A 57,370-nucleotide genomic window follows, 5' to 3' on the forward strand; every position below is an offset into this window, starting at 1 on the left:
ACGAAAGGCGATTATCCAATTCGAACTATTGCGCAAAAGTGATAAGTAAATCTAATAGGCCACATGCCTACACTCAAGCAGTTCGAAATCTTCGCCAAGCTCGCCGAGACCGGCAATATGGGAGAGGCAGGGGCGGCGCTGGGGCTTTCTCAACCGGCTCTCAGTCAACAAATGCGTGCCCTTGAGGCGCGCTTGGGAATCAAGCTGTTCGAGCGGGTGCCCAAGGGTATGGAACTGACGCCCGGCGGGCGTGAACTGCTTGTTCCCGCGCGCAGAGTGCTTGGGGCTGCAAGGGATTTTCGCGAAGCCGCCGACCGCGTGGCTGCCCGCCCTGTCGGATCCATTCGTTTCGGAGTGACGCCGACAATCGGCCCTTACCTGATGCCCTCGGTCATCCGGGAATTGCACAGGCGATATCCGGATTTGCGCCTTTACATCCGCGAAGGGATACCGGCGCAACAGCAAGCTGAACTCGCAGCGGGCGAGCTCGACATGGTCCTATCGCCCATGCCGATTAAGGGGCGCGGATTGCACGTCGAACCGCTTTTCCGAGAGCCCTTGCGGATCGTCGCTCCGCCGGACGACCCGCTACTTTCTCAGGAACGGCTTTCGGAGAAACATTTCGCTGACCGAACTTTTCTCACTCTGGACCACCGACATCACTATCATCGGCAGTTGGAAAATGTCTGCGCGAGACTCGGGGCAACGATCCTCGCGGATTACGAAGGCACGAGTCTCGATGCGCTGCGTCAGATGGCAGGAAGCGGCGTGGGACTGGCGATGTTGCCGGAGCTCTACATCCGGTCCGACGCCGGCGGGTTGAACGTCGTACAGATTGCCGAACCCAGGAATTGGCGGGAATATCGCAGCGTCGGTATCTCATGGCGTACGACGGCTGCCTATTCCGAACTCTATGCCGAAGTGGCCGAGATCATAGCCCAGGAAGCACGGCGCAGGCTGGAAGTGCGGACTTGAAACCGGCCACATTCTGCTTCCCGAAGACCACTATCGCGCCATCAGCTTTGCACCCATGAGCGGACACCTGATGATACAAAGGTGGCGCCAACATCAGTCAGACCGCAGCTGTCTCGGCAGGAGGGGAAATTCCCAGCCAAAGCACGCACTCATGCCGCCGACCTGGTCTGATTGGTCTGCAATTCAGGCGCGCCAATCAGCGTGTCGACCAATGGCTCGATCGCGGAAAATGCGGCCTCGGACGAAGCTTCGAAACGGGCATCGCCAAACTCCTGGTACTCGATCCCGACATGGTGAAACGCGTCTACGCCAAGATAGCGGGATGCCGTGCGGACATGCGGCGTCAGGTTGTCGCGCCCCTCATTGAGACCTCCAGTGGCGAAGCCGAACTCGCCCCACGATGTGAGCAGGTTCAAGGTCTTGCCTGCAAACACCGGTTCGAGCGGTGCATCACCGCGTGCGAGATCGAAGGTGAAAGTCTTGTCGACTCTCACAACCTGGTCGAACCAAGCCTTGAGCGCAGCAGGCATGCCATAATTATACATCGGCGTTGCCATGACGATTATATCGGCATCAGCCACTTCGGCGATCAGTTCGTCTGACAGCGCAAGAAGCTCTTCCTGCTCGGCGGATCGCTCTTTCGCGAACGCTGCCGCGATCCAGTCTTCGGTGATGATCGGTGGGGGATTGCTGCCGACGTCTCGCAATATGATCTCGTCTTGCGGGCGCCTTGCTTGCCAGCTCTCGATGAAGTGATCGGCCAGAGCACGGGTAAGGGAACGCGAGGTTCTGGCGCTGGCATCGATGCGTAGCAGTTTGGGCATTTTACAGGTCCCCTGGGAAAACGGACGAAACTTCGGAGGTCATGCGCCCGGTCCGCAGTCGATGCAGCGCATGGGGGGATTGGGGCCGAAGCCCAATGCATGATTGGCGGTTCTGAAAGCCGTCCGCACGCCTTCTTCGAGCACCGGGTGGTAGAACGGCATCTGCAAGATCTGCTCGACCGTCATCCCCGACTGGATGGCCCATGCAAGCAAGTGAGCGAGGTGTTCGGCCGAGGGGCCGATCATTTCGGCGCCGAGGAAACGCCCCGTGCCGTGTTCGGCGTACACCCTGAGCAGGCCCTTGTTGAGGCCCATGACCCGTGCGCGCCCCTGGTCTTCGAACGATACTTCGCCAATCGCGAAGTCGCAGCCCGATCGCTTCATCAAGGAAGCATAGGTTGCGCCGACTATCGCTATCTGCGGGTCGGAGAAGACGATACCGATGGGGGCACGGCGGGACCTTCGATAGGAATGCGGAAAGCGCGCCGCGTTCTCTCCGGCCAGCCGCCCCTCGTCTGCAGCTTCGTGGAGAAGAGGCAGGTCGAAAGCCGCATCGCCGGCAATAAAAATATGGCTGTCTCCAACGCGCCCGGATAGCGGATCGTAAATGGGTGCGCCTGTTTCGCTCAGCGACAGGGAGGTGTTTTCCAGCCCGATCTTGTCGATATTGGGCCTCCGGCCCGTAGCAGCGATGAGATAGTCGAAGCGTTCTTCCTGATTCGGTTCGTCGCCCCAGCGGACGACGACCGCATCGCCATCGCGCGAAATCCGGCTATCTGCATGCCAGATTGCCGCAAACTCGCCAGAGAAGGTATCGGCAGCGTAATCACGCACAAACGGATCGGTGAGCGGCCCGACGAGATTGTCCCTTCCGAACAGCCGGACGCGAACGCCCAGCCTGTGCAGTGCCTGGCCCAGTTCCAGGCCAATCACTCCCGCACCGAAGACAGCGACCGATCCGGGCAAATCGGTCCATTCGAACACGTCGTCATTGACGATCAACCGGTCGCCCGCGGCGAAGAACGCCTGGGGGATCGCGGGACTCGAACCAGTAGCGATGACGATGCTTCGTGCGGTGATCTTGCGCCCGCTGCCTAGCCGGAGCGTGTGATCATCTTCGAACCGGGCATATTCGCTGATCAGTTTTCCGTCGCCAAAGCCGAAAACCGCCGCCTCGACGAAGCCGACGAAACGGTCACGCTCGCTTCGAACACGGGCCATCACAGCCTTTCCATCGATTTCGGGAGCGCCATAGCGAACCCCGAAAAGAGGCGTTCTGCCGCCAGTATGAGCGGCTTCGGCAGCGGCGATAAGCAGCTTGGATGGCATGCACCCGACTCTCGCGCAGGTGGTGCCGAGAGGCCCGCCATCAATCAGCGCAACACGGTCGGTATATTGCGAAGCCTCGCGATAAGCCGCCATGCCAGCTGTGCCAGCTCCGATGATCGCTACATCGAAATCATATGCAGCTCCGCCAGAGTTGGGAGCGAAACCGTGGGTGAGGACATTTTGCTGTGTCACGGAACGAGATCCTGTTGTTTTTTCTGAGGCTGACGGGACGGCGAGCGAAGACCCTCGCCGTCCTTCCAGGTCACGTGAAGTGAGTGGAGCCGGGAGGTGCGGATCAGCTGTCAGGCAGCCGCGACAAGGTCCGGAGACCAGGCGTTGGGCGCGAATGCCGCGTCCAGTTCGGTTTCGGCGACATGGTTCGTGTAATTCGACATCACCTTGAGCGCCGTGCCGAGAATTACTTCGAGGATATGCTGGTGCGTGTATCCGGCGCCCAGGAAGTTCTCGACATCGGAAGGTTCCGGCCAGCCACGCGTTTCATTGATCACGGCTGCGAAAGTGCGAAGCGCTTCGAGCTTCGCGTCTGCGATCGGCCGGTTTGCGCGCAGTGATTCGATCACATCTGCGGGGACACCCGCGCCTTGAGAGATCGAGGTATGAGCCGCCATGCAGTACTGACAGCCATTGAGCCTGTTGTTGGTCATCAGAATGATCTGACGCTCGGTTTCGGACAGATCGGTTTTGTCGAAGATGCCTGCCAGGGTCATGTAGCCCTCTAGAATAGTCGGTGCTTCGGCCATGGTGCCAAGCAGATTGGGAATGAAACCATAGGCGCCCTTGGCAGCGCTCAGGAGCGGTTGTGCATCTTCGGGGGCCGTTTCGATGTTGTGGGTGATGAAGGAGGTCATGGGGGGACTTTCTGATCTTAGGTTTGTTGGGGATGCGTAGGAATTGGGGGCCTTCGACGGACGGCTGACCCAGCGAGGGAGCCAGCCGTCCGGCGAGTGTCAGAGGTCTTCGACCTTGCTGTGCTTGATCGTTGGCCATTTCTCCTCGGCCGTGCGCAGCGTGTTTTCCTTGTCTGCGAGGTAGCGCTGGAAAACGGCGGCGTTCACGAAGAGGTAGAGCTTGCCATCGACGATGTCGGCAAAGCGCGGATCTCCATCGAGCTTCTTGCCGAGCGCAACTGCGTAAGCGCAGAAGCCGCCATACTGCGGAAGGTAGCGTTCCGGGTCGGACTTGAAGCGTTCGGCCGTCATTTCGGAAGCGAAATAGTAAGCCACTCCATCATGGACGACGGCATGGGTTGCCTCGCCAGGCGCGACCGCGTTCATCGTGCTCAGGACAACTGTATCGACACCGTGAACGCCAAGGCCAGCTCCATCCAGCGTGTAGCCGGTGGTCACATTGTATTCGTCCGCAGCGTGAGCAGGGATCGCGGCAAGGCCTGCCGAAAGTGCGATGGCGAGAGCCAGGTTAGTTGGATTGATACGCATAATGAGTCTCCTTGGGATGATGGTTGAGGGGGACGGTGACCGATGAAGCCGGATTGGGGGCTCGTCGGCATTCTCGGTCACCGTCCGGTCGGCTGGAGCAGGGGGAGAGGGGTCAGGGACTCCAGCCGAAGATCAGGATGCTGGGCTATTGACTGCGATAGGCGGCCCTGATGGCTTTCACCGTGTTGGCGGTGTTATCGACAGCGCTGGCGATCATGCGGAAGTTCACCAGCGATGCGTCGTAGCCGTTGTAATGTTCGGTGATCGCGCCAGCTGTCGCATCGGTGACGACCATGACTTCAAAGCCCGCTTCGATGAGCGATCGCATGTGCGATTCCGTGCAGAGGTTCGAAGACATCCCGCCAAGGATGACCTTGGAGATGCCAGCCTTGCGCAGCTGAAGGGCGAGATCATTACTGTCCGGCCCGTACACCTTGTGCGGGCTGGTCACGATCGTGCGGCCATTATTGATGAAAGGCTTGTATCGTTCGAGCCAGTCCGCGCCTGAACCTTCGAAGCCTTCAAGCGTGAGGGCATGCGGGCGGTCGAACATCCCGATCGAGTGCATCAGTGTTTCAAGCGTGCCTTCGAACTGCCAGCGATGATCGTGTTCGAAATAATAATGAGGGGAAACGAAGACGGGCATGCCAGTCTGATCGGCAACCTCGAACAGTGCGCCGAGGTTTTCGACGGTTCGGTTATTGGTGATGCTTTCACCCACCACGCCCCAGGTCACGCCATCGGGTGACAGAAAGTCGTTCTGAGGGTCGGTGATGACGATGGCGGTGGTAGCCGGATCGATCTCGAACCCTGGCATCGGCAAGCCGTCGTTGACCGGCGGCTGTGTCGCCGTCGCAGCGCGGGATTCTTCCTGTGCCGACACGCTCGCAGTCGGCATGCCGATAGTTCCGATCGAGGCGAGCAAGGCAAATGCCAGCTTTCGCGAAGTACCTGGGGGACAGTTCATAGCTTCTTCCTCAGCAAGTGTTTCAACCTGCCAACTCGGCTTGGTTCGGAAGTCCGGAGCAGAGGATCGAATTGCGGGGCTCGCCGGAGTTGCCGTGGAGTTGACGCTGACCGGATTACGTCGATCCGGGGATCCGTTCTTGATCGAGCCCGACAAATTCTTGACCCGGCCTGCCAAATTTCGCGAAACCGGCTATAGACGGGGCTGGGTCGCCGCAGGGAAGGTAGGCGGGACGTGCTTTGGTAGAAGTTTCGACGCTTTTCGCTCGCAAAGCGATCGCTCAAGCGCGGCCTGCGACGGCCGAGCGCGCCTTGGCTCGCATCGGGTTGACCCGCGAGATGCTCGCCGATCCTGCCAGCCGTGTAGCTGTCGAGATGCATCACCTGCTTTTCGAGACATTGGCCGGGGAGGAGCGACCGGCCATCAGCTTTCACATGCGGACATCGGCGTCGATGCGCTGCGAGGATTTCGGCCCGCTCGGGCTTACGATCAAATCGGCACCAACACTCCGACGGTCCTTCGAGCGGCTTGACCGCTACGCGAGGCTTTACAATCCCTATTCGACGTTTTCCCTGGCCGACCGTGGGTCGGAATACTGGTGGATCAATCATACCGCGGCCACCGGAAACGACGGGGTCAGGCTTTCGAACGAAGCTGCGCTGGGAACCTTTGTCTCTCTCTGGCGCGATGCCAATGGTGACGAGTTCAACCCAAAGCGTGTTCAGTTCACCCACCAGCCGGTTGGTGATCTGAAGCCGCTCGAAGACCATTTCAGATGTCCGGTGATGCACGGCGCTGATGTCGATGCGATCATCATGCATCCGCAGGATGTCGACCGGCCCAACCGCGTCGGCGACCAACACATCTGGAAGTTCCTGCGCGAGCATCTCGAGGAGATCCTGCGTGCGACCGAGCCGGATCGGATTGATCGCGAGGTCGTGATCCAGGTCGCCAGCACGCTCAGCGATGGTGTGCCGAAGCTTGACGAGGTAGCGTGCCACCTTGGCATGGGAAGCCGGACTCTTCAGCGCCGACTGGCCGATCTCGGCCACAGCTACCAGTCGCTGGTGGACGAGGCGCGTCGGGAGGTCGCCTTGAAACTTGTGAGCGAAGGGCGTCATTCGCTCGTCGAAGTCGCCTTTCTCACTGGATTTTCGGAGCAAAGCTCCTTCACACGTGCTTTCAAGCGGTGGTCCGGCAAGACGCCCCGATCCTATCGCGGCAAAGCGCCCGGAATGGCCGCTATTCACAGCTAGAACCGTGCTGATCGTGATGCTCCGCAGATCGCTGGCTCGTCCGGACAGGTCGCCTTGCTGCAAGAAGTGGCCAGACGGACCAGCCAAAGGCCACGAGAAAGAATAGCGCCTGGGCGGCGATGGCTATGGAGCCGAATGGGAGCGCGAATGCCCCGCTGCCCCAGATTGCAATCAGGAGCCAGACCATTCGATAGCGGTGTCCCCACTTGGGATCTTCGCGGAGAAGGCAGTCAAAGCAAAGGTGCATGGCATTTGTTCCGTCGCCTGGGTGAAGAGGGTGGCGGAGGCAGCTTGAGCCCTAGAGGCCAAGCTCGCTCAGACCGGGGTGATCGTCGGGGCGCCGACCGAGGGGCCAGCGGAATAGACGATCCGCTTCTGCGATAGGGTGCTCATTGATGCTGGCATGGCGGCGCTGCATCAGGCCGTCATCGGCGAACTCCCAATTCTCGTTGCCGTAGGCGCGAAACCAGTTTCCGCTGTCGTCATGATATTCATAGGCATAGCGGACGGCGATACGGTTGCCGCCGAAGGCCCAGAGTTCCTTGATCAGGCGGTAATCAAGTTCCTTTGCCCATTTCCGCTCGAGAAATTGGCGCGCCTCGTCGCGGCCTTCGGGAAACTCGGCGCGGTTTCGCCATCTGGTGTCCTCTGTATATGCGAGTGCTACCTTGGCCGGATCGCGGCTGTTCCAGCCATCTTCGGCCAGCCTGACTTTTTCGCGGGCAGATGCTTCGTCGAATGGGGGCAATGGGGGTCGTGACATTCACTCAGTTCCTTATCTCGAAGGGGGAAGGGACGATTGCGCAGACTCCGCGAAGGCAGCTTCTGCGAGCATTGCGGTCTCTGATGTGTCCGATTGCGGGTGGTTGGTTGGCGCGTCCGCCGGGAAAGGAGAAACGAGCAGCAGGAACAGCAGATAGAGTCCTGCAACCACGCGAAAGGAAACCGGCTCACCTGTAGTGCGGCGGTCGCTGCTGGCAGGCGAAGGGACGTAGCCCAAGGCGAGTTCTTCAAAGGCAGGCATTGGTATGAGACCGAAATTCATGGGCTTATCTCCGGGAAGGCGCTTCCCAGCGCGGAAGCAGCGTTTTTGGGACGCAAAGCGTTTTCCTGCGTTGGGTTGCGGGCATTGACGGATCGAGAGGCAACATCATCCCACGACCCCGTCCGGATCGATTTAGCCGAGAACGCGTTCTCGCGCATTGTCCATCGCAAGTTCGAGGCTCTCCGACGCAAGACGATCTTGCTCGGTCGGAATGTCCAGATCCGTTCCGCGCCCTCGAAAGCGATAATGTCCGGCGAGTCGGTAATGACCTGGGCCGTGCCTGCTAGTTGCAGGATGTCGCCTGTCTCGAAGTCGATGAAGATCAAGCCGGCGCGCGGATTGATCAGGAAATTGCCAAGCGTGTTGAAGTGAAAATTGCCCGAGAAATCGGGGATCGTCAGAAGTCCGTCGTCGTCGACCCTGACGAAGCCGGGTTTGCCGCCTCGGTGCGATACATCGACCTCTCTTTGGCCTGCGCGATCTGCATAGGAACCGACGAAGAAGGTATCGGCAGCCGCGATGATCGCACGGGCATCCTCGGTCAGGTCGTTGACCTCTTCCACCGGCTCATGCGCAGGCCGATCCCCGTCATCGACAAATGCGAAGTCGCGCAACTGAATATATTGCGGACAATTGCCGAAGGCATGGCCCACCTCGATTTCCAGCGAGTTGCCCGATGCTCCCGCTATGGTCCCGTTCATCCGGTTGCGACGGCGGGTATGGAGCTCGATCCCGAGCATGCCGATCGATGCACCGGCTATCGCTCCGGCTGCGGCAGGATCGGCGGGGTCCGGCCTGGCGCCAACGGTGAGGGACGTGGCGGAAGGAGATTGAATGAAGCCCGGCTGTCCCGTCAGTATCGTGGGCCAGACGTCTCCGGCATCGTCGACGGTTGCCACGAGGATGAAGGGCAATCGCGCATAGAAGTCGCGATGCTGTTCGGGCATGAAATCCCGAACGACTTTCGCGCCGATCTGCTCGATCCGCTCAGCCATGCCAACCGACCGTTGGAGGGCGATCTCGCCCTCGTGGAACAGGCTGTGCCTTGGTGCTTCGATGGATTTTTTCATGACCAGGATCCGGGACAAAGGAAGACGAGGCGGTCGCACCGCGGGAGGAGACAACGCAGCCGCCCCGCCGGGGTTGTCAGGCCGCAGCTGCGAGCCCGACCGGGGTCTGTTGGAAAGGCACGAAACCGGACAAGGCCTCGATACGGGCGAGCCAGGCTCTGACTTCGGGATAGCCGGAGAGATCGACGTTCCCTTCGGGCGCGCGCGCGATGTAGCTATAGAGCGCAATGTCGGCGATGCTTGCCTGGCTGACGCTGGCGATCCAGTCGCGGCCTTCCAGTTCTGCATCAATAACGGCCAGGACTGCGTGCGCGCGGCCAATGACTTCGTCGGCATCGAAACCCGCGCCGAAGGCCGTTATCAGGCGCGCTGCCGCCGGTCCGAATGCAATCTGACCTGCGGCGACTGACAGCCAGCGCTGGACGGCGGCCGCTTCGGCGGGGGACTCCGGCAGCCAGTCCGTGCGGCCGAACTTCTTTGCCGCGTAGACCAGAATCGCATTGGAGTCGGCGACGACCGTTTCGCCGTCGACCAGAACCGGCACCTGACCGAAACGGTTCAGCTTCAGATATTCGGGCTGCTTGTGCTCGCCTCCAGCGAGGTCGAGGTCGACGACGTCGACCCGGGCATCGATCAGCGAAAGGAATAGCCGCGCGCGGTGGGCATGGCCGGAAAGCGGGAAGTGATAGAGTTTCATGGGGATCGCTCCTGGTTGAATTGCGGCCGGCGCATCCGGCTGCCTTCATCTGGGGCAATCCGTTTCTCGAAAGAACCGAGATTGTTCTTAATTCAGTGTTTCGCCAAGCGGAATAATAGCGCTTGTCTGCATCTGATTTGGCGGTACCCTTCGCCACCCCACTTCTGGCGGAGAAAGATTCTGGACCGGATACATGCCATGCGCGTGCTCGTTCGCATTGCCGATAACGGGAGTTTTGCCGAGACCGCTCGTCAGCTTAATATGAGCCCCCCAGCAGTAAGCCGTGCCGTGGCAGGTCTGGAGGACCTGGTCGGTGCACGCTTGCTCACGCGCACGACACGGTCAGTCAAGCTGACCGAGATCGGCGGGCGTTATGTCGATGACTGCAGACAGATTCTTACAGCAATCGAGGAAGCCGAAGCTGCCGCATCAGGCTCGTTCGCAAAACCGACCGGCAGCCTGACGATTACGGCATCTGTCATGTTCGGGCAGATATACATCCTGCCGATCGTCACGGAGTTCCTGGACACCTATCCCGAAGTGACGGGCCGTCTGGTATTTCTGGACCGGGTGACCAATCTGGTGGACGAAGGATTGGATGTCGCCATCCGGATCGGCCACCTTCCGGATTCCAGTTACAGCGCGATCAGGGTCGGATCAGTAAGGCGTGTGGTCTGCGGCGCCCCCGACTATTTCGAACGCGCGGGTATTCCGGCAATGCCTGCCGATTTGACAACGCATCGGATCATAGCCGCGACGAGCGCATGGACATCCCTCGATTGGAGGTTTGGCCGAGGCGAAAAGGAAACCGTCCGGGTATCTCCGAGCCTATTCTGCAATTCCAATCCTGCCGCGATCGAAGCTGCGCGATCCGGCTGGGGCCTGACCAGAGTTCTTTCCTATCAGGTCGGACCTGATCTGGTCGCAGGGAAGCTTCAGACAGTGCTTGAGGAGTACGAAGAAGAGCCTTTGCCCGTGCATATCGTCCATCCCGAAGGCAGGAACGCCTCTGCAAAAGTCCGGGCTTTCGTCGACTTCGCGGGGGAAAAACTGCGAGCCAATCGCTTCATAAATTGAAAGATCGCTGTTCCATTTACCGGAATAATATGTTTCACATAGTCCCAATTATCACGAAATCCGGTTGAGCCTATCTCTCCGTCCGACCCCGCTTCAGGGGCAAGACACGGAGATAGAAATGAAAACGAAAGTACTACTTACAGCCCTTGCAAGCTTCGCCGGGTTCATCGCAGTGCCCGCTCAGGCCGAGACGTTCGACGGCCCCTACGTCGGTGTGCTGGCCGGCTATAACAGGGCAGAGGTTGCAGACCGCACGATCGAGGCCCAGCCCATTGACGCAGAGGTGTCGCGCGAAGCCTTGGTGCTCGGCGGCTATGCCGGCTACAACTACAAGGTCAATGATCGCCTGGTAATTGGAGCCGAGGCTGGTTTCAGCGGCGCCTTCGATGACGAACTGCGCGCTCAGTCTGCGGGCGGCTCGGTCACAATAGATCCGCGCTACAGCTTCGATCTTTCCGCCCGTGCGGGCTACCTCGTGAATGACAAGACGCTAGTATATGTTCGTGGCGGTTATGCCAATTCGCGGGTTCGCACGACGCTGGTTTCCGATGACGGCACCACCCGCGCATCCGACAATCTGGACGGCTGGCTCGTCGGCGGCGGTGTCGAACGCGCCTTGACCGACAGGATCAGCGCCCGTCTCGAATACCGGTATACCGACCTTGGCAACAACGGCGGTCAGTACGACCAGCACCAGGCCCTCGTCGGCATCAGCTACAACTTTTGACCCGCAGTCCGGTGCCGCCGCCACTTTAGGCGGTGGCACCCACCCATGCGGCGCTGGAACCAGCCATGAAATGGACTTACACGAAACTCGCCGAACCCGGTCTGGGTCTGCCAGCCTTCAGACTTCAATTGCTGATAAATGCATCATTCGTCAGCGGGTCCTTGACCGGCGCACTGCTGAACATTGCCGCAGTTGCCGCCGTTGCCTTCGCCAAGCGATACTTGCCCGCCATAAGCGACCCCAAACGCGCTTCGCCCTGCCATGGCTGAGCCATCGAATGAACGCATTCTCAGCCAGCTCCGACTGGCCCTGTTGCGCGATTGCGGCTGCGAGGAGACGCTATCGCATGCCGAGAATACCGCCCGTGAGGCGGGGCTTTCAGGGGCCGAGATAGACGCAGCTCTTGTCGAGCGCAGCTTCGATGTGCGGACCTCCGCAGTCCTCGCCTTCGGCTGCGCCCTGAAGAGCGGCGATCGGTCGGCTAGAGCCGAGGCAGAGAAACAAGCCCTGGCATCCGGACTGACCAGAAAGGAGCTCGAGTTCTTCGAGACCTTTGCCCGCCAGCTGATCGACCTGAAGCATGAATAACCGGCTGCCGAGCACTTCGCGTAGCAGGTCCTGTCACGGAACCGCCCACCTCGGACGGTCCGAACTACTCAATGGAGAAGAAAATGCCGAAAATTGAAATCTACACCAAGGACTATTGCCCCTACTGCGCTCTGGCAAAGTCCATCTTGCAGCAGCATGGCGCCAGCTATGCCGAGCACAGCCTCACCGAAAATCCCGCTCTGTTCGACGCTATGATCAAAAGATCCGACGGAAGGCGAGCGGTCCCGCAGATTTTCTTCGATGGTAAAGGCATCGGCGGTGCTGATGAGCTGTCCATGCTGGACGAGTGCGGCCGACTTGACGAACTGCTTGAGCCTCTGCTTGCCGACACTGCCTAGCCTTCCCTTCCGGACATCTCAGGCTCTCAATATTCGTAGCTGGTAAAACACTCGCTGGTGCCGGATAGAAAGTCAGACTGACTATCGCACCGTGGGGATACAATTGACCGGCAACTGGCACAGGATCTGTGACATTTCGGAGTTTCCGGAAGATGGCAAGCTGGCGGCATCTGCAGGCGGTTGGGAACTGCTGATCGTCCAGCACGGTGACGATTACTTCGCCTACAATGATTGCTGCACGCATCAGGCATCACGCCTTTCGACGGGCCGTGTTCGCCGGGGGACGATCATGTGCCCACTGCACGGCGCCCGCTTCAAGGTTGAGACAGGTGCATGCATAGGCGCCGGTTACCCCGCTCTGCGCCAATTCCCCCTTCGCATCGACGGCGGAGCGCTAACGGTCGAACTGCCGGACGCGCCCCCGGGTCCGGGCGAAAAGCCGGTCGGGAATCCTTAGATACGCGCAGGCTCTGAACGGGCCGCGCTCAAAAAAAGGGGCGGGAAAAATCCCGCCCCGTCCAAACCGAGAGAGCGCTCGGGAATTAAAAGCGTTTGATGAGCTCCACCATCACCGTCCGCGGAAGGCTGCCGAAGCCAAGCTGATCGGCTTTGGTGCCGACAGCTGTTCCAGTGCCGACGCCGGTCGAGGGGCCATCGACCACACCTGTCACGTAGAACTCGTTGGTCAGATTCTTGCCGATGACGCCGATTTCCCAATTGCGGTCCTCTGCGCCGAAACGGATGCCTGCGTCGATGGTCACAAAGCTATCCTGCCGCGAGAGAGGATTGCCAAAGCCCGACGGCAGATAGCTGTCCGAGTAACGGCTATCGACGCTGAAGCTGAGCCGGAAGTCATCGCCGACGAAGGTGTCGTAGGCGGCGCCAAGGGTCCCGGTCCATTCGGGCGCAACCGACAGCGGTGCTCCCGTCAGGTCCTGCCGGGCGCTGATCCCGCCGACCAGGGTGCAACCCTCGGCGATCGTCTGGCCCGCATAGCAGGGCGCGCCTGCAAAGTCGGTGTATTCCGCGTCGGTATAGTTGATCGAACCGCGCAAATTGAGGCCCGGCACGCCATTGGGGGCGAACTCGAAATCGACCTCCACGCCGCGCGTGCGCGCATCCGCCGTCAGGGTCTGGAACGCGAAGATGGGCGAGTTGAAGAAGTCGACCTGGAGATCGGTGTAATCGTAATCGAACACCGTCAGGTTCAGGCGAAGCTGATTGTTAGCCAGCGTCGACTTGATACCGATTTCAAATCCTTCGGCCTCTTCCGGCTCGAAGGTCAGGTCGGCCAGCGGGTCGGGTGAGAACTTCGAGTTGATCCCGCCGTTCGAGAAGCCGCCCGACTTGTATGCTGTCTTGTACGCGCCGTAGATCAGCAGGTCGGGATTGGGCTGGTAGGTAAGCGTCACCTCCGGCGACCAGTTGTCGAAGTTCTGGCTTGCGGTGATTTCACCGAGGCCGTCAGGGTCGTTCTGGTCTCGGAAAATGCCCTGCACACCCAGGTTGTTGTAAGGCTGGGTGAAGAAGCTGTCCTTGGATTCGTCGGTATAGCGGACACCGCCAGCCAGCTCGAGCTCGGGCGTGATGTCGAAGGTCGCCTGACCGAATACGGCAAAGGTCTCGCCATTGGTGAAGCTCGTCTTCGTCGTGGCGAGATACTGGTTTTCAGGGGCGGCCGTATCGTCGCGCAATCCGGCAAACATGACGAACTGGTCGAAGTCGCGCTTCGTGTCCTGATACAGTGCGCCGATCATGACATTGAACGGCCCGTCGAACTGCGTGAGGAGGCGCAGCTCCTGCGAGAACGCCGTCCAGCTCGCGTCTTCCGTCGCCCAGGTGCCCGTGTTGTCGCCCGTCTGGAAATCGCAGACGCACAGCCACTGGTTGTTGTTCCACTGGTAGTTGGTGACCGAGGTGATCTGGAAGCTGTCCGCCTCGTAAATAAGATTGCCGGTAGCGGCGAAGGATTCGTAGCGGTTGTAGGGCTTGCCGTCCGCCGGAGCGAAGGGGAAGTTTGCCGCGATGTCGGTCGGCAGATTGTTCTGCCGCGTGATGAAGTCGGCCTCGCAAGGCAATCCGGTCAACTGGCTGTCGCCGCTCGGCAGCCCGCAGGCATAGACGGCATAGTTCCACGAGCTGTTCTGCGTCCGGTTGTAGTTGTACGATGCCTTCACCGTTGCAGTCAGCCTGTCCGATGGCTCGACCTTGAAGGTCGCGCGGCCGAGGAACTCTTCCTCACCCGGCTGATCGCTGGTGACCGGCGTTGCGGTATGAACGATGGCATTGCCAGCGCCGCCGCCGATGACGTCGATGATGTCGATGGTCGTATAGCTGCGGTCGACCTGAATATTGTCGTAGAGGCCGCCTTCCATCTTCGAATAGCGCGCCGCAAGACGGATGCCTGCACTGTCGCCGAGCGGCATCGAGGCGATACCTTCGAGGCGCCATTGTTCGGCGTTGAATTCGTATCCGGCCTTGGCGATGAACTCGGGATCGGGTCCGGGGTCCTTGGTGGTGAAGGAAATCACGCCCGCGGTCGCGTTCTTGCCGAAGAAGAGCGCTTGCGGACCTTTCAGAACCTCGACGCGCTGGAGGTCGAAGAAGCCTTCGTTGATGATCCGGCCCTGACCGTAATAGGCGCCGTCGACGACGACCGCGACCGACTGCTCGATACCGATGGAGGTCGATGACGAGCCGATGCCGCGCAGGGTCAGCTGGGCACCCGAGCCGTTGGAGGCACGCCCGACATTGAAGTTGGGGGCAATCGCCGCGATCTTTTCGACGCTTGTGATATCGCGCTGCTCAATCAGCTCTTCAGAGAACGCAGTAACCGCAACCGGCACGTCCTGAACGCTTTCTTCGCGTTTGCGGGCCGTGACCACGATCTCGGTAAGGCCACCGGCTTCGATGCCGGTTTCCTGCTCTTCAATCTGAGCGTGAGCCGGTGCGACGAAGAGCATTGCGCTCCCGAGAATCGACGAACCTAATAACAACGAGCGTGCTACGCGCATGGTGAAAACCTCCCCTTATTTGTGGGTTGGTGATTTACGCAATCGCATGCCAGCTTGCGCCTAGCTGATGTATTAGGTGGCTCTCGGAGCCAAAACAGGCAGATTTGCCTGAAACAAGGAGAGGTCATGATTTCGCGACAATATTGGCGGCTGGATGCACGGCCCGAAGGACATGACTATGACGCCGCGCTTTCTCTGGTCGAAGAGCCGGTGGAGGCTCCTGCGGACGGGCATGTTCTTGTCGAAGCGCAGTATCTCTCGATGGATCCGGGCGTGCGCGTCTGGATGACAGCTCGAGAGGATGGCTATTCGCCTCCGATTCCGCTGGGGACTCCGATGCAGGGACAATTCATCGGCCGTGTGGTGCAATCGGCACATCCCGATTTTGCCGAGGGAGATCTCGTCCGCGGCTTCGGCCACTGGGCGACTCACTCGACCGTCGATCCGGCACTGGCGGGCTTGGCGAAGCTCGATGAGGACGTGGCCGACGTTCGCGATCATTTCGGCGTACTCGGCCTCAATGGCTGGACCGCGCTGTGCGGCCTGACGCATGTGCTCGAGCTCAAGGAAGGGGAGACGGTGCTGGTCTCGGCAGCCGCCGGTGCGACCGGCAGCGTGGTGTGCCAGATCGCCCGAAACATGGGCTGCACGGTCATCGGGATTGCGGGCTCCGACGAGAAATGCGCCTGGCTGACAGAAGACCTCGGGATCAATAGCGCGATCAACTATAAGACGCAGGACGTCGCAGCAGAGCTTGAAAAGATCGAAGGCGGGATCGACGTCTATTTCGAGAACGTTGGCGGCGATCTGCTCGATGCGGCGCTTCCCAACATGGCGCTATATGGCCGCATCGGCATTTGCGGCCTGATTACAGGCTACACCAGCGAGAGCGGGAACCCCGGCCCGGCGCATTTCGACCAGATCCTGATGAAGCGCCTGACGGTGAAGGGCATCTTCCTGCCGGACTTCATGGCCGAGGGTCGCGATTATTATCCGCCGCTGCGCGAAATGTACGACCAGGGCAATCTGGTCGGAGAGTTCGATGAAACGCAAGGGATCGAAAACGTATTGAACGCCTTCACGCGCCTGATGACCGGCAAGAACACAGGCAAGGTCATCGTGGCCCTGGGCCAGGATTAGCAAGGACGAGGATCATGACCAAAGTCGAACGCTTCGAACGTATCGGCGATGCTGCCGAGGCCATGCTCGACTACGTCGAGAACAAGCATACGCAGCAATGCGACAGCACTCTGACGGTGCCGCATGCGAGCTATGTCGACCCCGATCGCTGGCAGCGCGAGATCGACCTCGTTTTCAAGAAGGTGCCGCTGATGCTCGCCTTCACTGCCGAGATGCCCGAGCCCGGCGACTACAAGGCGATGGAAGCGGTCGGGATGCCGATCCTCATCACCCGCGACAAGCAGGGCGAGGTTCATGCCTTCCTGAATGTCTGTTCCCACCGCGGCGCACCGGTAGCGGAGGAAGGCCACGGCAATTGCCCCCGTTTCACCTGCCCGTACCACGCGTGGACATTCGGGCTCGACGGCAAGCTGCTTGCCGTCTCGGAGAAGCACTTGTTCGGCGAAGTCGACAAGCACCAGCGCGGCCTGCGCGCGCTTCCGTGCGAAGAACGCAGCGGCATGATCTTCGTCTGCCTCGATCCCGATGCGAGCATGGACCTCGACGACTTCTACCAGGGTTTCCTCGGGGAGTATGACGATCTCGAGTTCGACAAGTGGACCTTTCTGGGCAGCCGGACGATCTACGGTGCCAACTGGAAGATTGCTTTCGACGGCTATCTCGAAGGGTATCACTTCAGCGCGCTCCATCCAGAAACGGTATTCCCGCGAACGCCGTCGAACCGCATGCATTACGCTTTCTTCGGCCCGCATATGCGCATCGGGTTTCCGCACCATGCGATCGGCGACAATCTGAAGGGTCTGCCCCGCGAAGAATGGGGCCACCAAGAAAACAACGGCTTCGACTTCGCGCGGATCTTCTTCCCCAATGTTTCCTGCTTCATCGCTCCCGAAGTCACGCAGATCGCGCAACTCTTCCCCGGACCGACGCCCGACAAGAACCGCACGGTGCTGAACTATCTGAGGCGCGAACCCTACAAGGACGATGCCGATCGCGAAGCCACCGAGGCGGCGCTGAACTTCTTCCGCGATGTGACGTACGAAGAAGATTACATCATCGGCGAGAAGATCCAGAAGGGCCTCGAAAGCGGCGCGCACGAGGACGTCATCTTCGGCAAGAACGAGGTCGGTAACCAGCACTTCCACAAGTGGCTCGACTGGTATCTCGCAGAGGATCAATCGGCGCCTAAGCCTGCCTCATGACGATCACCGTCATCACCTTGCTCAAGCGGCGCGAGGGGATGAGCCGCGAGGATTTTCGCGCCTATTACGAAAGCAATCACAAGCTGATTGGCGAGAAAGTGCTCGGTCCTTACGCCACCCGTTATGTTCGCCGCTACATCGCGCCTATCGACGGGGTCGATGAAGGACATGACTACGATGTGGTCATGGAAATCGACTTTCCGGGCGAGGCGGAGGTCGAAGCTTTCTTCGCGGACATCGCCGATCCCGAGACAGCCGAACGGATAGCAACCGATGAAGCGAAGCTGTTCGACCGCAGCCGTATTCGCGCATTCCGGCTCGAGCGCGAGGAACGTTCCGACCTCTAGGCGTCGCTCACCTGCTCGTGGATGATGCGATAGGCGCGCTCCACGAACAGCCACTGACCGTCACGCTTTTCGAGCTTGTCGTCATACCGGCCAGCGCCGCGCACGATCTTGCCGGTTTCGGGATGCTGGTAGACCTCGTGAGTGTAGGCAGTCGAGGTCGCCTTGTCCCCGTCGACCTCGATCGCGCCAGGCTCCATGAAATAGACCATCGGCTTGGTCATGTTCTCGAGGCCATAGACCTTCATCGATTCGATCCAGTTAGAGACGATGGTTTCCTTGCCGACGAATGTGCCGAGGTCGGGATATTCGGGCAGATACCAGGACGCATCCTCGGCCCAGATCGAACCCCAGATGTCGGAATCCACGCTCATCACGCCATGCGCATGGGTGTTCATCAACTCGCGGATCGCGAGCCTGTCTTCAATCGGTCCTGTAAATGCCATCAGGGCCTCCTTCCTTCGAGCCAGTCGTTGAGCACTTCATGGAAGAAGCGCACGCGTGTTTCCTGCGCGGACAGATAGGCATCGCCATAGCCGCGAGAGTGCATCCCGGCCTGCATGCCTTCGGCCAGTTCCATGTCCTGATAGACGATCTGTCCGGCGAGTTCGGGAATGCCGCGCCCTTCGTCGAACACGCGGTGTTCGCATTCGTCCACTTCGCGCAGGGGTTTGGGGCCCGCCATAATGGACTCGACCTCTTCCTGCCCTTCGACGGGGAAGGCCATGCACCAAAGGTCGAAATAGCATTTCTCCGGATCTTCGGCGTGCGGTTCGCTGCGGAAGAAGACAAGGTTGTCCGGCAGGAAGCTGATCGTCACGTTCGGGAAGATCACCGTATGCGGACTGTCGGTGATTTCCTCGTCATCGAGATGTTCGTAATGCAGGTAGCCGCGTTCTTTCCAGAGCTTGCGCTTGGCCGCCTTGAGGTCTTTCCACCCCTCCATCACGAAGTCTTCGTAGCTGTCGTATCCTTCCGGGTCGATGTCCCAGCTTTTCAGGATTGCTGCGAAGACCTCGTTGAGGCCGCTGGCAGGCCGGTCGGTGAGCGAGGGTCGCATTGGCTGGACGGTCCGCCCGTGCCCCTTGGGCCACATCTCATGACGCGCCGTATCTACATCCTGGTCGATCCACGGCGGCACCTGCGGGTGTGCGGTCCGGGTGTGATAGCTTTCGGAGAAATTGTCTGTGACGAATTTCCAGTTGGCGTTCAATTCGATGCGATACCATGCGACCCGCACAGCGGTATCCATGGGGTAGTTGCGATAGAGCGCAGGCATTGGCTCGAGATAGTCGAGCAGGTCCGGTCCATCATCGTCCATCGTGTACCAGACAAAGCCACCCCAGGTGTCGCAGCGCACTTCCTTCAGACTGAGCTTGCCACACGGATTGCCTTGCGGAAAATCTTCGGCGTCCTGCGCATGTTCGAGCACACCGTCCTTGCCCCAGCGCCAACCGTGATAGGGGCAGGTGAAGGAATCGAGCGAACTGGAATCAGAAACAAGCCGCATCCCGCGATGGCCACAGGCATTGTAGAAGGCACGTACCGAGCCATCTTCCTGCCGCACCGCGATGACCGACTCTTTCATGAAGTTGTGGACGAGGAAATCGCCCGCTTCGGGAATGTCGGCGAGGCGGCCTGCGACATGCCAGATCTTGGTCCAGAGCATGTCCCATTCGCGCTGCGCGAACTCGCGCGAGTAATAGCGATCACCATCGATCGGGTCGCCGCGCAGATTGGCAGGGTCACGACCGTCGATCGGCGGTGGGACCTGTTCCTGATTGGTCATGAGCTCTCTCCCTCGTGCAATCGCAGGCCATTGTGGACCTGCGACGAGGGACAACAACTATCACTAAGGCGAAAATACAGGCAGGTGTGCCGGTTTTAGGGCTTGGCCGTTCGGTAAACTTCCTTGACGAGGTCGACCAGCTTGTCCCTTACCGCCCGCCGCCGCTCCTTGTCGGCGAAATAGGGCCTGTTGATGAGCAGACCGAGATGCAGCGAAGCGGCAAGGTCGTTCGCCAGCAACATTTCCTTTGGCGCGCCCATCCACTGAGGCAAGGCCTTCTCCATCTCGCTCATCCATTCACGCTCGAATGCATTGGTTGCAGGCACAAGAATCGCCTGCAACTCAGCGTCGGTGCGAGCCGCCATCAGCAGTTCGAGATAGGCTGCATATTCGGGCGTCTGGACGCTGTGCCAATGAACATCGGTCGCCACTTCGATCGCCCTTGCAGGATCGCTATCCTCGATCGTCGAAAGGTATTCCGAAAGAAAGCGCTCCAGCCGCTTGTGCAGCACGTGGTCGATCAATGCGGCCAGGAGCTCGGAGCGGTTCGCGAAATGGTGATGCATCGCTCCTCGCGAAACGCCCGCCCGATTGATGACTTCGACCGTCGTCAATGCCGCGTACCCATCTTCCACCAGACAGTCGGTCGCGGCATCGAGAATGACTTCGCGCGTCATCGCCGCCTTGCGTTGCTGCCACCGCTGGGGTTTGGCTTCGGGAATGGCAGCGGTCTTTCGGGCGGATTCGGCTGGCGGCATGGCATCTTCGTATATCGCCTGGCCCCGAGTTGTCACGCAGGCCCTAGCGAAAAACTCAGTAGGAGCAGAGGCGGTCAGGAGATAGAAAACAGGCAGATATGCCGGTTTTAGGAGGGAATTGTGAGCCTGGCACGAACGCAAACCTTGAGCGCGGGCGCAAACTTCGCGGTCTGAAAGATAAGCGCCTTGTCAGCGAAACACTCTCACGATCGCCAATGGTTAGGCCATGTATTGACCGTATGATCCGCCCGAAAAGATATAGACAGGAGAGTCCAGGACCATGAACATCCAGCACGGATCATCGCGCTATGCGCAAGGGGCCGACCAACCGGTTCGTGGCGATCGCATCACGGCCGATCGCTATATCTCGCGCGAATGGATGGCGAAGGAGTTCGAGAACCTCTGGCCCAAGATCTGGCACCTGGGTGCCGTGACCGCCGAGTTCGAGGAAGAGGGTGATATCGTTCGCCACAATTTCGCGAACGAATCCATCATTATGGTGCGCCAGGCCGACGGTTCGATCAGGGCATTCTACAATGTCTGTCCCCACCGCGGAAACCGGCTGGTGCTGGGCGACATCGCTTCAACCGATCGTATCACCTGTTCCTACCACGGGTGGCAGTTCGACACTTCGGGTACACTCATCAACGTGCAGGATCCGGAGGACTTTCCCGGCGGCAACCCCTGCGGCAAGGTCAAGCTGACCGAACTGCGCTGCGAGACCTGGGGGCCGTTTGTCTTCTGGTGCATGGACGATGACGTACCGCCCCTACTCGAATGGCTCGCGCCTTATCCGGAAAAGCTCGAGGGCTACGGCCTCGAAAATTGGGTGCGGGCGATGAATCTTTCGTGCGATGCGGACTTCAACTGGAAGATCATTCGCGACAATTTCAACGAAAGCTATCATCTCCCCACGATCCATCCCGAACTGTCGACCTTCATCAATGACGGACTCGATGACACGGTCTTCGAGATGTACGACACCGGTCACAATGCGATGTGGATGAAGGGCCATCAGGCAACCACGCGCCAGCAGTTCGAAGCCGTACCCACGCCGCTCGATGACATCGCCCGCGCCTGGGGCGTTGATCCGGACGAATACGAAGGACGTCCGAACGATATTCGCGAGGCGATCATCAAGGCGAAGCGCGAACTTGGGCCCGGGCGTGGCTACACCAACTACCACGCGATGAGCGACCAGCAGCTGGTGGACTATTTCCACTGCACGATGTTCCCCAATCTCACGCTCACCATGTCGCCCGAGCAGTGCCAGATCCTGCGCACGGAGCCGCATCCGACGGATCCCGGCAAATGCGTATTCCAGCACTGGTGCCTCTATCCGCCGGTCGAGGGCATGGAAGAAGTCGAAAGCCCGATAGGCATGATCCCGCTCGAACATGACGCGGTGCAGCGCCACTCGGTCTATGGCGATGGCGTGAGCCTCGGTTTCATTGCCGATCAGGACCTTTCGATCGGCAGCACCCAGCAACAGGGTCTCAACTCGCGCGGCTTCAAGGGCTGCATCCTCAGCTATCAGGAAAAGCGCGTCCAGCGTTTCCATGAACTGCTCAACGACATGGTCCTGGGCGGCCCTACCCCGCCGCAACCGCCCATCGGCGAATAGGGAGACCGCTTGTGCCTCAAATGCCTGAAGACGTCCGCACCGCGATAGAACGGCTGATGATCGACTATTGCTACAATGTCGATGCGCTCGAAGACATGGACCGGTTCCTCTCCATCTTCACTGAAGACGCTGTGACCGACATGACGGCAATCGGCCTGCCGCTGATGAAGGACCGCGGCGAGCTCAAGGCGTTCTTCGAAGGCGTATTCGAAACGATGAGCCACCACTTCCACTTCATCAGCAACTTCCGCCCTGAAAGCTGGGATGGCGAGGTTGGAATCATGCAAGCCTATGTCATTGGCATGGGACACTCAAAGGACGGCAATACTGTCGCCGTGCAGGTCCGTTACCGCATGGAGTGTATCGAGACCGCTGACGGCTGGAAGTGTCGCCACTACACGATCACTCCGATGATGCCGCTGCCTGGATCGCTCGACGAGATCCACGGCGACCGTTGATAGATATTCGGGCAGCGCCCCCGAGCGGCGAAGGGCGCGCCCGGCGATATCCGGACCCGATTTTCTATACCGATGCAAATCCGCCGTCGATCACCAACTCGTCGCAGGTCATGAAGCTGGCTGCATCCGAGCACAGGAACACAACGCCTCCGCCGATCTCGCCGGGCCTGCCCATGCGCCCGATCGGATGGCGCGCGGAGGTGCCGGCAATAGCCGTGTCGACATCGGGCATCACGCCCAGATCGACATAACGCTGGAAGATGCCCTCCAGCATACCCGTGTCTATGCCGCCGGGATGGAGGCTGTTGACGCGGATATTGTGGCCCAGCGTGGCGAATTCTGCGCCCATGCATTTGCTGAGCATCGCGACCGCTGCCTTGCTGGTGCAATAGGCGGCGTTGAAGGGCGCGCCGCGAAGCCCTCCGACGCTCGAGAAGTTCACGATCGAAGCGCCGCTCTCTCGAGCTTTTCCGCCTTGCAAAAGCATCGGCATGAGAGCCTGTGTGCCGATCACCACACTGTCGACATTGACTGCGTTGACCTTGTGGAACTGTTCGAGGGGCGTTTCCTCGAACTTGGTCACGATGGAAATGCCCGCATTGTTGATCAGGGCATCGAGGCGGCCATATTCGCGCTCGACCAGTTTCCCGACAGCCACCCAGTCCTCAGACTTGGTAACATCGTGAGAGAGATAATGGGCGTGGCCCGTACACTCAGCATTGGAGCCAAGGTCGGTCGCGATGACGCTGGCGCCAGCGGCTGTCATCGCCTTGACGATTTCCCGTCCGATCCCCCCATTGGCACCCGTCACAACCGCGACTACATCCTCGAGTCCTATCGTCATTGTGCTGTCCAACCCCCATCGATGACCAGCTCCGTGCCGGTCATGTAGCTGCTGTCAGGCCCCGCCAGAAACGCCACGGGGCCGGCTATCTCGCTCGGCTGGGCGAGCCGTCCCATCGGCGTCGCTTCGTTCATGCCGTCGATCAGGTCCTGCACCTTTTCTGCGGCACCACTGTCGACCCAGCGCTGGAAGCCGGCATGGAGAAGCGGCGTTTCCACGAAACCCGGGTGCAGCGAGTTGGCGCGGATAGGCATTGTCTTGGCCGCGAATTCCATCGCGATGCCCTTCGTAAACATGCGTACGGCGCCCTTGCTCGTGTTGTAGGCGGAGACTTCGCTCATGCCGACGAGGCCCATGATCGAGCTCACGTTGATGATGCTCGAGCCGCCTTCGACGACGGTTCCGCTCTTTGCCAGCATTGGGGTGAAGGTCTTCGTCCCCAGGAACACGCCGTCGACATTGATCGCCATGATCCGCCGCCAGTCTTCCATGCGAATATCCTCGACGGCGCCGGTAAGATCGGTACCGGCATTGTTGACGAGGATGTGGAGTTGGCCGTGACGCTCTGCGACGAATTGATGGGCGCGCTGCCAATCCGTCTCGCTGGTCACATCTGCACGAATATAGTCGGCGCGCAGGCCGTGATCTCTGATAATCTTGTTCGCTTCGTCTTCGCTATCGAGATCGGCGATCACGACAGCTGCACCTTCTGCTGCCAGACGTTCGGCACACGCCCTGCCGATCCCGCGAAGCCCGCCGGTTATGAACGCGACGCGCCCTTCTAAACTCTTGCCCGACATTCATGCACCTCCCGCCGTTAATGGCCGGAACTTGATGGCGTGGCTGCGACCAAGAGTAACCTGTCAAATCAGCAGGTAAACGGCGTTCGGCAGCCAACCCGGTGATAGGGAGCATCGCCACGTTTCATCATTGAATATGAGATCGGTGCATCGAAGCGTTTTGCGGCTCCCCGCAGCATGGTCGGCTGGAAACAGCAATTCGCAGGCCATCCCCTATCCCAGCGATATCTGCAGGATCGCGCCTCCGGCCCACAAACCGATCAGGAGAACGCTTTCCCAACCGATGCCGGCGGGCCCCTGCCTCTCGCGCCGGAGCAGTCCGATCAGCAAAACCGCTGTCATGACGAGAACCAGCGCCATCCAGAACACCGTACGTTGCGAAATCGCGTGGTAAATCGAGCCATCCCGATAAGCGATGTCGCTCGATGCGATGAACAACGCATCGAACATGTTTCCGCCGATGATCCCGCCGACGGCCAATTGCAATGCCCCCCGCTTGACCGCGGCGATCGTCGTGACAAGCTCCGGCAGGGAGGTGACGATGGCGGTGCCCAGCGCTCCGACGACACCCTGCGATATGCCCAACCTCTCCGACAATTCCACACCGGTCGCCCCCACGATCCAGCCCGAGAGGCCCACAATCAGGGTCGAAACAGCGAACAGCGTTCCGATGCGCCAAAGTGTTCTCTGGTCCGAGGTGTCATGATCCTCTTCGCTAAGAGTCGCGTCGGTGTCGCGAGCGAACCACATCGGCTCCATGTGTATCTTGTGCGCATTATACAAACCGACGAGGTAGGCACCGACGAGCACCGGCGTAAGCGGATTGATGGCCCAGACCGTAAAGCTGGGCGCGGACCATGCCATGATCGGCAAAGCGATGAGGATCATCAGAACAGTGGCCTGGCCGAGGTTCACCGCACTGGCCGCCGCGTGTTCCAGGTTCACCTTGCGATAGGCGACGTCCGCAATTGCCAGGAACATTGTCTGTGCGGCAATTCCGCCCAGCGCATTCGAGATAGCAAGATCGGCGGCGCCGACGGCCGCAGTGCTGGTGGAGGTCACGATACCTGCAATGCTTGTGCCCGCCCCCAGCAGGATCGAGCCGATCAGCGCCTCGCCGAACCGTGTTCTGTCGGCGATAATATCGGCATAGGCGGACATCTTCGTGCCAAGAAATGCAATCAGCAGCGCGCAGCCAGCAAAGCTCGCCAAGAGATAGGTGGTCGGCAATTGAGCGAAATCTGGCAGACTGTTCCTCCCCGCGAAACCTAAGCAGCAAACGGCAGAGAGAGCGTGACAGTTCCAAACGAGCCTCGTGAACTTTCCCGCCATTCGCTACTTGAGTAAGTATGGACTCCGCAAAGCCTACGTCATCGACCGATCGAGCCGTATCCAATCTGAGCCGCGACATCGGACCATGGGTCCTGATGCTCTACGGCCTCGGAACCGTTGTCGGCGCGGGTATCTACGTCGTGATCGGGGAGATCATCGGCATAGCAGGTGCCCTCGCGCCGATCGCTTTCCTGCTGGCAGCGATCGCGGCAGCATTCACCGCTCTGTCCTACGCCGAATTGAGCACGCGCGTGCCGGAAAGCGGTGGCAGCGCCTCGTTCGTGTCGGCAGGCTTTGGCTCGCGAACGCTGACGGGGCTGGCGGGCTGGGGTATCGTCGCTACGGGAATAGTCTCGGCAGCGACCATCGTGACCGGTTTCGTCGGATACGCGAACGTGTTCGTCAGCATTTCGAAGTGGTGGGCAGTCCCCTTGCTGACGGCCATCCTGACGACATTTGCCGTGACCGGCATCAGGCAGTCCTCGTGGTTCATGGCTCTGACGACAATCGCCGGCGTCGGCGGATTGCTTTGGGTGATATTCCAGGGCTGGACCGATCTTGGGGAGTACCCCGCGCTATTCGAAAGCGCCTGGACGGAAGACGGGCTGAGCTTCACAGCGGCCGTGATACCCGCTGCGTTCCTCGCATTCTACGCCTATATCGGGTTCGAAGATATGGTGACCTTATCGGAAGAGGCCAAGGATCAGGAAAACGCCATGCCGCGTGCGATCTGGTTCACCTTGCTCGCGTCCCTGCTGCTCTACCTCGTCGTATCCGCGACGGTTGTCAGCGTCCTGTCTCCCGAAGCGTTGTCGCAAAGCACAGCGCCGCTGGTCGACCTGGTGCGCGCCAAGGGTTCGAGCGGTTACATTCTGGGCGCGGTGAGCCTCGCCATGATCGTAAACGGCGCCATGGCGCAGATCGTGATGGCGCCGCGTGTGATGCACGACCTCGGCAAGAGGCGCGATGCGGCGCCCGATTGGCTCGCGAAAGTCAATGAAAAGACCGGCACACCGATAATCGCCACGCTGCTATCCGGTGCCGCTGTCACCGCCCTTGCCCTGTTCTTTCCGACAGAGAGGCTGGCAAGCTGGACGAGCTTCATCATCCTCGCCGTGTTCGCCACGGCGAACCTGTCTCTGATGCGTATCAAGATGCGCGACGGCAGCGATCGGGCATCATATACGGTGCCCCTGTTCGTGCCGATTGCCGGGACCGTGGTGTCGGTCGGTTTGATCGTGGGAGAAATTCTGCTCTAGCCCGGCCGAGACCGGACGCAGCAACCCCTGACGCCGGGCCGGGAAGCGCTACTTGCGGGTGCCTTCGAGCAGATCCACGAGTTCGGAAAACTTTTGCTTCTGCTCGGCCTCGTCACCGCTGGCGATTGCTTCAGCGACACAGCAGGCGGCGTGATCCTTCAGCACCTGGCTCTCGACCTTGGCGAGCGCCGACCTGATCGCGGCGATCTGATGCAAAATGTCGATGCAATAACGATCGTCCTCGATCATCTGCGCAACGCCGCGAACCTGTCCGGCGATGCGGTTGAGCCGTTTGATCTTCGCAGCTGTGCTGTCGCTCATGACAATTGGTCCTGTTGAAATACCCTAGGGGGGTATATATAGGCTGCATCCGACTACGGCAACCTAGCGTATCTACCCATATGAAAATCTCGCTTAACAGACGCCAACTCATCACCAGCACCGTAGGCTTAGGTGCTGCGGCCGCACTTCCCCTGCCCGCCTGGGCCAAGGGGATGTCGCTGCCGCATGCCAAGAATGGCTTTGGCGAGGTTTCGGGCGAGGACATCCGCCTGTCCATTGGCAACCACCACTTCATGACCGGCGGCCGCTCGGGCCACGCCGTGGCAGTAAACGGAACGGTGCCCGGCCCGCTGGTCCGGCTGCGCGAAGGGCAGGACGTTCGCCTGCATGTGACGAACAATCTGGACGAAGACAGTTCGATCCACTGGCATGGCCTGCTGGTGCCGTTCCAGTTCGACGGCGTTCCGGGTGTAAGCTTTCCGGGCATCAGGCCGGGAGAGACATTCACCTACAAGTTTCCGATCCGGCAAACCGGAACCTACTGGTGGCACTCGCACTCCGGCCTGCAGGAGCAGGCGGGGCACTACGGTCCGATCATCGTCGAGAGCGCCGAACCCGATCCGCGCTACGACCGCGATTACGTCGTGCTGCTCAGCGAGTTCACGCCGATCCACCCGCATGAAATCATGCGCAAGCTGAAGGTCGGCGAGCACTATTTCAACCGCCAGATGATGACGGCAACTGAGGGCGAAATGTCCGGAGAAATGCGCCGGATGTGGGGCGAAATGCGGATGAACCCGCGCGATATCTCGGACGTCACAGGATCCACCTATACCTATCTCATCAACGGCCATGGGCCTGCCGACAATCTCCAACTGGAGTTTAAGCCGGGCGAGCGAGTGCGCCTGCGGGTCATCAACGGCAGCGCCATGACATTCTTCAATGTCCGCATTCCCGGCGTACCGATGACCGTGATCCAGGCCGACGGTCAGGACGTGGAAGATGTACCGGTCGACGAGTTCCAGATCGGCGTTGCCGAAACCTATGACGTCATCGTCCAGCCGAGCGATGGCAGTCATGCGATCGTTGCCGAGGCGATGGACCGCAGCGGGATGGGAGTCGCCAGCCTCACATCGCACAAGGGCCATCGCGCCACGCCCCCTCCCCTGCGCGAGCCGGTGACGCTGACCATGACAGACATGGGTATGGGGGGAATGATGGACCATTCCACTCACGGAGCATCCTCCGGCGGCATGGACCATTCCATGCGCGACAAAAGCTCAGTGCCGGCTGACGTCAAGGTCGGCCCTGGCGTCGACATGATCGCGCCGATGCCGATGGACCGGATGGATTTCCCCGGCCTCGGCCTCGACAAGGTGAACCACCGCGTGCTGCGTTACACCGATCTCAAGGCCAAGCGGATGAACCCGCACCGCGAAGTCGATCGCGAGATGGAAATCCACCTCACCGGCAATATGGAACGGTATATGTGGAGCTTCGACGGCAAGAAGTTCACTGCCGTCACCGATGATCCGATCCGCTTCGGCTATGACGAACGCGTGCGGGTCAAGCTGGTCAACGACACAATGATGGCGCATCCGATCCATTTGCACGGACATTTCTTCGAACTGGTGAACGGCGCAGACCACATGCACCAGCCATTGAAGCACACGGTGATCGTGCAGCCGGGCGGCACGGCGACGTTCGATCTCACCGCAAACGAGCCGGGCGACTGGGCCTTCCACTGCCACCTGCTCTATCACATGCATGCGGGCATGATGCAGGTCGTCACGGTCAGGCCGTTTCCGGTCGAGGGAGAGGCGTGATGCGGGCTCTTTTGCTGGCCAGCGCGGCCCTGTTCGCAATGCCGCTCGCTGCCCAAGACCATGCTCACCACGGGTCTCATGCAGAGGCCGAGGCGAACACCACGGGTGAGGCGATGGATCACTGCGCCATGGGGCACCTCCCCCCGGAGCAGTGCCCCCCGGCAGAACAACCGGCCGAGCCGGAGACGATGGACCATTCCCAAATGGACCACTCCCAGATGGACCATTCTGCCATGGGCCATGCACAACCGCAGGCCGATGCCGATCCCCACGCCGGGATGGACCATTCGCAGATGGATCACTCCGGCATGGATCACTCCGGCCATTCGATGGATGCGATGGACAAATCCGCGCCCGGAGCAGCGCCGGAAAGCGCAGTCCCTCCCCGCGCTCTCGAAGGCCCGCGCCATGCCGCCGATGCCATCTGGGGCGAAGCGGTGATGGCACCGGCCCGCGAACAGCTCGCCGATGAAAACGGTGGCATGAAAACCGGCATGGTTATGGTCGAACGTCTGGAGGCCCGCATCCCGGTCGACGGCGGCGAAGACGGATATTTGTGGGATGCCCAATCCTGGTACGGCGGCGATCTCAACCGTTTCGTTCTCAAGACCGAAGGCGAAGGCGAGATCGACGGCGCACTCGAAGATGCCGAAGTGCAGGCTCTTTTCAGCCGGGCGATCGGCCCGTTCTTCGACCTGCAGGCCGGCGCACGGATCGATGTCGAGCCCGAGACCCGCAGTCACCTCGTCCTCGGTGTGCAGGGCCTCGCGCCCTACATGTTCCATGTCGACGGCGCGCTGTTCCTGTCCGATCGCGGGGACCTCACCGCGCGGGTCGAAGCGGAGTACGATCAGAAGATCACCCATAGGCTGATCCTGCAGCCGCGTTTCGAACTCGAAGCTGCTGCGCAAGACATCCCCGAGCGCGATGTCGGCGCAGGCCTGACCAAGATCGAGCCGGGGCTGCGACTGCGCTACGAAATCGCCCGCGAGTTCGCGCCCTATGTGGGCATCGAATACGAAGCGAAGCTGGGCGAGACGGCGGATATCGCCCGGGCCAAAGGCGAAGACCCCGACGGCTTCAAGTTCCTCGTCGGATTGCGCGCCTGGTTCTGACCGCGCCGCCGGTCTATCACCGAACTTTCTGAAATTGCTGCACCGGTATGCAGAACCCCGGCGATCCATCTTTCGCGGCGCAACGCGCCGTCTTGCCCCGTTTTGAAATGCAGGTATGCTCGATTCCAACGAACGCGGGAGGCGCTTGCCGACTCGCGTCATGGGAGAGAGCGGCATGGCATGGGATCTCGAGACTGATTTCGAGTTTCAGAAGAAACGCGGCAGAATAAGAGAGTTCGTCCGCCTAATGATCGAGCCCGTGGGGATGCGGGGTGAGTTCGGCTGCCAGCGGGAAGGTCCGGACAATGCGGGGATTATTGCGCACCGCGAAAGCCTTGAGCAGAAAGGGCGGTATCTCGAACCGCTGCTTGCCGCCAACGAACTCGCTGAGGCAGCCGAATGAGTTCCGCCGCAGGAGTAGCCTTCGAGGCACTCGACAATTCAGCCCAGAAGCTCGGCCTCGGTACACAGCTGAGTTATGGCGCCGGTGCAATGGCCAATGGGGTCAAGAGCGCGGCCTTTTCCAGCTATCTGATGCTCTACTTCAACCAGGTGGTCGGCGTGCCTGCGGCAATCGTCGGCACCGCGCTGGCGATGACCTTGCTGGTCGATGCTATCGTCGATCCGTTTCTCGGCCGCTGGGCCGATGTCACCCGCTCGCGCTGGGGCAGGCGGCACCCCTTCATGTACGCAGCGGCAATCCCGACTACGATCTTCTTCTTCCTAACCTGGTTTCCGCCCGACGGGCTGACCCATATCCAGCTGGGCCTGTGGATTTTCGCTTTCGCGGCAGCGACCCGTGCTTCGATCAGCGCCTTCGAGATCAACGCTTCGGCAATGGCGCCGGAGTTGTCCGGTAACTACGCCCAGCGCACCCGCCTGTTCAGCCTGCGCTACTGGTTCGGCTATGCCGGAGCATACGGCTTTGCGTCCTTCTCGCTTGCCTTCATCTTTATCGAGACTTCGGAATATCCGCGGGGGCAGCTCAATCCGGCCAGCTACAGCAATTTCGCCTTGCTGGGTGCCGCCCTGATCTTCATCGCCATCCTCGTTTGCGCGGCGGGCACGCATAATCGCATCCCCTTCATGCGCCAGGCAGATGGTCACCCCGACGACCAGAAGATGGCTTTTCGCGAACACCTTTCAGAGATGCTGAGCGCCTTCCGCAATCGTGGCTTTCTCGCGATCTTCGGCTTCGGCGTTTTCAAATATACCGCGATCGGCCTCTACAGCGCGACGACACTCTATTTCGGCACCTACCTGTTTAAGCTCAATACGGCGCAGCTCGCGCTGCTTACGCTGGACAGCTTCGTTGCCGCGACGCTCGCAGCCCCGCTTGCGCCGATCTTTTCCAACTGGCTGGGCAAGCGCAAGAGCTCGATGATCTTTGCCGTACTCGGCGTCTCCATCGGGCTTACCCCGCTGCTGCTCAGCTATCTCGACATGTTCTTCGTGCCCGGCGACAGCCTGCTCGTCCCGGTGCTCTTCGTCATTGGCGCAGTCTATGGGGCGATGGTCGCGATATCCCTGATCAACACCTCCTCGATGCTGGCGGACGTGGTCGAGGACAGCGCGGTGGCGACCGGCAAGCACACTGCCGGGACGTTCTTTTCAGCATCAAGCTTCATGCAGCAATGCTCCAACGCATTGGGCCTGTTCGTCGCAGGCCAGGTTCTTGCCATATCGCAATTCCCGGAGAAGGCGGATCCCGCGACCATCCCGGAAAGTGTAGTGGACAGCCTGCTCATCCATTACATACCTACCTCGATCGGCCTCTGGACGATCGGAGCGCTGATACTGACGTTCTACCCGATCACGCGTGAGCGGCATGAGCGCAATATCGAGATACTGCGAGCGCGTGAGGCCGAAGCGCGTGAACAGCAGCAGCGCGACACGCCGCTGGGCGGGCCTGCGCGGTGATACACCCCCCCGATGGCGCGTTGCCGTAACGGCTTTGGCAGAATCCGGCCGAGAGATTAAAAGACCCCCGAAAGGAGAGTTACAGCGATGGCGACTCAAGTGGATACCCCCGCCCAGAGCGAGGCAGACACCTTCCGCGAGGAGGTTCAGGCCTTCCTGCGCGACAATTTCCCGGAAGAACTCAAGAACAAGGGCAATGCGCTTGCCGGCGTCGACGGGCCAACCGAAGAGACACCCGCCCAGAAGGCTTGGCGCGAGGCCGTCGGCAGCCGCGGCTGGGGCACGCCGACCTGGCCCAAGGAATATGGCGGCGGCGGGCTGTCCAAGGCCGAGGCCAAGATCATCGATCAGGAATTCGCCAAGGCGGGTGCCTATAACCCGATCGGCGGCATGGGCGTGATGATGTTCGGTCCGACGCTGCTCGAATACGGCAGCGAGGCGCAGAAGCAGGAGCATATCCCGCCGATCTGCCGCGGAGAGATCCGCTGGTGCCAGGGCTATTCCGAACCCAATGCCGGTTCGGACCTTGCGAACCTGCAGACCTTTGCCGAGGACAAGGGCGACCACTATCTCGTCAACGGCCAGAAGACCTGGACCAGCGGCGGTCAGTGGGCGGACAAGTGCTTCGCCATCGTGCGCACCGACAAGAGCGACAAGCACAAGGGCATCAGTTTCATGCTGATCGACATGGATGCAGAAGGCGTCGAAGTTCGTCCGATCACCATGATTTCGGGCACCAGCCCGTTCTGCGAGACTTTCTTCACCGATGTGAAGGTGCCCAAGGAAAACCTCGTCGGCGAGGAAGGCCAGGGCTGGACCATCGGCAAGCGCCTGCTTCAGCACGAACGGACCAATATCTCGGGCGGCGGCAGCCTGGCCCGGATGATGGGGCAGAGCCTCGGCGCGATCGCCAAGAAATATGGCGAGACCGATGCCGATGGCGAGCTCGCGGACAAGGTGCTTCGTGACAAGATCGCGGACTTCGAAATCCGCTGGTCGAGCTTCCTCCTCACTGCGCGCCGCGCGGCCGAGGAATCGAAGGCACAGGGCGGCGTGTCCGAAATCAGCTCGGTACTGAAGAAACTCGGCACAAAGCTGAGCCAGGAACGCTCCGAACTGCTGATCGAGATCCGCGGCCTGCAAGGGCTCGGCTGGGAAGGCGACAGCTTCACCGACAGCGAGCTGGAAGCCGTGCGCGGCTGGCTCTTCGGCAAGGCGACGACGATCTACGGCGGCTCGACCGAAATCCAGAACAACATCATTTCCAAGCGTGTCCTCGGCATGCTGGATCACCAGTAAGAGAGGGGAGCTCGAACAATGGCAGTTCTCAACGAAGAACAGGAAATGCTGCGCGACATGGCGCGCGACTGGGCGACCAACGAAAGCCCGGTGACCGAGTTTCGCAAGGTCCGCGCAAGCGGCGAGCCTGAAGCCTTCAATCGCGATGCCTATGCGACCATGGCCGAAATGGGCTGGGCGGGGGTCATCATTCCCGAAGAGCATGGCGGTTCGGACTTCGGCTGGCTTTCGGCCGGTCTCGTCATCGAGGAACTCGGAAAGACGCTCACCGCCAGTCCGCTGGCGATGAACACGGTGGCGGCCTCCGCGATCATCCTCGGCGGCAGCGACGAGCAGAAGGCGAAGTATCTGCCCAAGCTCGCCAGCGGCGAAATGATCGCCACCCTCGCCATCGATGAAGGCGCAAAGCACGATCCGTCGGCGATCGAGGCTTCGGTCTCGGGCGGCAAGATCACCGGCACCAAGGCCTTCGTGCCCGAAGCGCACGGCGCCGATCTCTTCGTGGTTGCAGCGAAAGACGGGCTTTATCTGGTCGAGAAGGGCGATGGCGTCTCGCTTGCCACGCGCAAGCTGACCGACCAGCGCAGCCATGCGGACGTGACGTTCGACGGTGCGGCCGCAGACAAGCTCGAAGCCGGCGGCGACACCCTGCTCGCCGACGTGCTCGACCGCGCGCGCATCCTGACCTCGGCCGAAATGCTCGGCATGGCGCAGCAGGTGTTCGACGACACGCTCGACTATCTGAAGCAGCGCGTGCAGTTCAACCAGGTGCTCGCCACCTTCCAGGCGCTGCAGCACCGCATGGCCGATCTCTTCGCCGACCTTGCGCAGATGCGCTCGGCGGTCGAAGGCGGCCTGCAGGCGCTCGACAGCGGCTTCGGCATCGACCGTGCTGCCGCGATCGCCAAGTCCGAGGCCAACCGCGTGCTGCACAAGATGGCGAACGAAGGCATCCAGTTGCACGGCGGGATCGGCATGACCGACGAGTACGACGTCGGCTTCTACCTGAAGCGCGCCCGCGTGCTCGAAGCCAGCTTCGGCTCGTCCGGATATCTCAAGGACCGCTTCGCCACGCTCGGTGGCTATTGAGCGACGCCCTCGCCCCTTCGGGTGAGGATATGGAGACGCTCCCGGATGGCAACGTCTGGGAGCGTCACCGGGCCTTCATGGAGGCCAATCTCAGGCGTAACTATTCCGTCAATCTGACGCATGGCGTCTTTGGGATGACGGGCTTTCGCCTGATCTACGCCCCCACGATCATCCCTGCCTACCTCTACCTTCTGACCGGAAGCGCTGCGGCCGTCGGCCTCGGCACCGCACTGCTGCAGCTGGGCGGCACGATCTCGCCGATCCTTTCGGGCGCTCAGGTCGAAAGCCGCAAGCGTATCCTGCCATACGCCATCACGGTCGGCTCGATGATGCGCGTGATGATCCTCATCCTCGCCATCGCGGCATGGACGCTCGAAGGCACTGCCCTGCTGGCGGTTACCCTGGGGTCGTTCCTCCTGCTCGGCTTCTTCTCCGGAGCGCAGCGCGTCGCCTTCCAGATGCTGATGGCGAAGGTCATTCCGATCGCACGACGCGGGCGATTGCAGGGTATCCGCAACATGGTCGGCGGGCTCATTGCCGCCGGACTTGCCTGGGTAGCCGGGCATTATTTCATCGAGCAGCAATGGCTCGGCAATGGCTATGCGACGACATTCCTGCTCGCCTTCGCCCTGACATCTGTCGGGCTGGTGGTGCTGCAATTCGGATTGCGTGAGCCCGACGCGCCATCGCTGCGCCCCGCCCTCCCCTTGCGGGATAGGTTTCGCCAGTTCGGCGAACTGCTGACGCATCGCGATTTCCGCGCCTTTCTCTGGGCGCACGGTTTTGCCGCGATCGCCCGCGTCGGCCTCCCTTTCTGGACGCTCTATGTCGGCGAGCGACAGGGTCTGGACGGGGCGCTGATCGGCAGTCTCAGCCTCGCCTTTCTCGCAGCCGACACGCTTTCCAACCTCGCATGGGGCTCGCTCGGTGATCGCTTCGGCTTTCGCAGCGTCTATCTCGGCGCGCTGGTCTGCAGCCTTGCGGGAATGGGGCTGCTCGTCTTCGGAGAAGGCTGGTTACTCTATGCCGCGTTTGCCGCGCTCGGCTTCGGCTTTTCGGGCTGGATGATGGCCGCGGTCACGCTCGTGCTCGAGTTTGGCGAGCATGAGGATATTCCCATGCGCCTGGCGCTCACAACCACGGTCGAAGGCGGCGTATCCTCTGTCGGCCCTGTGGTCGCGGGGCTTGCCATTGCCGCGCTCGGCTATGCGCCGCTGCTGGTTGCCGCTTTCGGCGCGCTTTTCGCGTCTCTGGTCCTGATGATATGGCGCGTTCGTGAGCCGCGCCAGATCGGGTCGAGCGGCTCAGCCCCCTGACGGATCGCTGAGCATGCCGCGCGACAGGACTGACAGATAGGTCCGGATCGCTTCTTCCCGATCGTCGAACCGTTCGGTCCAGCGACGCGCTTCGTAGGCGCTGTTGATGGTCGACATGATGACCTGGCTGGCGATGAGCGGATCGACCGCACGCAAGGAGCCATCGGCGATGCCGTCTATGAGGATTCCCGCGAAACGCCGCGCCAGACGGTTCGAACGCGTGACGACATCGGCTTTCTGTGTGGATTCGAGCGCCTGAAGCGCAGTGGTCCGCAAAAGCGGCATCGGATCGTTGAATTGGAGATCGACAAGCTCATGCAGGGCACTCGACAGGCGCGTCCAATAGTCGGCATCCACGTCGAGCGCTGCAAGTTGCACGGCGGATAACCGGTCATAACTCCTCTGGAAGCAGGCGAGGACCAGTTCATCCTTGGCCTCATGGTGGTGATAGAAGCTGCCCTTGGTGACATTTAGCGCCTTGGCGATCCGGTTGACCGACGCACCGCGATAGCCGCGCTGGTTGATCATGACCGTCGCAGCACGCAGAAACGCGTCGTTCTGGCTGGTCGCATCGGGCTCGCTGGTGCGCCAGTCACCCTCCAGGCGCTCCGGCGTCCAGTGTCCGCAATCGGCCGACAGTCCATGAGCGAGAATATCGAAAAGACGATCTTCGACCCGCGAGAAGTCGAGTACCGAGTAACGGCGCGACCAGATCGGCCACCACATGATTGCCTCGAGTAGGATATGCGCGCGAGCGAGGTTGAGTGCGCGTACGTCCCGGTCCTCGCTTCCACCGAAGAAGGCCTGCACCGTCTCGATAATCTGCCGATAATGCAGGAGCAGCGGCTGCTGCGCCTCCTGGTCTAGCGAACGGATTTCCGAAAGCGCAGTGAGCAGGCCGCTTTCGCCGCTGCGAATGCGGGTACGCAGCGCGATATGAAGCTTCAGGAAATGACGCAGGCGGGCAGCAGTATCCGGTTGGGCAAGCGCTTCGCGCGCAATGCTTTCCATCCGGGTCAGCGTGTCTTCGTAAACCGCAACGACCAGCTGTTCCTTGCGCTTGAAATAATATGTGATGCTGGTGGCATTGAGACCAATCGCGCTAGCGACTTCAGAGAGCGTGGTGGCCTGAACCCCCACCTCGTTGATCAAGGTCGATGCAGCGTTGATGATCGCCTGGCGCTTCTCGCCAAACCGCTTCGTCTCGACACTCTTGCTCGCCATAGGCCCCCAACCTCTCTCGAACTTTATACCGGCCTCCCGGCTGTTACCAATCGGCGCCCCCGCCTATTTCTCGTCAAAAAGGATAGCGAGGTCCTTCTTGAGTATCTTGCCGTTGGCGTTGCGCGGCAGCGTTTCCTTCGAAAACACCACGCGTTCCGGCACCTTGAACTTGGCAAGGCGTCCAGCCACCCAGGACTTGAGTTCATCCTCGCTTGCCTGATGTCCGGGCGCGCAATGCACCACAGCCGCCGGCACTTCGCCCAATTGCTTGTGCGGCAACCCGATCAGCGCCGCGTCCGTCACTGCGGGGTGATCGTAGAGAACATTCTCCACCTCGGATGAATAGATATTCTCGCCGCCGCGGATCACCATGTCCTTCGCGCGGTCGACGATATAGCAGAAGCCTTCCTCGTCGAGCCGCGCCAGGTCGCCCGTTTTCACCCAGCCCTCGGTAAATGTCGCGGCGGTCGCGTCGGGATTGTTCCAGTACCCCTTCACCACCATCGGCCCGCGCGCCCACAGCTCGCCGACTTCGCCCACGGGCATTTCACGTTCGCCATCCTCGCTCATGATCTTGAGGTCGGCGACCGCCACCGGCGGCCCGCAGCTTTCGGGACGATTGAGGTAATCTTCGGAGGAGTGGCCGGTGACCGTCGCCATCGTCTCGGTCATGCCCCAGCCATTGCCGGGGAGCGCGCCGAAGACATCGCGGATCTTGCGAACAAGGTCCGGTGCGGCAGGAGCGCCGCCATAAGCCACAGCCTCGAGGCTGGAAAGGTCGTAGTTCACCCGCTCGGGATGTTCGAGCAATTGCCATGCGATGGTGGGGACGCCGCCTGTCGCATTGACCTTCTCGCGCTCGATGATCTGGAAGGCCTTCACCGGGTCCCATTTGTGCATGAAAACCATCGTATTGCCCGCCGCGATATGTCCCATCAGCCCTGCCGAACAGGCTGTGACGTGGAATAGCGGAATCACGTTGAGCACTGTCTTTGGTTGTGGCTCCGGCAGAGCTTCCCCGCGCCGCAGCACGGCGCAGGCCGCGTTGTAGGCGCTCGAGAGGATGTTGGTGCACAGATTGCGATGTGTGCCGAGAGCGCCTTTGGGATTGCCGGTGGTACCGCTGGTGTAGAAGATCGTCGCATCGTCATCCGGCGCGATGTCGATTTCGGGCAACTCGCGCTGGGGGAGATCGGCATATTGCGGCGGTGTGCCGATGACATCCTCCAGCCTTTCGGCACCTTCCTGCGATTCATCAGCCCGCGAAACCAGAACTGTTTCGAGCTCCAGACAATCCTCTCGATGCGGTGCTATTCGCTCCCAACGCTCATCGTCGCACACGAGCAGCCGAGTGCCGGAATTGGCGAGGCCATAAGCGAGTTCCGGCCCCGTCCACCAGGCATTGAGCGGCACACAGATCGCACCGATGGTCACCGAAGCGAAGAAAACGACCGGCCATTCGGGCAGGTTGCGCATCGCGAGAGCAATCCGGTCGCCTTTCTTGATGCCGCGAGCCTGGAACTCGTGCGCGAGCGCCGCCACGGCCTTGAACCAGGCGCCGAAGGTAACCCGTTCATCCTCATAGATGGTGAACTCGCGCGTCCCGTGCATCCGACCGAGCATGGCGATGGCTCGCAGATTGGGCGGAGCATTCTTCCACACACGGGTCGGCACGCCGCGGATGTCGATCGTCTCCATTTCGAAACGTTCGCCCGGTGCCGTCAGCCGATCCTTGCAAGCTTCACGACTGATCGCGGGCCACCCTGCGGGTCTCTCCCAGCCAATCACCGACGCCAGATCCTGTCCGGCGCTCAATACATTTGCCGCCTCGCCCATGCGCGCTATCCCTCGTCCCAATCACTTCTATTGATTCTCTGTTCGAAGACTATGCAGTCGCCTGCGAACTGGCAAGCGGCAAGCGAGTCATTCGAAATGGAGGTATGAGGGTTTGCATTGGCTGAAAATCAGCTATCAACTACTCTCAGAAAACAAGGTATGGCCTCGAAAGGCCGTGGGAGGAGAGCTCATGTTCGATTTGGGAAGCCCGAGGGATTCCGGCTTTGACGAGGACCGGCTGGCGCGAATTCCAGCCTTTCTCCAGGAAAGCTACATCGCAAGCGGCAGGCTACCCAATACCCAGTTGATTGTCGCACGTGGCGGCGTACCGGTTCACTATTCGCGGCTCGGATCGATGGGAGAGGACGGCCGCGAACTGCGTGACGACGCCATTTTCCGCATCGCCAGCATGACCAAACCGGTGACCTCGGTCGCCTTCATGCAACTGGTCGAACAGTGCAAGGTTGCACTGGAAGAGCCGATTTCCAAGGTGATCCCCGAGTTCGCCGACCTCAAGGTTTATGCAGGCGGTGGCGGCGCGATACCATTTGCGCCGGGCAAGCCGGCTCACCCGATCCGCTTCGTCGACCTGCTGACCCATATGTCGGGCCTCACCTATGGCCTTCAGAACCGCAACAATATCGATTCCGCCTATCGCGACAGCAATTTCGACTTCGCGCGCGATCACCTCGATTCGCAACAGTTCATCGAGAAGCTTTCGAAACTGCCGCTCGAGTTTGCACCTGGCACGGGGTGGAACTACTCGGTCTCGACCGACGTGCTCGGCATCGCGGTCGAGCGCATCTCGGGCATGCGACTGGGCGAATATTTCCGGAAGAACATTTTCGCGCCGCTTGGCATGACCGATACCGCCTTCGGCGTTGCAGATGGCGAAGCCGAGCGCCTCGTCGATGCCTATGCCTACCGCCCGGGCCAGTCTCCGCGCATGATCGACAAGGGTGCGACCAGCAAGCTCAACAAGCCCGGGACATTCGACAGCGGGGGCGGCGGCCTCACCGGCACGATCGCCGATTATCACCGCTTCACCGCGATGCTGCTGAATGGCGGCGAACTGGACGGCGTGCGCATTCTCAGCCCCAAGACGGTCCGGTTGATGCGCACCAACCACCTTCCCAACAACGCCGACCTCACTGAAATGTCGAGCAGCCTGTTTTCGGAAGCCAATAACGCCGGGACCGGCTTCGGCCTCGGCTTTGCCATGGTGATCGATCCGGCGAAGACGCTGATGCCTTCGAGCCTCGGTGAATATTACTGGGGCGGCGCCTATTCGACCGCCTTCTTCGTCGATCCGGTCGAGCAGATCACCATGGTCTTCATGACGCAGGTCTATCCCTCTTCGACCTATCCGATCCGCAGACAGCTCAAGACGCTGATCTATTCCGCACTCACCGACAGTTACGCTTGAAGGAGCACGCCATGACATCCCCCATCCGCACCGAACGCCATGACAATGTTCTGGTCATCATCTCGGACAATCCTCCGGTCAACGCCTTGGGCCAGGCAGTCCGCGCCGGTCTCGCGGCTGGTATCGAAGAGGCACTGTCCGATGACGGTGTCGAGGCGGTCGTAATCCGCTGCGACGGACGCACCTTCTTTGCCGGCGCCGACATCACCGAGTTCGGCAAGCCGCCGCAGGGCCCGAGCCTGCCCGAAGCGCTCGACAAGATGGAAGCGAGCGACAAGCCGGTGGTCGCCGCGATCCACGGAACCGCGCTGGGCGGTGGCTGCGAGGTCGCGCTCGCATGCCACTACCGCGTCGCCGTGCCCTCGGCCAAGCTGGGCCTGCCCGAAGTGAAGCTGGGCCTCATTCCGGGTGCCGCCGGAACCCAGCGCCTGCCGAGGCTGGTAGGCGCCGAAGCCGCCCTGCCCCTGGTCGCGATCGGCAATCCGATCCCGGCAAAGAAGGCAAAGGAGATCGGACTGCTCGACGAAATCGTCGGCGAGGACAGCCTCGAAGCGGACGCGATCGCTTTCGCCAGGTCCAAGATCGGACAGCCGGTCCCGCGCAGCAGCGAAGGCAATGCCAATCAGGACGGCGTCGCCAATCCCGATATCTTCGACCAGTTCCGTGCAAAGAACGGCCGGAAGATGCGCGGATTCGATGCACCCAACGCCGCGATCGAAGCGGTCAAGGCGGCAGGAGAACTGCCCTATGCCGAAGGCGTGAAGAAGGAGCGCGAGCTCTTCACCAAGCTGATGAGCGGCACGCAAAGCGCTGCCATGCGGCACTATTTCTTCGCCGAACGTGCCGCCAACAAGATCGACGACGTTCCCGCCGATACTCCGCTGATTCCGATCAAGAAGGTCGGTGTCATCGGGGCCGGCACCATGGGCGGCGGCATCACCATGAACTTCCTGTCGGCCGGAATCCCGGTCACTATCCTGGAAATGAAGCAGGAAGCGCTCGACCGCGGGATCGGGGTCATGCGAAAGAATTACGAGAACACGGCCAAGAAGGGCCGGATGACGATGGAGCAGGTCGATCAGGCGATGGGATTGCTCACGCCGACGCTCTCCTATGACGATCTCGCCAATTGCGACCTCGTTATCGAGGCCGTCTACGAGAGCATGGACGTGAAGAAGGACGTCTTCGGCAAGCTCGACGACGTGGTGAAGGAAGGGGCAATCCTCGCCTCCAACACAAGCTATCTCAACATCGACGAAATCGCGCAGGCGACCAAGCGTCCGGGCTATGTCCTCGGCATGCACTTCTTCTCGCCCGCCAATGTGATGAAACTGCTCGAGGTAGTGCGCGGCGAGAAAAGCCGCGACGACGTGCTCGCAACGGTGATGAAGCTGTCGAAGAAAATCGGGAAGGTGGCGGCGGTCTCAGGCGTATGCCCCGGCTTCATCGGCAACCGCATGCTGTCGAAGCGCCAGGAACAGGCCAACAAGCTCATCATGGAAGGTGCGAATTACTGGGACGTCGATGACGTGCTGCTCGAGTTCGGCTTCCCGATGGGGCCGTTCCAGATGGGCGATCTCGCCGGGATCGACATCGGCTGGCACCGCGATCCGAGCAAGGTCACGACCATTCGCGAGGCGCTATGCGCAGTTGGTCGCTTCGGTCAGAAGGCCGGCAAGGGCTTTTACGATTATGACGAGGCGCGGCAGCGCACACCTTCGGACGAAGTAAAGCAGATCATTGCCGATTTTGCCGCGAAGGAGGGCAATGAACAGCGCGACATCTCGAAGGAAGAGATCCGCGAGCGCTTGCTCTATCCGATGGTCAACGAGGGCGCGAAGATCCTCGATGAAGGCATGGCGCAGCGCGCCAGCGACATCGATGTGGTCTGGATCAACGGCTACGGCTGGCCGCTCTATACCGGCGGCCCGATGTTCTGGGCGGACACGATCGGGCTCGATACCGTGGTGTCGGGCCTTGAGAAACACGGCCTCGCAGTGAGCGACTATCTTCGAAAGAAGGCAGAAGCTGGCGAACGCTTCAACTGAAGCGAAACAGCGCCAAGACAAGTTTGAGGGATGACCGGCATACTGTCAGCAGGCAGTGCCGGCATCCGGGGAGAGAGTAATGAGTTCACAGGCTGCGGCTCCCGCCGCCACTACGGTTGCGCCGCATAACGAAGTGTCACCGCGCGCAAGGCAGGTGACATTGTTCCTGCTCACCGCGACCTATTTCTTCAGCTACATGGACCGGCAAATCCTCGCCATCCTGCTGGAGGACATCAAGGCAGACCTGCTGCTGACCGACACACAGCTCGGCTTGCTGTCCGGCTTCGCCTTCGCGATCTTCTACGCGACGCTCGGTATCCCGGTGGCGGCGCTCGCCGACCGGATGAACCGGGTGAACATCATCTCAATCGCGCTTGCGTTGTGGAGCGCGATGACGGCGGCCTGCGGTCTGGCGAACAACTTCATCCAATTGCTGGCAGCGCGAATTGGCGTGGGTATCGGCGAAGCAGGATCGAGCCCGCCGAGCCATTCGATCATCGCCGATCTCTATCCCGCAGAAAAGCGGGCTCTGGCGCTCTCGATCTATTCACTCGGCGTCACGCTGGGCGCTGCTGCCGGACAGATATTCGGCGGCAATCTTACCTACTTCTTCGACTGGCGCACCGCTTTCATAGCGATCGGCCTGCCGGGCGTTGCACTGGCAATCATCGTCAAGATCTTCGCCACCGAACCCATGCGCCGGGCCGAACCGGGCGCGGTCGAAAGCGACGAAACGCCTTCGGTCTGGGAAGGCTTCCGCACGATCTTCGCCAATCGCGCGGCGGTGTGGCTGGTGGCGGGCGTCACACTGACCTCGATGATCGGCTATGCGCTGACAGGCTGGACACCGGCCTATCTGATCCGCTCGTTTGGTCTCAATACGCTGCAGGTCGGCAATATCGTCGCACCGCTCCTCGCCATCGCCGGCGTCGCAAGCGGACTCGGAAGCGGCTGGCTCGCCAACCGCCTTTCCGAGCGATACGGGATGCAGGCCCAGCCGCTGATGGTTGCAGCGCTCAAGACAATCGCCCTGCCCTTCCTCATCCTTTTCTACGTGGTTGAAAGCGCCTGGCTGGCGGTCGGCATCTATTTCATCGCCGTGCTATTCCAGTCCTGTTACCTCGGCCCGACCTTCGCCATGATCCAGACGCTCGCGCCTCTGAAGATGCGCGCCGTGTGGGCGGCAGTAACGCTGCTGATCATCAACCTGATCGGACTTGGCATAGGCCCGACAATGGTCGGCGTGTTGTCGGACATCTTCGCGGAGAGCTACGGCGACCAATCCCTCCGCCAGGCGTTGCTGGTAATCGCCTCGTTCACCCCGGTCGCCATCTTCTGCTACTGGCGCGCGAGTGTCGCGCTGCGGCGAATGGCGGCGGAGAAAGCGGCGGCGGAAGCAGGTTCCGCCTGATTGAAGGCTCACTCGGCAGTCCGGTCCAGAACCCGGGCGGCAGGGATGATTGCGACCCGTTCCGGAGCGGGTGCCGAAACGGGCCAGCTCGCAGCGCATACTGCCAGCCGCGCGTGCTGCTTCGTCATGGGTTTTCACGATTTCGAACCAGCGCAAGCGCGAAGCAGCGGACTGGCGGTCGTCAAGCGGAGCATGGCATTATTCGAATATCAGGTATGACCGATTTCGAGTGACTTCGCAGATCGCGCCGGCGCTCGGCAAAACTGTCTCGAAATTTCGACCGAGGAGTGGCGGCGGGTCCTCGCAACGCCACTCGTGTATCCCTCGCGGCAGTTTATTCCTTCTCCCAACTGTGGCGCAAACGCGCACCTCAAGGAGGATTTCCCTAATTTCCTTACATGAAACCTTGACACGGGGCACGATTCATTCAGTATTTTCGATTGCAGGGTATGCCGTCCTTAAGAACGCGCCCTCAGGGAGAGGAGAGGATCATGAGAAAATTCAGCTTACGCCACACGTGCGCCATTTCGGCACTGGTCGCTGGCTGTGCGCTTTCTGCGCCAGCATTCGCTCAGGATGCTGGAGACGAGAGCGCAGCCGACGACCGCGAGATCATCGTCACCGGCTCGCTCATTCGCGGCACGCCCGAAGATGCCGCCCTGCCGGTCGACGTCGTTTCGACGGAGGAACTGCAGAACAAGGGCATCACCTCGCCGCTTGAACTGATCAAGGAACTGCCTTCGGTTGGTTCGGTTCTCGGCGATACCAACCAGTTCTCTACAGCGGCACAGGGTTTCCAGGGCAACGGCTCGATCAACCTGCGCGGTCTCGGGGCAACACGCACCCTCGTCCTGCTCAACGGCAGCCGCACGATTCAGGCTCCGGGCGATGGCTTCAGCGATACCAACCTGATTCCGCTGTTTGCCCTCGAACGGGTCGAGATCCTGAAGGACGGTGCAGCCGCGACCTACGGCTCCGACGCCATCGGCGGTGTTGCCAACTTCATCACCCGTAAGAACTTCGACGGCGTGGAAATCGCCGGCGACTGGACCTTCATCGACGGGTCGGATGGCAATTACAACATCAGCGCGCTGATCGGTAAGAACTTCGGCAGCGTGAATCTTATGGTCGGCGCTGGCTGGCAGCACCGTTCGGAGCTTGCCACGACCGCGCGTGACTACACCAGCCAATCCTACGACGTGAACGCATCGGGCTATTCGGCGCTGGCGACCCCTGGCCTGTTCGCCGTGACCTATATCGGTGCGGGCGGTGTAAATACCGTGCTGTCACAGGATCAGGGCTGCAACGAATTGGGCGGGTTCAACACGCCGCCGGTCTGCCGCTTCACCTACATTCCGTTCGATAACATTACCGAGGACGAGGACCGCTACCAGGTCTACGCCCAGGCCGAAGCGGATCTTTCCGACAGCGTCCGCTGGCATGCCGGCGCCCTGTGGGCCAAGACCGATCTCGAAAGCCTGAACTATTCGCCTGCATTCCCACCGACTCAGGGTCCCAATGGTTCGGGCTTCGTGAGTGCCTTTACCACGTCACCAGCGAACCCTGCGGTGGCGGCATTCCTCGACCAGCAGGGGCTCCCGCAATCAGGGGGCGCAAACGGAGCTATTTTCCGGGTTACCAACGTCTACTACCGTCCGTTCGGTTTCATCGGCAATCCGCTCGATCCTGAGCGCGGTTCGGGCACAGGCCTTGCCAAGAACAACGCCTGGCGCGTCAACACTGGCCTCGAATTCGACGTGAGCGAAAAGCTCACGTTCAATATCGACGGAACCTACTGGCGTTCGGCACGTGACGCCTATGCTCCGGGCATCGTCGGTTCGCGCCTGCAGGCCGCGCTCAACGGCTTTGGCGGCGCGGATTGCACCGGTACGACGCCTGGTGCCAATGGCTGCCAATGGTTCAACCCGTTCGTGCTTGCCGGGCCGGAAAACCCGGCTCTGGGCATCACAAACCCCTATTATCAGCCGGGCTTCGAAAACAGCCCGGATCTGGTTGCATGGTTGCAGATTCCCAACGGCACGTTCCAGCGGGAAGAGCAGTTCATTCTCGACGGGGTCCTGTCGGGCGGAACCGGCTTCGAACTGCCGGGCGGTGAAGTCAACTTCGCAGTCGGTGCCCAGTACCGTAAGAACAACTTCATCAGCCGCCCGCTGCGGGATGAATCGAACCTCAACATCAACCCTTGCTTCATCGAGGGAGATCAGAGCTGCGTCGGCACGCCGACCGAAGGCGTCGGACCGTTCATCTTCCTGGGTGGCACGCGTCCGACTGCTCTCGACCAGAGCGTCTATGCGCTCTTCACCGAGCTGCAGCTGCCGATCCTCGACAATCTCGAAGTCTCGGCGGCTCTGCGGTTCGAGGATTATGGCGACCCGATCGGTTCGACCCTCAATCCGAAGGCTGCGGTTCGCTTCGAAGCGACCGACTGGCTGACGCTGCGCGGTTCGGTCGGCACCACCTTCCGCGGTCCTCTTGCCAGCAACGTCGATGACAACTTCGTCACCGCCCTGCAGGGCCTTACGGCAGCAGGCGGCAACTACAAGTCGGTCGACATCAACGGTAACCCGAACCTCGATCCTGAAACCGCGTTTACCTACAACCTCGGTTTCATTGTCGACACCGGCCCGTTCACATTCAGTGCTGACTTCTGGACCTATGATTTCCAGGACCAGATCGTCATCACGCCGGCAGATGCGATCGCGAGTTTCGTATCGAACGGTCAGACCAGCGGTACGCTACCGGTCGATTGTTCGAGCGCACTGGTGGGGCTCATTACTTTCTCCGGCAATACTTGCGTCCAGGGAACGACCACGGGCATCGACATCGCACGTGTCAGCACGCAGTGGGTCAACGGTCCCGATGTAAAGGTTCGCGGGATCGACTTCGCCGCCAACTACGACATCGATGCCGGCTTCGGCGTGATCTCGATCGGCGGTAATGCGACGTGGAACCTCGAGTACAAGACGGACGACTTCTTCGTGAACGACGTACTCGTGGCCGCTTCTTATGACGCAGTCGGCTTCGGCAACTACTTCCGCGATCCGGGCACACTGCCCGAATGGCGCGGGAATGGTTATGTCAACGTCAACACAGGCGGCCTCAATGCGCGCTACTCGGTGAATTACATCGACGGTGTGACCGATGAACGTTGCACGGGCGATCCGTGCTTCGCCATTGCGGGCGTTCCGGCAGGAAGCAACTTCGGACGGAACAGCGGCAGTTACATCCAGCACGATCTGGTACTGAACTACACGCTCCCGGTCGAGTTTGCGGACGTCCAGTTGACGGCTGCAGCGCTCAACATCTTCGATGAAGAGCCGGCCGACGCTTACCTGCCGCTCGGCTACAACCCCTTCATCGGCAATGCCATCGGGCGCAACTTCCGCCTCGGCATTCGCACGCGCTTCTAACTGGGGGGTTAGGAAGCGGAGAAGGGCCGGGGCGCAAGCTCCGGCCCTTTTTCTGTGCGCAGGTCAAACGGCTTGAGCGATCAGCAGGTCGCAGCTTCCGGATTTCGGCTGTATTTCCGAGACAGGGCAAAGTGCCACCTCGCCGGGTTCGAATATCTGCCCGGAGATTTCGAACTCACCCGCTACGGGGATGCAATAGCAGTCCCCCTCAGGCTGCCTGCTCAGGTCCACCTCACCAATGACCCGATCGATGGTGAAATAGGGTGAAGCTACCAGTCGGTGCAGGCCCGGCGAGGTCGGAGAAGTGCCGCAGTTGCCTGAATAGGGCGCAGGTCTGGAAACAGCTACTCCGTCATCGAGATGCAATTCGCGCGGGCGGCCATAATCGTAGAGACGATAGGTGATGTCGGCATTCTGCTGGATCTCGACCAGCTGGACGCCGGCCCCGATCGCATGGATCGTGCCTGCCGGAATATAATACCAGTCACCCGGAGCGACCGTCTTCCAGTCGAGCATGTCCTCGATCGCACCCGAAAGCGAAGCCTCTCGAAGTTCTTCGTCCGACAGTTGCTGCGTCAGACCGATGCCCAGCCGCGCATCGCCCTCGGTCGCGGTGACGATCCAGCATTCCTCTTTACCGGAGGCGAGCCCGCGCGCCTGCGCCTGCTCGTCGCTCGGGTGCACCTGGACCGAGAGTTTTTCGGAGGTGAAGAGCCATTTGCAAAGAAGCGGAAGCGGCTCTTCCGGGCGGTCGAACCAGATTTCGCCGACTTTTTCCTCTCGCCCGCCGAAATGTGCGGGGAGACCAGCCTGTCCCCACGGCTTCTCGACGAAATGTCGCGGCAAGATCGCGGCTGTCACACTAATCTCCATGGCCCCACAGGAAATGAGGAGGCGCCTATAGTGGCGAATATCCCCCGTAACAGCAACGCAGGGGCGCTACTATTACGGCGACGCCCCTGCTGTCTGGATCGGCTATTCGGGATAATCGCGTGAGAAACTCAATCGACGCCGTTTTCCTTCCGGGCGATTTCGTGCAGCCAGTCGGCATGGCGCGGAGCCTTCTTGGTCTCGCTCCATTCGTCGAGCATGAGCGGCGCAACGCGCTTCAGTTCATCATACTGGTCCGAAGTTCCGATATCCGCAGCCAGCTCGACCCGGTGACCATTGGGATCGAAGAAGTAGATCGATTTGAAGATGCCATGGTGCGTCGGGCCCAACACGTCGATGCCTTCGGCCTCGATATGCTTCTTGGCTGCGAGCAGTTCCTCTTCCGAACCAACCCGGAAGGCGAGATGCTGCACCCATTGCGGCGTGTTTTCATCGCGCCCCATATCGGGCTGGTTGGGCAGTTCGAAGAAGGCGAGGATGTTGCCGTTCCCAGCATCGAGGAAGACATGCATGTAGGGATCGTATTCACCGGTCGAGGGAACGTGATCCTCGGCGAAGGCGGTGGTGTATTCCATGCCCAGGACACGGCCGTACCATTCGACCGTTTCCTTCGCATCCTTGCAGCGATAGGCGGCGTGATGGATTCCAGATGGCTTGATTGCACTCATTCTGCCGGTTCTCCTTCGACTTCGAGCACGCCGCGGCGGATCTGGTCGCGTTCCATGCTTTCGAACAGGGCCTTGAAATTGCCCTCGCCAAAGCCTTCGTCGCCCTTGCGCTGGATGAACTCGAAGAACACCGGACCAACCTGCGCCTCGGCAAAGATCTGTAGCAGCAGGCGCGGCTGGCCACCTTCGGTTGTGCCGTCGAGCAGAATGCCGCGCATCTTGAGTTGCTCGGTATCCTCGCCGTGGTTCGGCAGGCGCTCCTCGAGCATTTCGTAATAGGTCCCGGGCGGAGCGGTCATGAACGGCACGCCCAGCTTCTTGAGCCTGTCCCAGGCCGCAAGCAGATCGTCACAGATGAGCGCAATGTGCTGGATGCCTTCGCCGTTGAACTCGCGCAGGAACTCCTCGATCTGACCCTTGCCGCCATCGCCCTCTTCATTGAGCGGGATGCGGATCTTGCCGTCGGGCGCTGTCAGCGCCTTTGACGTTAGGCCAGTGTATTCGCCCTTGATGTCGAAGAAGCGGATTTCCTGGAAGTTGAAGAGCTTCTCGTAATAGTCGGCCCAGAACTTCATCCGGCCGCCGTAGACGTTGTGCGTCAGGTGATCGATCAGCTTGAAACCGGCACCTTCGGGATGCTTGTCGACGCCCGGCAGATACTCGAAGTCGATGTCGTAGATCGAAAGACCTTCGCCGTTCTCGTCCTCATAGCGATCGACGAGATAGAGGATCGCGCCGCCGATGCCGCGGATCGCCGGGATAGCTAGCTCCATCGGACCGGTTTCGACCGCGACCGGCTCTGCGCCCTGATCCATCAGGTGTTCCCAGGCTTCGGCCGCGTTGCGGACGCGGAAAGCCATGCCGCAAGCGGATGGGCCGTGTTCGCGCGCAAAATACCAGGCTGCCGAGCGCGGTTCGTAGTTCGCGATGAGATTGATACCGCCCTGGCGCCACAGGTGGACATCCTTCGAACGGTGCGTCGCGATATGGGTGAAACCCATCGTCTCGAACACGGGTTCGAGCACGCCTTTTTCGGGGGCGCAGAACTCGACGAATTCGAAGCCGTCGAGGCCGGCGGGATTTTCAAACAGGTCGGGCATTTGGGGTCCTCACTCGCAGAATCGATTTAGTTTCGTTTGAAACTATCTACAAGAAAAGTCCGCTCCTGTCAAAGCGGCCGAGCAAGGATCCGTTTCCGACGAACTAGCTGGCAAGCCTTCCGATATTGCGGCCGCGCTCGTCCTGCTTGACCGAAAGCTTCGCGCCGAACGGATCGCCACCTTCGAACACGGCGGCGGTGTGATCGTGCGTCAGATCCGCATCGCCGCAGACACGCTCCCCATCCGCGTTGCGGCCGATATAGATCGCCGTGTCACCCTTCTTTCCGCGATTGATCGTATAGGTCTCGACAGTGACGCTTTCGTGGGGAGTAAAGCTGCGCGGTTCGCCGCCCTCCTCTTCACCGAGATCGATAAAGCGATCATTGTCCGACCAGTCGGCAGGTTCGGTCGAGTAGATGCCGGTGGCATACTTGCTCTGCATGCCGCCATTCGCGCCGACGAGAGCGTAGCTGCCGCGATCGTCGCGCACTCGCTGAACGGCTTCGGCGATAGCATGCGCCGAGTAATTGTTCCCCGCTCCGCCGAAGAACGGCAGTCCGCCGGTAAGCGTCAGTCCGCGCGGATCGTCGGGCGCGAGCCCGAGCGTTTCGATCGCGTTGAACACGGGAATTGCGAAGCAGGAATAGAAATCGAAATAGGTGATGTCGCCAGCCGTCTTACCGGCGCGCTCCAGCGCCTCCGTCAGCGATGCTTCGGCGGCTGGATAGGCAGCGAGATCGGGCCGCGCCATCAGCTCGCGCTCGACCTTGTTCGTGACTGCATGGATATGAACCCAGCGATCTTCCGGTATACCCAGCTCGCGCGCCTTTTCCGCACTGGCGATGAGGATCGCCGCAGCCTGGTTCACCTGGTCGCGCGCGACGGTCATCCGAGTATAGGGCTCGGCGACGATGCGGTTGCGATCGGTCACCGTCGCCAGCTCCTCGGCACTCCGCTCTACGGGGGCGGCGGCATGAGGATTGGCAGCCGCTACACGGGTAAAGGGTTCGAACAATTCCCCGATCTTGAGGCGATATTCCTCCAGCGACATTCCCAGCTTCTTGCGCCGGGCATTCTCGCAAAAAGCGTAGAGCGGGATCGCACCCGTCGCCCCGTGGAGGATGAGCGAAGGTTCGATCATCCCTTCGAGGCCGTAGCCGCGATTGATCATCTCGCCGCCCACGTTCTCCGACCAATCGGGCTTTTCGCCCTTGGCCGACAGCGCCAGCACGGTGGAAATCGCCTCCGAACCGACGATTGCCGCGACTTCGCTTGCACCATTGGCGATATCGGCCGCGAACTCGCCGACCAGCTTCTGGTTGTAGTTGCCGCCCGTCTTTTCGAGAATCGCCCGCTTCGGATCGGCACCAACCCGCTTGGCTATGGCGCGCGGCGGATTGTCGGCCCCGCCGAAAGGTGGATCGCGGTCGGGACGCGAGATCTCGAACTGCCGGATCGCCGCGAGCGTGTCGATTGCGCCCGCCACATCGCCCGAGGCATCCGCGTCCTCGATGGCCGCGGCGAGTGCCCTGCCCGCCATGTCCATCGAGGAAAGCGCTTCGTAACCGGGCTCTCCCACCCGCTCCGAATATTGACCAACCCCGATGATGACGGGCGTGTTGTCGGCAATACTCACAGCTGCGTCAGTCTACGAAATCGTCGACACGCTCGACGATGATGGCCGGCGCCATGCCGCCTGCCGCGCACATCGTCACCAGCCCGCGCTTGAGGTCGCGCCGCTCCAATTCGTCGATAATCGTGCCAATCAGGATCGAGCCGGTCGCACCGATCGGGTGACCCAGCGCGATAGAACCGCCATTGACGTTGACCTTGTCCCAGTCGAGGCCGAGGTCGCGCACGAACTTGGCCGCAACGACCGCGAACGCTTCGTTGATTTCGAACAGGTCGATGTCGTCGATCGTCAACCCGGCTTTCTCCAACACCTTCTTCGCGGCCGGAACCGGCGCGTTGAGCATCAGCGTCGGATCATCGCCCATGTTCGCTGTCGCCACGATGCGTGCACGCGGCTTGAGGCCGTTCTTCTGCGCATACTCCTTGCTCGTCACGAGCACGGCTGCTGCCCCATCGACCACGCCGGAGCTATTGCCCGCATGGTGGAAGTGCTGGATCTCGAGATCGGGATATTTCTGGTTCACGAGACTGCGGAACGTCGTGCCCTTGGCGTCGAGCGGAACATCGGCGATCTTGGTGAAGGCGGGTTCGAGTTCAGCGAGCCCTTCCCTCGTCGTCTGAGGGCGCGGATACTCGTCATGGTCGAGGATCACATTGCCTTCGTCATCGGTCACCGGAATGACCGACTTCGCAAAGCGTCCTTCCTCGATCGCCTCGGCTGCGCGCTGCTGGCTGCGATATCCGACCTCGTCGAGTTCCTCGCGCGTAAAGCCTTCCATGCTGGCAATGGCATCACCGCAAACGCCCTGATGGCTCTGCGGATGCACCTTCTGCAGCCGCTCGTTATAGCTGCCCATCATGGGCGGCTTGAGACCCGCTTGCATCTTCTCTTTCGACATCGCGGCCGTCAAGCTCATCATCTCGGTCCCGCCTGCGACGATGCAGTCTTCCATCCCGCTCATGATCTGCGCCGCCGCGAGGTTTACGCTCGTGATGCCGCCGCCGCAGAAGCGATCGAGCGTCGTGCCGCTGGAGGTGATGTCGTAGCCCGCGTCGAGGGCGGCCATGCGGCCCATGTCGCCAGCCTGCATGCCGTCCTGCGTGGAAACCGACCAGATCACATCGTCGACAGTCGACGTGTCCAGGTGATTGCGCTCGGCAATCGCCTTGAGCACCGTTGCCGCAAGATGCTGCGGATGTTCGGCGGCGAGCGCGCCCTTGCCCTGCTTGCCAATACCGCGAGGCGTGCGGACCGCGTCGATAATGTAGGCTTCGGCCATCGATTCTATTCCTTTTGATGGGGCCACGTCTGAGTCCGTGGACATGTTGTTCCACCTAGTTATATAAGTCCGGGAAAGAGACGCAACACCTGCCAATATGGAGAGAGCCCGGATGAGCGAAGAGCTTCTTACCGAAGAGCGCGACGGCATATTGATCATCACGATCAATCGGCCCGAAGCAAAGAATGCGATGAACAAGGCCGCTGCAGAAGGTATCGCCGCAGCGCTCGACCGGCTCGACAGCGAGGATCACCTTCGCGTTGCCATTCTTACAGGCGCGGGCGGAACCTTCTGTTCTGGCATGGACCTGAAGGGATTCCTGCGCGGCGAAAGCCCTGTTGTCGAAGGGCGCGGCTTCGGCGGCCTGGTCCAGCAGAAGCCTGCCAAGCCTCTGATCGCTGCCGTCGAAGGCTATGCGCTGGCGGGCGGGCTCGAGCTGATGATCGCGTGCGACCTCGTCGTCGCCAGTAGCGGCGCGAAGTTCGGCATTCCCGAGGTGAAACGCGGACTAGCTGCCGCAGCCGGCGGTTTGATGATGCTGCCCGATCTCGTCCCGCACAAGGTGGCGATGGAAATGGCGCTGACCGGCGACTTCATAGATGCAGCACGTGCCCATGAGATCGGCCTGATCAACCGCGTCACCGATGGCGCCGCACTCGACGGTGCCCTGGAACTGGCGCAGGCAATCAACGCAAATGGCCCGCTCGCCGTAAGAATATCGAAGCAGATCATCGAAGAATCGCGCGGCTGGGACCGCGACGAGCGCTGGGACAACCAGGCCAAGCTCACCCCACAGGTTTTCATGAGCGAAGACGCGCGCGAGGGCGCCGCTGCCTTTGCCGAGAAACGCGCACCCAATTGGAAAGGTAAGTAAGATGCCGGTTATCGACGTACCTCAACCCGAGTTCATGGAAGACGAGGAAATCGCGATTTTCGCCGATGCAGTCGGCAAGTTCTTCAAGCAACACGCCCCTGAAAAGCGCGTGCAGCAATGGCGCGAGAACGGCCAGGTAGAGCGCGATTTCTGGCGCGAAGCCGGTCAGGCCGGCCTGCTCGGTGTCTCCGTTCCCGTGGAATACGGCGGTCACGGTGGCGATTTCCGCCACGACATGGTGGTCCTCGACCAGCAGGCGAAACACGAAGTCGATGGCTTCGCTGCGAGCCTGCACAACACGATCATCCTGCCCTATCTCGTCCGTCATGGCACCGAGGAGCAAAAGCAGAAGTACCTGCCCAAGCTGGTGAGCGGTGAACTGGTCAGTGCAATCGCAATGACCGAGCCCGGCGTCGGTTCGGACCTGCAGAGCATCACCACAACGGCGCTCAAGGATGGCAATGGCTATCGGATCAACGGTGCCAAGACCTATATCTCAAACGGTCAGACCGCCGACTTCATCGTGGTCGTCGCCAAGACCGATCCCAATGAGCGCGCCAAGGGCATTTCGCTCATGCTGCTCGAGACCGAAGGCGCCGAAGGCTTCCAGCGCGGCAAGAAGCTCGACAAGATCGGCATGGATGCAGCCGATACGTCGGAGCTGTTCTTCGACAATGTCTTCGTTCCGGCAGAGAACATCCTCGGTGGCGTCGAAGGCAAGGGTTTCTACCAGCTGATGGGTGAACTCGCGCAGGAACGTCTCGTCATCGCCATGGGCGCGGCGACGGGCATCGAGAAGGCGCTCGAGACGACCATCGAATACGTCAAGAACCGCAAGGCCTTCGGCCAGACGATCTGGGACTTCCAGAACACGCAATTCGTGCTTGCCGACCTCAAGGCGCGCGGCACGGCAGCGCGGGTTTTCGTCAACGACTGCATCGCGAAGCTGCTCAAGGGCGAGCTCGACGTAGCGACTGCGGCAATGGCGAAGTACTGGGTCACCGAGCTCCAGAGCGAGGTGGTCGACAAGTGCCTGCAGCTGCACGGCGGCGCCGGCTATATCAACGAATATCCCATCGCAAAGATGTACCGCGATGCGCGTATTACCCGGATTTTCGGCGGCTCGAACGAAGTGATGAAAATGCTTATCGCGCGGTCGATGTAATGTCGGCGATTTGACGAGCCAGGCCGACCCGCGCCCTCCACCTTTCCACCCGGAGCCTGCCGGGACACAATCCGGGCGGAAAGGTGGAGGGCGCGGGAGGCAAGGCCACCGCAGAAAAAGGGGGCGGCGGACCGAAGTCCACCGCCCCTTTTGCTTGGGCGAAGGGCCTTCAGATCAGAACTTGGTTCTGACCGTCAGACCGTAGCTCCGCGGCTCCTGGATGAAGGCCGAACGCGAGCCGGAACGAAGCACAGTGTTGAAGGTAACGCCGCGCGTGATCTCGTTGGTGAGGTTGGTACCCCACGCTTCGATCGTCCAAGCCTCGTCGATATCGCCGAAGCCGATCCGCGCGTTGATCTTCACATTGCCGTCCTGCTGATCGAACGGGACAGGGATCCGTGCCGCCAGGTTCGCAGGATCGAAAGCTTGTGTCGACGTGCGCCGATCGCTTTCCATCCGGATCTGGCTGTTCATGAAGAAGCGGAAATTGTTACGGACCTCACGCTCGTAAAGCCCGCCGAGGATACCGACGAACTCGGGCGCATTGGTCAGCGAAATGCCGCAAAGTGCCAGCACGTTCGGCGCTGTCTGCGTGCCCGCGCAATCTTCTGGATATTCGGCATCGGTGTAAGTGACGCCCAAATTGAAGGTGAAGTTGTCGTTCGGCCGAATGGTCGACTCAAGTTCGAGACCCTGGGTGTTCGCCTTGGGCACGTTGAAGGTCTGGAACTGCGCTCCGGTGAACTCCAGAACCTGGAAGTTGGTGAACTCCTCGCGGAATGCCGCCAGGTTCAGCACAACGGCGTTGTCCAGCAGTCGCGCCTTCATGCCGATTTCGTAGGCATCCACCTCCTCCGAAAGGAAGCGCGGATCCGCGCCACCCGCCGCAGCGGTCGAATCGAGGTTGAAACCGCCCGATTTGTAGCCGTGCGTAAAGCTGGCGTAGACGTTGATCGGAGCGGCAAACTCGTAGCCGAGCTTGACCGTGTAGATCAGCTCGTCATCCTTGAACTCGTCCGAGAAAGTCCGCGGGAGCGGGAAGACCGCTGCCGCCGGCAGGTCGGCCGGTGCAGTAAAGGCAAAACAGCCGGTCCCGAATACAGTGTTGATGAAAGGCGCTGGAACATTGCCGGCACCAATCGAACCGAGGATTGCCGGGCACAGGGTATTGGTGTTGTTGCCCTGGGCAAACGAGCCGTCCTTGCTTTCGTCCGACCAGCGCAAGCCGACGGTGAAATCCAGACTATCCGTGATCTCCAACGTATTGTGCGTGAAGATCGACCAGCTCTTGCTGCTCTGCGAATAAAGGTTCGTGTTGGTGGTTCCGGCCGGATCAATGCCTCCAGAGAAAACCGTCAGAGGGTTGGCTCCAAGGAAGAGAGGACTTCCGGGGGTAATGGTCGCACCCCCGGTCGCACCCGCAAACAGGGCACCGATAAGCTCGCCATAATCTTCACCCAGCGCGAACGACGCAGCCTGGTTGATGTCCTCGTCCGAATAATAACCGCCGACCAGCCAGCTCAGGCGGCCACCCCAGGCTTCACCCTGCAGGCGAAGTTCGTGGGTCATCGTCTTGATGTCGGTCTGGTTGCCCGTCACATTGAAAACATCGAGACCCGAGAAATCGGAATCGTAAGCCTCGAAAGAATCGAACTCACGATAGGAGCCGACGTAGATCAGGTCGGCATTCGCCCCGACAGGGATCTCGATCTCTCCGGTAATACCCCAGTTCTTCACGTCGGTGACCGGTTCGAAGTTGACCGTCGCTATGCGGCTGTCGGCAGCTGCCTGCGCTCTGATCGTGTCGAACGGATTGACTGCGACTTCGGGACCCGACATGCCGCCACGTGCGCCAAGGCCTACTGCAGCGAAAAGACCTGCCGTTTCGACAGGTGACTGCAGCACCTCGAGCGCGGCACCGAACGGAGCGTCACTTTTTGCATAATCGGCGATGATCCTGCCGCGGATACCGCCTTCGGTCTCCCAACCGACCTGACCGCGCAGCAGGTACTGATCGGCTGCATTCGATTCGCCGACTTCCTGTCCGTCGGCGTTGAGCAGCGTGTAGTAACCGTCACGCTCGCGATAGGCACCTGTCAGGCGAACAGCCAGCGTATCCTGAATGACCGGAGCGTTGACCGCGCCCTGAACGCTGATGAGATCGCGGTTGCCATAAGTTGCGTTGGCAAAACCGCCGACATTCGCTGAGATCGGGTCGCCTGTTGGTGATGTTGAGCGCGCCGGCAGATGTGTTGCGGCCGAACAGCGTGCCTTGCGGACCACGAAGAACCTCGACCCGCTCAACGTCGACGAACTCCGACAGTGCGACGCCCGGACGGGACTGATACGCACCATCGATGAAGATGCCGACCGCGCTTTCGAAACCGATGTTGTTCGACGTCGTGCCGACACCGCGAATACGCAGCACGACCGAGCCGGATGCGAGCTGGGCATTCGAAGTCGAGAAACTGGGGGAGACCTGAGTAATCTCTTGCACGTTGACCACGCCCTGCCGCTCTAGCTGCGCCGGGCTGACGGCAGTCACCGCGATGGGGATGTCCTGCACGTTTTCGGCACGGCGCGTCGCGGTCACGATGATGAC

The 57,370-nt window shown here is 60.7% G+C and carries 52 protein-coding genes (1 of these 52 only partly in view); 27 read left to right on the plus strand and 25 right to left on the minus strand.

Annotated elements, in window-relative coordinates:
- Positions 1–63 precede the first annotated feature (63 nt).
- The gene (locus CCE89_RS04280) at positions 64–975 is read left to right on the plus strand and encodes a hydrogen peroxide-inducible genes activator (protein WP_086436737.1); all 912 of its coding nucleotides are present in this window, start codon (positions 64–66) and stop codon (positions 973–975) included.
- A 149-nt stretch (positions 976–1,124) separates the two neighbouring features.
- Here CCE89_RS04280 and CCE89_RS04285 read toward each other — a convergent pair whose 3' ends face one another.
- The 5 genes from CCE89_RS04285 to CCE89_RS04305 form a co-directional block, all read right to left on the minus strand.
- On the minus strand, positions 1,125–1,799 hold the full coding sequence (locus CCE89_RS04285; protein ID WP_086436738.1) for an FMN-dependent NADH-azoreductase: 675 nt from the start codon (positions 1,797–1,799) through the stop codon (positions 1,125–1,127).
- A 39-nt stretch (positions 1,800–1,838) separates the two neighbouring features.
- Entirely contained in the window at positions 1,839–3,320 is a 1,482-nt protein-coding gene (locus tag CCE89_RS04290) for a dihydrolipoyl dehydrogenase (RefSeq protein WP_234989929.1), read from the minus strand.
- A 110-nt stretch (positions 3,321–3,430) separates the two neighbouring features.
- Positions 3,431–3,997, minus strand: coding sequence for a carboxymuconolactone decarboxylase family protein (locus CCE89_RS04295; RefSeq protein WP_086436740.1), 567 nt, complete (start codon positions 3,995–3,997; stop codon positions 3,431–3,433).
- A gap of 99 nt (positions 3,998–4,096) precedes the next feature.
- Positions 4,097–4,585, minus strand: coding sequence for a YHS domain-containing (seleno)protein (locus tag CCE89_RS04300; protein WP_086436741.1), 489 nt, complete (start codon positions 4,583–4,585; stop codon positions 4,097–4,099).
- A gap of 145 nt (positions 4,586–4,730) precedes the next feature.
- The gene (locus tag CCE89_RS04305; protein ID WP_200810279.1) at positions 4,731–5,552 is read right to left on the minus strand and encodes a cysteine hydrolase family protein; all 822 of its coding nucleotides are present in this window, start codon (positions 5,550–5,552) and stop codon (positions 4,731–4,733) included.
- Between the two features lie 311 nt (positions 5,553–5,863).
- Between CCE89_RS04305 and CCE89_RS04310 the strand changes: the two genes are divergently transcribed.
- Positions 5,864–6,808 carry an AraC family transcriptional regulator gene (locus CCE89_RS04310; protein WP_143255956.1) on the plus strand — a complete coding sequence of 315 codons (945 nt, stop codon included), beginning with the start codon at positions 5,864–5,866 and terminating at the stop codon, positions 6,806–6,808.
- 298 nt (positions 6,809–7,106) lie between these two features.
- On the opposite strand, the gene CCE89_RS04315 is transcribed toward CCE89_RS04310, so the two are convergent.
- The 3 genes from CCE89_RS04315 to CCE89_RS04330 all read right to left on the minus strand — a co-directional run bounded on the left by CCE89_RS04315 (position 7,107) and on the right by CCE89_RS04330 (position 9,620).
- Positions 7,107–7,571 carry a nuclear transport factor 2 family protein gene (locus tag CCE89_RS04315; RefSeq protein ID WP_086436743.1) on the minus strand — a complete coding sequence of 155 codons (465 nt, stop codon included), beginning with the start codon at positions 7,569–7,571 and terminating at the stop codon, positions 7,107–7,109.
- 278 nt (positions 7,572–7,849) lie between these two features.
- Positions 7,850–8,923: a pyridoxamine 5'-phosphate oxidase family protein gene (locus CCE89_RS04325; protein ID WP_086436745.1), complete on the minus strand. Its 1,074-nt coding sequence runs from the start codon at positions 8,921–8,923 to the stop codon at positions 7,850–7,852.
- A 76-nt stretch (positions 8,924–8,999) separates the two neighbouring features.
- Positions 9,000–9,620: a glutathione S-transferase family protein gene (locus tag CCE89_RS04330; RefSeq protein WP_086436746.1), complete on the minus strand. Its 621-nt coding sequence runs from the start codon at positions 9,618–9,620 to the stop codon at positions 9,000–9,002.
- On the opposite strand from CCE89_RS04330, the gene CCE89_RS04335 reads away from it, so the two are divergent.
- The 6 genes from CCE89_RS04335 (at position 9,588) to CCE89_RS04355 (ending at position 12,828) form a co-directional block, all read left to right on the plus strand.
- On the plus strand, positions 9,588–10,697 hold the full coding sequence (locus tag CCE89_RS04335; RefSeq protein WP_234989931.1) for a LysR family transcriptional regulator: 1,110 nt from the start codon (positions 9,588–9,590) through the stop codon (positions 10,695–10,697). The genes CCE89_RS04330 and CCE89_RS04335 overlap by 33 nt on opposite strands.
- 118 nt (positions 10,698–10,815) lie before the next feature.
- On the plus strand, positions 10,816–11,424 hold the full coding sequence (locus CCE89_RS04340) for an outer membrane protein (protein ID WP_086436747.1): 609 nt from the start codon (positions 10,816–10,818) through the stop codon (positions 11,422–11,424).
- A 32-nt stretch (positions 11,425–11,456) separates the two neighbouring features.
- Positions 11,457–11,693 (plus strand): hypothetical protein, encoded by a 237-nt coding sequence (locus tag CCE89_RS15390; protein WP_143255958.1) that lies wholly within the window; start codon positions 11,457–11,459, stop codon positions 11,691–11,693.
- A complete protein-coding gene (locus tag CCE89_RS04345; protein ID WP_143255959.1) occupies positions 11,686–12,012 on the plus strand; it encodes a hypothetical protein in 327 nt (108 codons plus the stop codon). The genes CCE89_RS15390 and CCE89_RS04345 overlap by 8 nt, the downstream gene beginning before the upstream one ends.
- A 71-nt stretch (positions 12,013–12,083) precedes the next feature.
- Positions 12,084–12,371: a glutaredoxin 3 gene (gene grxC / locus CCE89_RS04350; RefSeq protein ID WP_234989932.1), complete on the plus strand. Its 288-nt coding sequence runs from the start codon at positions 12,084–12,086 to the stop codon at positions 12,369–12,371.
- A gap of 103 nt (positions 12,372–12,474) precedes the next feature.
- Complete coding sequence (locus CCE89_RS04355; protein WP_086436750.1) at positions 12,475–12,828, plus strand: Rieske (2Fe-2S) protein; 354 nt, start codon at positions 12,475–12,477, stop codon at positions 12,826–12,828.
- An 85-nt stretch (positions 12,829–12,913) separates the two neighbouring features.
- Here the strand turns inward: CCE89_RS04355 and CCE89_RS04360 are convergent, their stop codons facing one another.
- Positions 12,914–15,334: a TonB-dependent receptor gene (locus CCE89_RS04360; protein ID WP_327078636.1), complete on the minus strand. Its 2,421-nt coding sequence runs from the start codon at positions 15,332–15,334 to the stop codon at positions 12,914–12,916.
- Positions 15,335–15,511: 177 nt separating this feature from the next.
- Here CCE89_RS04360 and CCE89_RS04365 point away from each other — a divergent pair, with 177 nt between their 5' ends.
- The 3 genes from CCE89_RS04365 to CCE89_RS04375 are packed head-to-tail and all read left to right on the plus strand — an operon-like array spanning position 15,512 to position 18,074.
- Positions 15,512–16,525, plus strand: coding sequence for an NADP-dependent oxidoreductase (locus CCE89_RS04365; RefSeq protein ID WP_086436752.1), 1,014 nt, complete (start codon positions 15,512–15,514; stop codon positions 16,523–16,525).
- Positions 16,526–16,539: 14 nt separating this feature from the next.
- Entirely contained in the window at positions 16,540–17,727 is a 1,188-nt protein-coding gene (locus tag CCE89_RS04370; RefSeq protein WP_086436753.1) for an aromatic ring-hydroxylating oxygenase subunit alpha, read from the plus strand.
- Positions 17,724–18,074: an EthD domain-containing protein gene (locus tag CCE89_RS04375; RefSeq protein ID WP_086436754.1), complete on the plus strand. Its 351-nt coding sequence runs from the start codon at positions 17,724–17,726 to the stop codon at positions 18,072–18,074. Before CCE89_RS04370 ends, CCE89_RS04375 begins: the two co-directional genes overlap by 4 nt.
- Here the strand turns inward: CCE89_RS04375 and CCE89_RS04380 are convergent.
- The 3 genes from CCE89_RS04380 to CCE89_RS04390 all read right to left on the minus strand — a co-directional run bounded on the left by CCE89_RS04380 (position 18,071) and on the right by CCE89_RS04390 (position 20,618).
- Positions 18,071–18,517: a nuclear transport factor 2 family protein gene (locus tag CCE89_RS04380; protein WP_086436755.1), complete on the minus strand. Its 447-nt coding sequence runs from the start codon at positions 18,515–18,517 to the stop codon at positions 18,071–18,073. The genes CCE89_RS04375 and CCE89_RS04380 overlap by 4 nt on opposite strands.
- Positions 18,517–19,860, minus strand: coding sequence for an aromatic ring-hydroxylating oxygenase subunit alpha (locus tag CCE89_RS04385; protein ID WP_086436756.1), 1,344 nt, complete (start codon positions 19,858–19,860; stop codon positions 18,517–18,519). The genes CCE89_RS04380 and CCE89_RS04385 overlap by 1 nt, the downstream gene beginning before the upstream one ends.
- Before the next feature lie 95 nt (positions 19,861–19,955).
- The gene (locus tag CCE89_RS04390) at positions 19,956–20,618 is read right to left on the minus strand and encodes a TetR/AcrR family transcriptional regulator (protein WP_086436757.1); all 663 of its coding nucleotides are present in this window, start codon (positions 20,616–20,618) and stop codon (positions 19,956–19,958) included.
- A 280-nt stretch (positions 20,619–20,898) separates the two neighbouring features.
- Here CCE89_RS04390 and CCE89_RS04395 point away from each other — a divergent pair, with 280 nt between their 5' ends.
- Complete coding sequence (locus CCE89_RS04395) at positions 20,899–22,242, plus strand: aromatic ring-hydroxylating oxygenase subunit alpha (protein WP_086436758.1); 1,344 nt, start codon at positions 20,899–20,901, stop codon at positions 22,240–22,242.
- 20 nt (positions 22,243–22,262) lie between these two features.
- Positions 22,263–22,700 carry a nuclear transport factor 2 family protein gene (locus tag CCE89_RS04400; RefSeq protein ID WP_086436759.1) on the plus strand — a complete coding sequence of 146 codons (438 nt, stop codon included), beginning with the start codon at positions 22,263–22,265 and terminating at the stop codon, positions 22,698–22,700.
- A gap of 64 nt (positions 22,701–22,764) precedes the next feature.
- Here the strand turns inward: CCE89_RS04400 and CCE89_RS04405 are convergent, their stop codons facing one another.
- From CCE89_RS04405 to CCE89_RS04415, 3 genes are all read right to left on the minus strand, one after another.
- Positions 22,765–23,544, minus strand: a complete 780-nt coding sequence (locus CCE89_RS04405) for an SDR family NAD(P)-dependent oxidoreductase (RefSeq protein ID WP_086436760.1) — start codon at positions 23,542–23,544, stop codon at positions 22,765–22,767.
- Positions 23,541–24,344 (minus strand): SDR family NAD(P)-dependent oxidoreductase, encoded by an 804-nt coding sequence (locus tag CCE89_RS04410; protein WP_086436761.1) that lies wholly within the window; start codon positions 24,342–24,344, stop codon positions 23,541–23,543. Before CCE89_RS04410 ends, CCE89_RS04405 begins: the two co-directional genes overlap by 4 nt.
- Before the next feature lie 213 nt (positions 24,345–24,557).
- The gene (locus CCE89_RS04415; RefSeq protein ID WP_234989933.1) at positions 24,558–25,574 is read right to left on the minus strand and encodes a sodium:calcium antiporter; all 1,017 of its coding nucleotides are present in this window, start codon (positions 25,572–25,574) and stop codon (positions 24,558–24,560) included.
- A gap of 119 nt (positions 25,575–25,693) precedes the next feature.
- Between CCE89_RS04415 and CCE89_RS04420 the strand changes: the two genes are divergently transcribed.
- Positions 25,694–26,935 carry an APC family permease gene (locus tag CCE89_RS04420; protein ID WP_086436763.1) on the plus strand — a complete coding sequence of 414 codons (1,242 nt, stop codon included), beginning with the start codon at positions 25,694–25,696 and terminating at the stop codon, positions 26,933–26,935.
- A 48-nt stretch (positions 26,936–26,983) separates the two neighbouring features.
- On the opposite strand, the gene CCE89_RS04425 is transcribed toward CCE89_RS04420, so the two are convergent.
- Complete coding sequence (locus CCE89_RS04425) at positions 26,984–27,256, minus strand: metal-sensitive transcriptional regulator (protein ID WP_086436764.1); 273 nt, start codon at positions 27,254–27,256, stop codon at positions 26,984–26,986.
- Between the two features lie 80 nt (positions 27,257–27,336).
- Between CCE89_RS04425 and CCE89_RS04430 the strand changes: the two genes are divergently transcribed.
- From CCE89_RS04430 to CCE89_RS04460, 7 genes are all read left to right on the plus strand, one after another.
- Positions 27,337–29,043: a copper resistance system multicopper oxidase gene (locus CCE89_RS04430; RefSeq protein ID WP_086436765.1), complete on the plus strand. Its 1,707-nt coding sequence runs from the start codon at positions 27,337–27,339 to the stop codon at positions 29,041–29,043.
- Positions 29,043–30,158 carry a copper resistance protein B gene (locus CCE89_RS04435; RefSeq protein ID WP_200810280.1) on the plus strand — a complete coding sequence of 372 codons (1,116 nt, stop codon included), beginning with the start codon at positions 29,043–29,045 and terminating at the stop codon, positions 30,156–30,158. Before CCE89_RS04430 ends, CCE89_RS04435 begins: the two co-directional genes overlap by 1 nt.
- Positions 30,159–30,273: 115 nt before the next feature.
- The gene (locus CCE89_RS04440) at positions 30,274–30,561 is read left to right on the plus strand and encodes a hypothetical protein (protein WP_086436767.1); all 288 of its coding nucleotides are present in this window, start codon (positions 30,274–30,276) and stop codon (positions 30,559–30,561) included.
- Positions 30,558–32,078 carry an MFS transporter gene (locus tag CCE89_RS04445; RefSeq protein ID WP_086436768.1) on the plus strand — a complete coding sequence of 507 codons (1,521 nt, stop codon included), beginning with the start codon at positions 30,558–30,560 and terminating at the stop codon, positions 32,076–32,078. Before CCE89_RS04440 ends, CCE89_RS04445 begins: the two co-directional genes overlap by 4 nt.
- 87 nt (positions 32,079–32,165) lie before the next feature.
- Positions 32,166–33,377 (plus strand): acyl-CoA dehydrogenase family protein, encoded by a 1,212-nt coding sequence (locus CCE89_RS04450; RefSeq protein WP_086436769.1) that lies wholly within the window; start codon positions 32,166–32,168, stop codon positions 33,375–33,377.
- 18 nt (positions 33,378–33,395) lie between these two features.
- Positions 33,396–34,466: an acyl-CoA dehydrogenase family protein gene (locus CCE89_RS04455; protein WP_086436770.1), complete on the plus strand. Its 1,071-nt coding sequence runs from the start codon at positions 33,396–33,398 to the stop codon at positions 34,464–34,466.
- A complete protein-coding gene (locus CCE89_RS04460) occupies positions 34,463–35,782 on the plus strand; it encodes an MFS transporter (protein WP_234989934.1) in 1,320 nt (439 codons plus the stop codon). The genes CCE89_RS04455 and CCE89_RS04460 overlap by 4 nt, the downstream gene beginning before the upstream one ends.
- Here CCE89_RS04460 and CCE89_RS04465 read toward each other — a convergent pair.
- Positions 35,771–37,006, minus strand: coding sequence for a TetR/AcrR family transcriptional regulator (locus CCE89_RS04465; RefSeq protein WP_086436772.1), 1,236 nt, complete (start codon positions 37,004–37,006; stop codon positions 35,771–35,773). The genes CCE89_RS04460 and CCE89_RS04465 overlap by 12 nt on opposite strands.
- A 63-nt stretch (positions 37,007–37,069) precedes the next feature.
- Positions 37,070–38,842, minus strand: a complete 1,773-nt coding sequence (locus CCE89_RS04470; protein WP_086436773.1) for a class I adenylate-forming enzyme family protein — start codon at positions 38,840–38,842, stop codon at positions 37,070–37,072.
- A gap of 190 nt (positions 38,843–39,032) precedes the next feature.
- Between CCE89_RS04470 and CCE89_RS04475 the strand changes: the two genes are divergently transcribed.
- From CCE89_RS04475 to CCE89_RS04490, 4 genes are all read left to right on the plus strand, one after another.
- Entirely contained in the window at positions 39,033–40,268 is a 1,236-nt protein-coding gene (locus CCE89_RS04475; RefSeq protein ID WP_086436774.1) for a serine hydrolase domain-containing protein, read from the plus strand.
- Between the two features lie 11 nt (positions 40,269–40,279).
- Positions 40,280–42,316, plus strand: coding sequence for a 3-hydroxyacyl-CoA dehydrogenase NAD-binding domain-containing protein (locus tag CCE89_RS04480; protein ID WP_086436775.1), 2,037 nt, complete (start codon positions 40,280–40,282; stop codon positions 42,314–42,316).
- A 79-nt stretch (positions 42,317–42,395) separates the two neighbouring features.
- Positions 42,396–43,727 (plus strand): spinster family MFS transporter, encoded by a 1,332-nt coding sequence (locus CCE89_RS04485; protein ID WP_086436776.1) that lies wholly within the window; start codon positions 42,396–42,398, stop codon positions 43,725–43,727.
- A 491-nt stretch (positions 43,728–44,218) separates the two neighbouring features.
- A complete protein-coding gene (locus CCE89_RS04490; protein ID WP_086436777.1) occupies positions 44,219–47,158 on the plus strand; it encodes a TonB-dependent receptor in 2,940 nt (979 codons plus the stop codon).
- A gap of 63 nt (positions 47,159–47,221) precedes the next feature.
- Here CCE89_RS04490 and CCE89_RS04495 read toward each other — a convergent pair whose 3' ends face one another.
- The 5 genes from CCE89_RS04495 to CCE89_RS04515 all read right to left on the minus strand — a co-directional run bounded on the left by CCE89_RS04495 (position 47,222) and on the right by CCE89_RS04515 (position 52,729).
- Positions 47,222–48,019 carry a class I mannose-6-phosphate isomerase gene (locus CCE89_RS04495; RefSeq protein ID WP_086437011.1) on the minus strand — a complete coding sequence of 266 codons (798 nt, stop codon included), beginning with the start codon at positions 48,017–48,019 and terminating at the stop codon, positions 47,222–47,224.
- A 140-nt stretch (positions 48,020–48,159) separates the two neighbouring features.
- On the minus strand, positions 48,160–48,717 hold the full coding sequence (locus CCE89_RS04500; RefSeq protein ID WP_086436778.1) for a VOC family protein: 558 nt from the start codon (positions 48,715–48,717) through the stop codon (positions 48,160–48,162).
- Complete coding sequence (gene hppD / locus CCE89_RS04505; protein WP_086436779.1) at positions 48,714–49,817, minus strand: 4-hydroxyphenylpyruvate dioxygenase; 1,104 nt, start codon at positions 49,815–49,817, stop codon at positions 48,714–48,716. Before hppD ends, CCE89_RS04500 begins: the two co-directional genes overlap by 4 nt.
- A gap of 103 nt (positions 49,818–49,920) precedes the next feature.
- Positions 49,921–51,453 (minus strand): acetyl-CoA acetyltransferase, encoded by a 1,533-nt coding sequence (locus CCE89_RS04510; protein ID WP_234989935.1) that lies wholly within the window; start codon positions 51,451–51,453, stop codon positions 49,921–49,923.
- Positions 51,454–51,460: 7 nt separating this feature from the next.
- Positions 51,461–52,729, minus strand: coding sequence for an acetyl-CoA C-acetyltransferase (locus CCE89_RS04515; RefSeq protein WP_086436780.1), 1,269 nt, complete (start codon positions 52,727–52,729; stop codon positions 51,461–51,463).
- A 112-nt stretch (positions 52,730–52,841) separates the two neighbouring features.
- Between CCE89_RS04515 and CCE89_RS04520 the strand changes: the two genes are divergently transcribed.
- Positions 52,842–53,603 (plus strand): crotonase/enoyl-CoA hydratase family protein, encoded by a 762-nt coding sequence (locus CCE89_RS04520; protein ID WP_086436781.1) that lies wholly within the window; start codon positions 52,842–52,844, stop codon positions 53,601–53,603.
- Between the two features lies 1 nt (position 53,604).
- Positions 53,605–54,768, plus strand: coding sequence for an acyl-CoA dehydrogenase family protein (locus CCE89_RS04525; RefSeq protein ID WP_086436782.1), 1,164 nt, complete (start codon positions 53,605–53,607; stop codon positions 54,766–54,768).
- 174 nt (positions 54,769–54,942) lie between these two features.
- On the opposite strand, the gene CCE89_RS04530 is transcribed toward CCE89_RS04525, so the two are convergent.
- Both CCE89_RS04530 and CCE89_RS04535 read right to left on the minus strand, forming a co-directional pair.
- Positions 54,943–56,925: a TonB-dependent receptor gene (locus CCE89_RS04530; protein WP_234989954.1), complete on the minus strand. Its 1,983-nt coding sequence runs from the start codon at positions 56,923–56,925 to the stop codon at positions 54,943–54,945.
- Positions 56,843–57,370: the 3' portion of a TonB-dependent receptor plug domain-containing protein gene (locus CCE89_RS04535; protein WP_086436783.1), read on the minus strand. It continues 114 nt past the right edge of the window; 528 of the gene's 642 nt are visible here — the last part of the coding sequence; the start codon falls outside the window, past its right edge; its stop codon occupies positions 56,843–56,845. Before CCE89_RS04535 ends, CCE89_RS04530 begins: the two co-directional genes overlap by 83 nt.

Origin of the sequence: Altererythrobacter xiamenensis, assembly GCF_900177715.1 — a bacterium.
Taxonomy (GTDB): Bacteria; Pseudomonadota; Alphaproteobacteria; order Sphingomonadales; family Sphingomonadaceae; genus Erythrobacter; species Erythrobacter xiamenensis.

Bases quoted from the DNA above. Each gene is read 5' to 3' on its own strand.
- CCE89_RS04280 (WP_086436737.1), top strand. From the start codon at position 64: ATGCCTACACTCAAGCAGTTCGAAATCTTCGCCAAGCTCGCCGAGACC.
- CCE89_RS04285 (WP_086436738.1), bottom strand. From the start codon at position 1,799: ATGCCCAAACTGCTACGCATCGATGCCAGCGCCAGAACCTCGCGTTCC.
- CCE89_RS04295 (WP_086436740.1), bottom strand. From the start codon at position 3,997: ATGACCTCCTTCATCACCCACAACATCGAAACGGCCCCCGAAGATGCA.
- CCE89_RS04300 (WP_086436741.1), bottom strand. From the start codon at position 4,585: ATGCGTATCAATCCAACTAACCTGGCTCTCGCCATCGCACTTTCGGCA.
- CCE89_RS04305 (WP_200810279.1), bottom strand. From the start codon at position 5,552: ATGAACTGTCCCCCAGGTACTTCGCGAAAGCTGGCATTTGCCTTGCTC.
- CCE89_RS04315 (WP_086436743.1), bottom strand. From the start codon at position 7,571: ATGTCACGACCCCCATTGCCCCCATTCGACGAAGCATCTGCCCGCGAA.
- CCE89_RS04325 (WP_086436745.1), bottom strand. From the start codon at position 8,923: ATGAAAAAATCCATCGAAGCACCAAGGCACAGCCTGTTCCACGAGGGC.
- CCE89_RS04335 (WP_234989931.1), top strand. From the start codon at position 9,588: ATGGCCGGAAAGCGGGAAGTGATAGAGTTTCATGGGGATCGCTCCTGG.
- CCE89_RS04330 (WP_086436746.1), bottom strand. From the start codon at position 9,620: ATGAAACTCTATCACTTCCCGCTTTCCGGCCATGCCCACCGCGCGCGG.
- CCE89_RS04340 (WP_086436747.1), top strand. From the start codon at position 10,816: ATGAAAACGAAAGTACTACTTACAGCCCTTGCAAGCTTCGCCGGGTTC.
- CCE89_RS04345 (WP_143255959.1), top strand. From the start codon at position 11,686: ATGGCTGAGCCATCGAATGAACGCATTCTCAGCCAGCTCCGACTGGCC.
- grxC (WP_234989932.1), top strand. From the start codon at position 12,084: ATGGAGAAGAAAATGCCGAAAATTGAAATCTACACCAAGGACTATTGC.
- CCE89_RS04360 (WP_327078636.1), bottom strand. From the start codon at position 15,334: ATGCTCTTCGTCGCACCGGCTCACGCTCAGATTGAAGAGCAGGAAACC.
- CCE89_RS04365 (WP_086436752.1), top strand. From the start codon at position 15,512: ATGATTTCGCGACAATATTGGCGGCTGGATGCACGGCCCGAAGGACAT.
- CCE89_RS04370 (WP_086436753.1), top strand. From the start codon at position 16,540: ATGACCAAAGTCGAACGCTTCGAACGTATCGGCGATGCTGCCGAGGCC.
- CCE89_RS04375 (WP_086436754.1), top strand. From the start codon at position 17,724: ATGACGATCACCGTCATCACCTTGCTCAAGCGGCGCGAGGGGATGAGC.
- CCE89_RS04380 (WP_086436755.1), bottom strand. From the start codon at position 18,517: ATGGCATTTACAGGACCGATTGAAGACAGGCTCGCGATCCGCGAGTTG.
- CCE89_RS04385 (WP_086436756.1), bottom strand. From the start codon at position 19,860: ATGACCAATCAGGAACAGGTCCCACCGCCGATCGACGGTCGTGACCCT.
- CCE89_RS04390 (WP_086436757.1), bottom strand. From the start codon at position 20,618: ATGCCGCCAGCCGAATCCGCCCGAAAGACCGCTGCCATTCCCGAAGCC.
- CCE89_RS04395 (WP_086436758.1), top strand. From the start codon at position 20,899: ATGAACATCCAGCACGGATCATCGCGCTATGCGCAAGGGGCCGACCAA.
- CCE89_RS04400 (WP_086436759.1), top strand. From the start codon at position 22,263: ATGCCTGAAGACGTCCGCACCGCGATAGAACGGCTGATGATCGACTAT.
- CCE89_RS04405 (WP_086436760.1), bottom strand. From the start codon at position 23,544: ATGACGATAGGACTCGAGGATGTAGTCGCGGTTGTGACGGGTGCCAAT.
- CCE89_RS04410 (WP_086436761.1), bottom strand. From the start codon at position 24,344: ATGTCGGGCAAGAGTTTAGAAGGGCGCGTCGCGTTCATAACCGGCGGG.
- CCE89_RS04420 (WP_086436763.1), top strand. From the start codon at position 25,694: ATGGACTCCGCAAAGCCTACGTCATCGACCGATCGAGCCGTATCCAAT.
- CCE89_RS04425 (WP_086436764.1), bottom strand. From the start codon at position 27,256: ATGAGCGACAGCACAGCTGCGAAGATCAAACGGCTCAACCGCATCGCC.
- CCE89_RS04430 (WP_086436765.1), top strand. From the start codon at position 27,337: ATGAAAATCTCGCTTAACAGACGCCAACTCATCACCAGCACCGTAGGC.
- CCE89_RS04435 (WP_200810280.1), top strand. From the start codon at position 29,043: ATGCGGGCTCTTTTGCTGGCCAGCGCGGCCCTGTTCGCAATGCCGCTC.
- CCE89_RS04440 (WP_086436767.1), top strand. From the start codon at position 30,274: ATGCTCGATTCCAACGAACGCGGGAGGCGCTTGCCGACTCGCGTCATG.
- CCE89_RS04445 (WP_086436768.1), top strand. From the start codon at position 30,558: ATGAGTTCCGCCGCAGGAGTAGCCTTCGAGGCACTCGACAATTCAGCC.
- CCE89_RS04450 (WP_086436769.1), top strand. From the start codon at position 32,166: ATGGCGACTCAAGTGGATACCCCCGCCCAGAGCGAGGCAGACACCTTC.
- CCE89_RS04455 (WP_086436770.1), top strand. From the start codon at position 33,396: ATGGCAGTTCTCAACGAAGAACAGGAAATGCTGCGCGACATGGCGCGC.
- CCE89_RS04465 (WP_086436772.1), bottom strand. From the start codon at position 37,006: ATGGCGAGCAAGAGTGTCGAGACGAAGCGGTTTGGCGAGAAGCGCCAG.
- CCE89_RS04470 (WP_086436773.1), bottom strand. From the start codon at position 38,842: ATGGGCGAGGCGGCAAATGTATTGAGCGCCGGACAGGATCTGGCGTCG.
- CCE89_RS04475 (WP_086436774.1), top strand. From the start codon at position 39,033: ATGTTCGATTTGGGAAGCCCGAGGGATTCCGGCTTTGACGAGGACCGG.
- CCE89_RS04480 (WP_086436775.1), top strand. From the start codon at position 40,280: ATGACATCCCCCATCCGCACCGAACGCCATGACAATGTTCTGGTCATC.
- CCE89_RS04485 (WP_086436776.1), top strand. From the start codon at position 42,396: ATGAGTTCACAGGCTGCGGCTCCCGCCGCCACTACGGTTGCGCCGCAT.
- CCE89_RS04490 (WP_086436777.1), top strand. From the start codon at position 44,219: ATGAGAAAATTCAGCTTACGCCACACGTGCGCCATTTCGGCACTGGTC.
- CCE89_RS04500 (WP_086436778.1), bottom strand. From the start codon at position 48,717: ATGAGTGCAATCAAGCCATCTGGAATCCATCACGCCGCCTATCGCTGC.
- hppD (WP_086436779.1), bottom strand. From the start codon at position 49,817: ATGCCCGACCTGTTTGAAAATCCCGCCGGCCTCGACGGCTTCGAATTC.
- CCE89_RS04515 (WP_086436780.1), bottom strand. From the start codon at position 52,729: ATGGCCGAAGCCTACATTATCGACGCGGTCCGCACGCCTCGCGGTATT.
- CCE89_RS04520 (WP_086436781.1), top strand. From the start codon at position 52,842: ATGAGCGAAGAGCTTCTTACCGAAGAGCGCGACGGCATATTGATCATC.
- CCE89_RS04525 (WP_086436782.1), top strand. From the start codon at position 53,605: ATGCCGGTTATCGACGTACCTCAACCCGAGTTCATGGAAGACGAGGAA.